Below are 57,671 nucleotides of genomic sequence, written 5' to 3'. Positions count from 1 at the left end.
AGTAGCTTTGATCAAAAGAAGCATGCTGATAGTCAGACAAACAATAAAACCGGCATACCAACCATAGACAGCCATGCCGCTAGCATCTTTGGCTTTACCAAGACAGGAGGCAAACCCAACTTCAAATAGTCCGCCGATGATCAATAGTATCCAATTCATAGAACTGTAGATTTTTTAAACCACGAAGATCACATGATTCGACAAGCCATGCCTCCAGAGGCAGGCTCTCTATCCGTGATTTCGCAAAGATCGTAATTCTAATGATCATTGGGAAGAAGGGTGTCGCTATCCAATATTCATTGCCGTTTGCTTGACTTTAAGGAGTTAGAGATAAGATTTAAGGCTTCGGGAGTTTCTTCAAAACTTCTATCTTAGATTGTGTCACAGGACAAAATTTTCCTAATATTTTTGAAACAGGCTAGGGTGGAAGTTTTACCTACTTTTCCATCATACCCATCACAAGCATCATCAAAAATGGCAAGCCCTTATCAAAATCCAATTCTGGATATTCCAGACCGAGCAGTCGGATGTTGGTGTAGTAAAGCTGATGGTGCTGATAGTAAGTTTTTTCGCTTTGGATAAACCAGGCTTTTTCTCCCAGCTTCTCGGCGAGAAACCATTTTTCCAGCAGTCTTCCATTTCTTCCATTCCCATCGTTCCAAGGATGGATCTTTACAAATACCAGATGGATCATTGATGCGTAATAGAAAACCTCTTCTATAGCCAGTTCTTTTTCCAGAAGTAGCCCAATATCAAGAAAGAACTTCTGCATTTCTATTGATACTTGTGCAGGCGTGGCAGCCACATATTCTATTCGACCCTCGTCAGTCGATACGTACATATTCTGCGTGCGATACTTGCCCTGCCAAGTCTTACTCAAAATATGCTTGCTCAAAAGTTTGTGAGATTCCTTTACTGACTCTTCATGCAAGCGAGTGGTTTGCGCAAAAGAATAGGCACTGTATAAATCGTCAATCTTCTTGGTGTAGTCTGGCTGAAAAGATATTCCGTCTCTTTTGTGCTTGATGTAGCTGTCCAAGTCTATTTCTTCTCCTTCGATTTTGCTACTGAAAACAGTTGCTACCGAGGTGTAGAAACTGAAATTGGGAGTGGATAACTGCGCATCTTTTAAGCTGTCAAATGCCTCTTTCAATCCTTTGGGAACTTCCAAAAGATATTGATCGAGTAGGGAAGAAGACAGGATTTGCAGTTGCATCGTTAGGTTAAGAAATAGAATATTGCTTGCCAAATTAAGAAAGTAAAATCCATTAACTATCTATACTTGATTTACTTCATCATCCGAGATTGAATTGAGATTCTGGAGGGAATCTATCGTACGCCGGATTTCATTAATCGTCTTGGCAATTAACTGAACGTTGATGTCAGCAGAAGTCTCCAGGTGATTTATGCTGAATTTATAAACATCGCCTATTTCAAAAGCTGCTTCTATATCCTTCCATTCATTATTCATAAACAAGCTTATCCCTGAATTAAAAATCATCTCATCGCATTTTTCCAGGGTATGGATAGCGTCTATGATATTTTGCCTGTAAGATGTTATTTCGTCTTGCATGGTTTGTTTGGTAGCTCTGGTTGAAAGCTAAATATTCAATACCAATTGCCCCTTCAATAACCTAAAACTTTTCCTATGCCAGATGCAGTCTCCATGAAGTTCGATTCCTGATCTGTGCGCTTGGGTGGGGTAACCGGCATTTCGCTCCCAAGCATAGTTAGGAAAATCCAGAGAAAGTTCCTCCATGAATTTATCCCGATGGACTTTTGCCAAAATAGAAGCAGCTGCAATACTTGCGTATTTGCCGTCTCCCTTGATCACGCAGGTATAGGGAATTGTCAAATTGGATTTCCAGCGATTACCGTCGATCAGCAAATGCTTAGGTAGGAGGCTAAGGCCTTGAACTGCCCGTGTCATGGCCAGAAATGAGGCATTCAGAATATTGATCTTGTCGATTTCCTCTACGCTTGCTTCAGCGATTTGCCAAGCCAGTGCTTTGTCTTTAATTTCTTCGATCAGATCTTCGCGTTGCTTTTTGCGCAGCTTCTTAGAATCGTTGATCCATGGATTAGAATAATCGGCGGGTAAAATCACTGCCGCTGCAACTACTGGCCCAGCCAGACATCCCCGCCCGACTTCATCACATCCTGCTTCTATGCGATTAGCTTCTAAAAAGGGTTTTAGAATCATGATCCTTGTCCTCTCTGATTTTATAAAACTTGTGAATCATCTCTGTCACTAGGCCTGTCCAGCCTGTCTGGTGAGATGCGCCTAAGCCCGCGCCACTGTCTCCGTGGAAATACTCGTAGAAGAGAATATAATCCTTGAAGTGCGGGTCTTCCTGAAATTTTTTATGGCTGGCACCAAACACAGGCCGATTTCCATTTGTATCCTTCATGAAAATCCGCATGCAGCGAAGCGAAAGCTCCTTGGCAATGATGTCCATAGTCATAAATTTGCCCGAGCCCGTAGGGTATTCTATCGAGAAATCGCCTCCATAGTAGAAGTCAAATTTCTTAAGTGATTCTATGACTAAGAAATTGATGGGAAACCAAATCGGACCTCGCCAGTTGGAATTACCACCAAACATCACTGTATCCGATTCGCCTGGTGTATATTTTACAGAAAGCATTTCTCCATTTATCTTCATGGAGTAGGGGTTTTTCTCGTGATATTTTGATAGCGATCTGATTCCGTAGTCACTGAGGAATTCATCAGAGTCTAGCATTTTCGTCAACACGCTTTTCATTCTATGTCCTCTCAAAAGAGAAAATAGCCTACGCTTGTCATGTCCCGGCTGGATCCAGCTGGAAACTAGTGCTGCTAATTTTGGCTTTTCCCTAAGGAAAAAATCCAGTCGCTTTTTGAATTCTTTAAGGTTATCAAAGAGATCTTCCCGTATAGGTTCCACAGCGAAAAGTGGAATCAAGCCAACAATGGAGCGCACTTTCATTTTTCTAGGCTCTTTGCCGGGAATATGAAAAACGTCATAGAAGAAATTGTCCTCATCATCCCAAAGAGAAATATGCTCTTCGGAGATGTTGCTCATAGCTCCGGCTATGTAAAGGAAGTGCTCCAGGAACTTAGTGGCGGTGAACTGATATACAGTATTGAACTCGCATAAATCCAGAGAAATTCTCAGCAGATTCAGGGAGAACATCGCCATCCATGAGGTGGCATCCGCTTGCTCTAGTTTGCCGTGGTATTTCTGGGCGTGACTTCTGTCAAATACTGAAATATTATCCAAACCGAGGAAGCCACCTTCAAAGATGTTTTTTCCATCACTATCTTTCTGATTGACCCACCAGGTGAAGTTGATCATCAACTTATGCAAGGCTCGCTCCAGAAACTCGTGATCGCCTACGCCATTATTTGCTTTTTTGTCAATCTGGTAAACACGCTGAACGGCCCAAGCAAGGACTGGCGGATTTACATCAGAGAAATTCCACTCATAGGCAGGTATCTGTCCGTTGGGATGCATATACCATTCGTTCAGGAGCAGGAGGAGTTGGGACTTAGCAAATTCAGGGTCTAATCTTGCCAAAGGAATTGTATGAAAAGCAAGATCCCAAGCCGCATACCAAGGGTATTCCCATTTATCAGGCATGGAGATGACGTCATAATTCTGCAAATGACGCCATTCACTGTTTCTGCCTTTTTTTCGTGAAACTGGGGGTTTGAATCGACCAGGATCTCCTTCCAGCCATCGCTCTACATCGTAATAATAAAACTGCTTAGACCACATCATGCCTGCATAAGCCTGACGTTGGATATTTACTAAATCCGAATCGGTTACTCTTTCCTGAAGATTATCATAGAATTCGTCAGCTTCCTTTTTTCGTTTCTCCAGACAGGTGTCGCAGATTTCCAGAGGATTATCATCTATCTGATGCTGCATGCGGAGTTTTACCTGTCTGCTTTCGCCTGCTGGTATAGTGATCTCATAGATAGCGGCCGCCTTAGTTCCTGTATTATCGGGGTTAATATGACTGGAATCACCCTGAACCACAAAGTCATTGATCGCATCTTTCAGAAATTTTTTCTCATTTCCGATGTTATAGATTCGTTCGCGGTTTGTTTCGTTATCACAAAATTTCAGTTCAGGATCTCCATCAAAGGTGATCGAATAATTGCCTGATTTCGGGTTGAAAGCTTTGATGGTTTTGTCATCCTTTTTAGTAATCTTAGGCATAAATGGTTCATGCCCAGTAAGCCAGGTTTTGCGAAACCAAAGCGTAGGCATCACCCAGATTTTGGCTTCCTCCGGGCCACGGTTGTGAATAGTCGCTACAGCAATAATGTCTTCTACGTCTTGCTTTGCATACTCGATGAAGATGTCGAAGTATTTGTCCTGGTCAAAAAGTCCCGTGTCAATCAATTCATATTCTGGGTCTTTTTTGCCTCGTTTGCTATTCTCTTCCAAAAGGTGCTGGTACGGAAACTCGGCTTGAGGATACTTATAAAGCATCTTCATGTAGCTATGCGTAGGGGTGGAGTCTAGGTAGTAGTAGATTTCCTTCACATCCTCACCGTGATTGCCTTGATTTCCTGTTAGGCCAAAAAGGCGCTCTTTCAGATAAGGATCTTTGCCATTCCAAAAAGCCCAGGCCAGGCAAAACTTCTGTTTGTTGTCAGAGATGCCACCGATTCCTTCCTCTCCCCATCGGTAAGCCTTACTCCGGGCATCGTCATGGGTGACGTTTTCCCAAGCCGATCCATCCGGGCTATAGTCTTCACGCACTGTTCCCCATTGTCTTTCAGTGAGGTAAGGACCCCATTTCTTCCAATGTTTGGTGAAATTTTTATCTTCTTGTAATCGTATATTCTCGGCTGACATGTAATTTCTCTACGGGCAATCTTTTAAATTTTCAATCTCTATTAATTATAGTCTAAAATCAGACCATCAATCAATGGACAGAAATGAATTTTTTGATTTGCTAATGAATGATGCTTTTCGTTCAATTGATGAACAGGGGGTGAGTCGGGAATGTTTAGGTTTCCCAACCCACAAAGATTCATATAAAATTATTGAATTGCTGGTAGGATGCTAAAAAAGTGTGAATACAAATTAATAATTGTGATTTCACATCTACACTTGTAGATGTAAATTATTGTTCTACATTTGTAGATGTAATTTGATCTAAAGGCTATGAAACTATCTAGAACAGAGGAAGAACTGATGAACCATCTGTGGAGGCTTAAGCGAGCTTTTATGAAGGACTTATTAGATGCTTATGAAAATCCCAAACCAGCTACTACCACTATCTCTACGCTATTGAAGCGTATGCAGGAAAAGGAATTCGTAGGCTATGAAGCTGCAGGGAAGCTCCGCGAATATTATCCGTTAGTCACGAAGGAAAGTTATTTTTCAAAGCACCTCAAAGGTCTGATCAAAAACTTCTTTAACGATTCGCCAGCACAGTTTGCCTCTTTTTTCACCAAAAAGGGCGAACTCTCCGAGGAGGAATTATTAGATCTTAAGAGTATAATCGAAGACCAGCTAAATCAGAAAAAATAATGGTTTACTTACTTAAATCCATAGCCTGTTTGCTTATTTTACTTTTTGTACACCGATTGCTTTTGCAGCGGGAAGCGATGCATAGATTCAACAGGTTTTTCCTGCTTTTTTCGGTAGTCGCTTCTTTTCTGATTCCTCTCTATACGATTGAGGTTCACCATGAAATTGCGGAGCCAATTGAGTTAGTCTCAGAACCGATTTTTTTCGAATCATCATCAGAATCTTTATCTGAAGATTTACCTGTTTTTGTGGCTGTAGAGAAGACTCAGTTTAATTGGGAAAATCTGTTTATCGGTATTTATATCCTGATTTCTATGATCTTTTTGTTTCGTTTTGTCCGAAATATCAAGATTCTTGTCAATCAAATTCAGCGAAATGTCAAGATCATTTACAGGGATCAAACCTTGGTTTTGCTCAAAGGAGATTCCCTTCCTTATTCTTTTCTGAAATACATTTTCGTAGCTGAATCACATCTGGAAAACGGGAAGTTTACCGATGCTGTTTTTGATCATGAGCGTACGCATATTGAGGAGAAGCACAGCTGGGATATTCTATTTATTGAAGGGTTGCTAGTACCGCTGTGGTTTCATCCTGGGCTGTATTGGGCCAAGGCAACCATTAAACTCAATCATGAATTTATAGCAGATGCAGCGGCTTTGCGCAGCACTTCTCTGGAAAAATACGAGAGCCAACTCTTAGCTATGATGCTTTCAGGGCAGAAGTATGGTTTGGCAAGTAGTTTGAATTTTTCATTAACCAAAAAACGATTTGAAATGATGAAACGTAAATCAAGGAGTTCGAATAGTTGGATCAAGGTTTTGGTCTTGTTACCTGTTTTAGGTATGCTGGTATACTTTTTCAGTGAAAGGGTGACCGCTGAAGCGGATAGTGACCCTGCAATGCCTGAAGTGTATGTAAACGCTTCAAATACAATATATGATGATGACATAGACTATGATCTTACTCTTGAATTAAAGCCAAATGGTGCGATCTTTCTTGAAAATCAAGAATATGGAATTGATGCATTAAAAGAAATGATCCTTATGAAGAAGGCTGCAAAAGATGATTTGAAGATTAACCTGATCACTAGTTCGCGAAGTTCAATGGGAGAATTGAGTGACTTCCAGGAAATGTTAAGAGAACTTGATATTCGAAGGATTAACTATGTTTCCTATGATCAAAATCCTGTTGGAAGTGGGGTTGAACAGAATGCTGAGAAGGAAACCTATTACCGAAATGCCTCTTTTTTTGTGGAGAATGAAGCGGGAGAGTTAATTGCAAAAACTTATAACGAGCTATCAGAATCTGTAAAAACATCTTTGACGCCTCCTTTAAAAGCACCTGCTAAAAGGAAACCAAGTGGCGAAGAGTTCGAGTCTTGGAAGAACTCTGCAGATTTTGCTCTTTGGTTGGACGGAAAGGTTATTCCTAATTCTCAATTGGAGAATATGAGTACTTCAGATATAGTTTATGTCTTTAGCAGTTTTGTTCACCTAAATGCCCGTTCTGAACGATTCCCGCAGGAGTATCAGGTTAGTTTGTATAGCCATGAGGCATATGAAAGAACTTATGGTAATAAGTCCGATTTTGGTGCTCCTATGACAAAGGATCATAAACTCTATATTTATCCAGCTGCCAAGCGAGTAAATCATGGGAAGCCATGGATTAAGAAAGGAAATGAGCCTGTGGCCAAACAGCAAACTAGTGATTCAAGCAAATGGCCTCCCACAATTAAAGCAGATCGAATAAAAGATTTGCTTCAATCCTATGTAGATGCCAATTTGGCTTACGAAAAATTAAGAAACCAAGCGCCGCATTTTGTAGAGAGAACCAAAGCAGAGCAAGAGAAATTAACGGAGATGTTTTCAGACTTGGGAAGTAAATACTACCAAGTCGCTTTCAATGACAAGCCAAAAGTGGAACGCCCTATTCATCCTTTTGCACCTTACTTAAAGTTGAAATCTAAAGGTAGAGTTTATTACAAGTTGAAGGAAGATTTGACTGCTGAGGAAGTTAGTCAATTGCCAACACCTCCGCCCATGGCTAATCCTAAGAAAAAGTAGAGGCCTATAAGAAACTTTATTATCAATATGGATTGAAATATAATGAAGGCTGAAATAATTCACATAAGTCACCAGAAATGCGTGAAACGATGTATCAACTATATAATGAGCTACAGGATAAATACCTGGCCATGGAACCGGTACAGAAAAGACAAGTGAAAATGGTGAATTTTCCTTATATCCGATTGGAGGAAAATGGTTTGATGATATTTAAGGCTACAGACGAGCTAAGTCCTGAACAAAAATTATTGACAGGCTGCTAGCACTATTGGAAGCGTAATATGACCTGGGTTTAACCTGCCAGGTTTTTCTATCAGAATTGAACAAATTAAAACAAGTGTACTGATGAGATTGGCGTAATCCTGGCAGGTTTTGGTTATTCAACTCATGAAAATGACTGAGTCAGATATACTTCTGGTTCAGTCATTTTTGTTTCTGGGAGGATTTGTTGGAATGTCTGTGGCCAGGTATTTACCCAACCTTGAATAGATGTATCAGCTGTAAATTTCGTTTGTATTACCTTTTCGAGCTTTGAAAAATCAAAATTGGCTGAGGTAATACCCGCTCCAGAATGCACGGTGTCCAGCGCATTGCACGCTTGCTCATATTGACCTTTGATGGGAATCACCATCACGGGCTTTCCCAGATACATCGCTTCACAAATTGACTCAAAACCAGCTGTGCTGATTAGCCCTTTACAAGCGGCCATGTCTCGAAGGAAGTTCTTGTCATGAACTCTGTGAAAACTAAGATTTGGCAATGGAAACTCAGTTTCTGCGGCATCCTTTTTATCCCAATAAGCGCGGATTTGAAGCGACGGATTAGCTTTTGCATAAAAGACAACTTCTTGCCCATATCCTGAATTGACCATGTAGGTTAGGAAAAAGTCTCCCTCCGTCGGTTTGAGTTTTTTCACTTCCTCTCGAAGCAGTGGCGGCACTACGGTAATCTTATCAGTAGAATCTAATTCATAGAAAGAAAGCGCAAGTTTTTGAGATGCTCCAAATGCCGTCATCCTCGTGTTGAACTTGAAAAAGAACTTGTTCAATCGGTTGGATGGAGCAAATTGGAAACTTGGGTGGTAAATCAAATATTGATGTCCGATAACCCAAAAAACTGACTTTGGACGAAAGAAGGCATAGTAAAGCCCACCCAATAAATCATAAAAATTCAGGATAATATCTGGATTTTCCGCTTTGACTACTTTGTCGATTTGTTTTAGGCTTCGCCAGAAAGTAACTGATTTTACAAGATTCTTCCGGATAGTTTTACCGATCAAAATCTTTTTTTCATCGGTATCACAAGCGAAATTTGGACTTTCCACCAAATGGATAGGGGCTGCTATTTCTCTGGAGAAAAACTCAGGAATTGAACGCCGCTTACTTTTCCCAAGTATCACCCCTGTCAATTCGTGCCCTTGCTTTTTGAGCATGTGGGAAAAAGCGATGGCCTGCGTCATGTGACCACGACCTTCTCCCTGAACTATAAACAGGAATTTCATTGGATGGAAGTAATAGCTGGTGGCTCCAGATCGTCTTTTGGCTTTTCGAAGGAAACTTCTCTCATCGGAATGATCGAAGCTTCGGGTTTGCCTATGAAGAATTGCTGCAGGTTGTCGTCTTTGACTTCCTTGAAGTTGATTTCGTTGTAGTAGATCAACTGCCAGTTGCCTTCATGATCCTCCGCCAATGCACTCATAGTCTCCACCCAGTCGCCTGAATTCATGTATTGAATGCCATCTATTACCCTGTTTTCGGCTTTGTGAATATGACCACAGATGATTCCATCGCAGCCTTTGGCTTTAGCCATTTTTGAAAGCTCTTCCTCATACTGATCGATGTAGGACACCGCTGATTTGACCTTTCCTTTTACATAGTGAGAAAGAGAGAAATAAGGAAGGCCGCGCTTGATTCGGTAATGATTCACCACGCTATTCAGCCAAAGCAAAAACGTATAGCCAATATCGCCCAAGTAGGCAATCCAGCGAAGATTAGTCGTGATACTGTCAAATACGTCACCGTGAGTGATGAAGTATTTTTTGCCATGACTTTCATAGATCATGTCTTTTTGGATAGAAAGATTGCCCATCTGAAAGGGGAGAATCTGATCGAGAAAATCGTCATGATTGCCTCGGAGATAATACACCTTGGTATTATGATTCTCAATCATTTTCAGGATTCTGTTGAAAAAGCGGGTATGCTTTCTTTTCCATGAACCTGACTTCTTGAGTTGCCAGCCGTCGATGATGTCCCCGTTGAGAATGAGATTTTCACAGTTGTACTGCTTTAGAAATCGTGCGATCTCTTTGGCTTTGGCCCCTTTTGTACCCAAATGTACATCGGATACTACTATCGTTTTGAATTGGGTTTTCACGTATTATCTTGTTTTGGTTGAAAGATATAACCTCCAATTCAACTCAGTGTCAGTTCATTATTAAGAAAATAGTAAGTTTACTTAGGTTTTGAGTTCCTATGTAATCCCTATGTTAAAATGGTGTTAAAAGGGCTGTCCTAACAGCTAAAAAAATTAGTTAGTCTGGAATGGATTAGAAATGCAAGAATGCGTGGCTGATTTTATACTAGTGGTTCTTATAGTCGTAGGTGTTTAGTTTAGATTCGTTTTCCCAAACAGATCAACTATGAAGCACACTTTACTCGCATTTGTATTCTTAATGACTTTGAATACCGCCTTTTCGCAAGAGCAGGTTTACACAGGCAATTATGAATTAGCATCACGATTTTCACCTGAGAAAATGAAGAAACTGGTTTTTTCGACTTCGGTTTCTCCACATTGGTTGAAAAAGTCAGACCGCTTTTGGTACGAATACAAAACCAGCGCAGGCAACAACTGGTATCTTGTGGATCCGGCAAGAAAGAGCAAATCCCAACTTTTCGACAAGGATAAACTGGCTATGGAAATCACCAAAATCACTAAAGACCCTGTAGATGGACAGCACCTGGAGCTTGAAGATTTGAAATTTCTGGAAGATGAAAATACGATCAAATTCAAAGTGAAAGGGACAGAGGAAGTGTTGAAAAAGGACTGGGCAGAGATCAAGGAAAAAGATAAGAGCAAGAAGGATTCTATGGAGAAGAAGACTTTTGTCTTTCACTACACTATCAGCACCCAGCAGCTTACAGAGATCAAAGATGCCCCAGAGGATCCAGAACGGATGTCTTGGGCGAATATTTCCCCTGATTCATCCAAAGTCGTTTTTGCGAAGCATAATAATCTCTTTTGGATGGACAAGGAGAATTTTCTGAAAGCTGTAAAAGATGAAAAGGATAGCACGATAGTAGAAAATCAGATCACTGAAGATGGAGAAGAAGACTTCGGGTACGGCTCCAATGGAAGAGGAGAGGATAATGAGGAAGTGGAGAAAAATAAGGACAAAAGAAAGCGCGCCGGAGTGCTGTGGAATGATGCTTCCACGCAATTTGTCACTTCGAGATCTGACGATAGAAAGGTAAAAGACCTCTGGGTGCTACACAATACGCGTGACCCAAGGCCAACTTTGGAGACTTACAAATATCCAATGCCAGGGGATAAAGAGCAGCCCATAGAATTTGTGTATCATTACTCCTTTGCTACAGAGGAAATGAAGCACCTGCCTATGCCTACGTTCAAAGATCAAACAGTCAACATCTATTCAACTCCTGCGCCTGCAAATGCACGGGATGATGATTTCAGAGCTTCAACTTGGCTTGGTGATGAAGATGAATTCTATTTCGGTATTACCTCCAGAGATTTGAAAAAGGTGGACATCGCCAGATGGAATCTAAGCACAGGCACCAAAGAAGTAGTAATCGAGGAGCGAAGCAATGCGTACATAGATTTCGCCAGACCAGAACTGGTGAATGGTGGGGATGAGTTGATATTTTGGTCTGAGCGCGACGGATGGGGACATTTCTATTTGTATGGAAAAGATGGAACACTGAAAAGACAATTAACTTCAGGCGCATTCCATACCGATCGTGTGGAGCGAGTGGATGAGAAGGGAAGACGGTTGTTCTTCGTGGCAAATGGCCGTGAAAATGGAGAGGATCCTTATTACGAGCATTTGTATTCGGTAAGTTTGGATGGTGGAGCAGTTACACTTTTGAACAAGGGTGATTTCAATCATACCTCAGATATGAATGATGCTGGAAGCTACTTTGTGAATACTTTTTCCAGAGTAAACACTACTCCAGTATCTGTCTTACTGGATAGAAATGGAGGCAAAGTAATGGATCTGGAAACTGCTGATTTGTCCAATCTTTTTGCCGCAGGCTATCAATTCCCAGAGCCATTTACCTTCAAAGCGGATGATGGAATCACAGATCTATATGGCGTGATGTACAAGCCTTTTGATTTTGACTCGACTCGTCAGTATCCGATCATCGAATATGTATATCCAGGACCACAAACGGAAGCTGTAGATAAAGCATTTTCTGCGCGAATGGATCGTACAGATCGATTGGCGCAGTTTGGTTTTGTAGTGATCACTTTGGGAAACAGAGGTGGTCATCCAGGTCGCTCAAAGTGGTATCATAACTACGGTTATGGAGATTTGAGAGATTATGGGTTGGCGGATAAAAAGGCTGCTATCGAGCAATTGGCTGACCGGTTCAATTATATTGACAGGTCGAAAGTTGGGATTCATGGACATTCTGGAGGTGGATTTATGTCCACTGCGGCGATGTTGGTTTATCCTGATATTTTCAAGGTGGCAGTTTCCTCCGCAGGAAATCACGAAAACAATATCTACAACCGCTGGTGGTCTGAAAAACACCACGGTGTGAAGGAACAGATCAATGCCAAAGGTGATACTACTTTCTTCTATCAGATCGAAAAAAATCCTGATTTAGCCAAAAATCTAAAAGGACATCTGATGCTATCGCATGGCGACGTGGATAATAATGTGCATCCTGCAAATTCTATCCGAATGGCGAATACCTTGATGAAGGCTGGAAAACGATTTGACTTTGTGATGCTTCCGGGTCAACGCCATGGCTATGGCGAGATGGCAGAGTATTTCTTCTGGAGAATGGGGGATTATTTTGTGCAGCATTTGCTCGGAGACAATACGCCTCCGCCAGTGGATATGATAGAAATGCAACGGGATAAACCCATGGATAAGTAACTTCTGTAACATAAGAAACATAAAAAACTGTACCTTGATTCTGTGATAGAATCGAGGTAGTCAATGCTTTGAGTAATCATGGGAAGGGAATAGCTTCCACGGCGCCACTTTTTTGTTGCGTTGATACGTTTGAAAAACAGTATTTTGATTATCTGCAATGATGCCAGTATCCATATTCTATTTGGGTTAAAGGCTGGATGACCGAAGTCGCCTGTCTGCCGGAGGCAGGGGTGACCGAAGTGGCCTAAATCCTAGAGTGGAGCTTGTTCTATAATGCTTTTATATTTTTACTGGTGCAATTGCGGATATACATATACAGTATTTATTAGATTTTAAACTAAACAATTTAATCATGGTACTAAAAGATAAAGTTGCCTATATCTCCGGTGGAGGTTCAGGAATCGGTAAAGCAATTGCAAAAGCCTATGCCCGAGAAGGAGCTAAAGTGGCGGTTTCGGATATAAATGCGGAACATGGTCAGGCAGTAGTCGATAGCATCAAGAAGTTAGGCGGAGAAGCTATTTTTATTTATGCGGATTCTTCCAAAGCAGAGGATAATAAGCGAGTAGTAGAAGAGCTTGTGGCTGCATATGGTCGACTTGACATTGCCTGCAACAATGCTGGAATCGCTGGTCCAGCAGCTTTGACAGGTGAATATGATATTGCAGGCTGGGATAAGGTGATTGCTCTAAACCTATCTGGAGTATTCTATGCATGTCGCTATCAGCTAGAACAAATGGTGAAAAACGGTGGAGGTAATATTGTAAATATTGCTTCCATTCATGGGAAAGTGGCCGCGCCAATGAGTCCAGCTTATACTGCTTCCAAACATGGAGTAGTTGGACTCACCAAAAATATCGCTGCAGAATATGGTTCAAAGAATATTCGATGTAATGCCGTAGGACCAGGATATATCGCAACGCCACTTTTGGACGATAATCTTGACGATGAGACTAAAGCTGCCATTGCAGCTAAATCAAGTATGAATCGTCTAGGCACATCTGAGGAAGTTGCAGAGCTGGTTGTATTTCTGAATTCAGACAAATCATCCTTTACTAATGGCTCATACATCATAGCTGATGGTGGATACACAGCTGTTTAAAATGGTGAAAATATTTCTCTCATGAGAATGGCAATGATAAACTCCTGACTTAAGCGATTGAGTCAGGAGTTTTTTTGAGAAGTGGGTATTTTTTTTGGGCCTTCCATATTTTATTTAACCTGTTTTTTTTAACCGCTTTTCTGTAAGTAGATAAAGTTGTCTCCTATAAAATTGAGGAAAACTTAAAATTTGGCCGTTTCAGTGTCCCTCGCCTTTTCCGGCTGGCGGGTGGAAAACCAAATTATGTAAGGCAATTAGCACTATTGCTAATAATCACAGCATTTTCAAATTAATATAAGAAAGCACATTGAATTTGTAGGGTTGAAAAAGCCAAGATTTGATAATTCTAATTATATAAAGAGGAAACCTAGGAATTAACTTTAAAATAAAATCAACCGTAACAAGCCACCAAGTAATACCGTATTTGAGCTTAATCTGACACCATCTGTAAAGCCTGAAAGATTGGCTACTATGGTAATTAGTTGGAGAGATTGGTTCCGAGTTAAAATTAACTTATGTTAACTAGATTTAATTCCTATAAATATAGTTTAAGAATATAAAATATGAAAACTCTGTTAAAAAGAAGTATTCCATTAATAATGGCGATTGGATTATTCACCTCTTGCGGTGATATGACCAAAAAAGTAGAGGATAAACTTAAAGCATTACACGCTAAAGCTGAGCAATTAGATTCTCTTGTCAATAGAGAATATGAAAGGGTATTAACTCTTGATACGTTAATTAATTTTGAAAACGAGAAAATTGAGAAGCTCGATTCCTTAATAAATAAATCTTCTTCAAGAATCGACTCTATTGCGAACAAAAAAATAGAACTATTAGAAAAAATTGTTGATAAAAAAAAGTAAAACATGAAATGTCCAAATTGTAGTGTGAACTTAGTTATGAGTGATCGCAACGGGGTAGAAATTGATTATTGTCCAGAATGTCGTGGGGTATGGCTTGATCGAGGTGAGCTTGATAAAATAATCGAACGATCCTCACAAACTGTTAAAAAGACACAGTCTGATGGCTATCGTGACACATCCTTCGATAATCGTTCTGAGAATGATTACAGGCAAAAAAGAAAGAAGGAGTCGTTTCTGGATAACTTGTTTGATTTTTAGTTATCTATTGTCCGATTGTAAGACTTGTTTTGGTCTAACAATTCGGTCTTTATTAATTTTGTGATTATACGGAATCTTGCCTGTAGAAAATTTATAGGATCGAAAATCCAAAGACACATTGATTCCGGTTTACTCCGTTCTTCGGTCTTCCAACCCATTGACAAAAGAGAATTCGCTTACTGGCAGAATAGCGTATATACTGATTAATTTATCTTATAGATTAAACATCAGATCTCGCACGGTCAATAATAAAGAAACCCCGGCGAGACATCTCGCCGGGTTTTTCTAATCTATCTGCTATCCTATTTTTTGATGCAATAAATTGTTTCTTTCACTACAAACCAGCAGAAGCAACCTATTCCTACGGAGAAGACGGTATCGCCTATCATTCTCATCCATTTGAGAATTTGGACAGTTGGGCTGTAGAGCAATTCTGAATCTCTGGCATAAGAATATCCGTGCGTGATGGAAGCGTACGCTTGGATGATTCCGATAGGCAAAAGACTCAATACCACCATCAATATCAATCCTATATTCAAAAGCCAGAATGCGTATTTGACAAGCTTTTCATTCCAATGCTGATCAGAATAGAATCTTAAGCAAATCAGGATAAAGCCCATTCCCAGCATTCCATATACTCCAAATAGCGCTGTGTGTGCGTGAACTGCCGTAGTGTTCAGACCTTGGATATAGTAAAGTGCGACAGGAGGGTTGATCAAGAAACCAAATACCCCGGCACCGATTAGATTCCAGAATGCCACTGAGATGAAGAAGAATATTGGCCACTTGTAGCGATGAATCCATTCATTTTTCTTCAATAGATTCCAGTTTTCTCTTATCTCAAATCCCATCAGCGTCAATGGTACTACTTCAAGCGCACTGAAAGTGGCTCCGAGAGCAATCGCCTGAACTGGCGTACCAGAATAGTATAAGTGATGGAGAGTTCCGATGATTCCTCCTGAGAGGAATATTGTGGCAGAAGCAATGGAAGCTTTTCCGGCAGTTTTCATGGAGATAATCTGCATTCTGGAGAAGATATAGGCGATGACCACCGTTGCAAAGACCTCAAAGAAACCTTCTACCCACAAGTGTACCAGCCACCATCTCCAATAGTTGATGACAGGCAATGAACTGTTTTCGCCGTACATCAAGCCAGAGAAGAAGAACATACCGATAGCCACTACAGAGACCATCAAGATGATGAGAATATGTTTTGATTCTGTGTTTTGTCTGATAGCGTAGAGCACATGGTGTCCTACCATAAGCACCCAGAGTACTAATCCAATCCCAAGGAATATTTGCCAGAATCGCCCAAGATCCATGTATTCATATCCTTGATGACCAAAGAAGAAGTTGGTAGTCAAATCAAGGAACTGATGAACGCCCAGCCATTCTCCCATCATGGATCCAAGAACAATTATCAGTAAAGCGACGAAGAGAAAGTTTGTGCCAAATACTTGGAATCTCATCTCCTTACCGCTGATCATAGGAGCTAGGAATAAACCTGTTGCAAGCCATGTAGCTGCTATCCAGAACACCGCCAACTGAGTATGCCAGGTTCTGGTGATAGAATAAGGCAGGAATTGTGAAAGCTCAAAACCGAAGAAAGCTTGGCCTTCTACAGTATAGTGCACTGTAAGTATTCCCAATACGATCTGCAAAGCGATCAAGAATGAAATAACAATAAAGTACTTCAAAACTGCCTTTTGAGATCGGAACATGGTCATCCCTAGCAGCGGATCAGATTCACTTTGAGTTACAGCATCACCCTTTTCATGATTTCGGAGGTAATAGTAGGTCAGAATACCGATAAAAAGGATTAGTAGTACAACGGAGAACCCTGACCAAATCTGTGAATCCGGCGTGATTGTATTGTTGATCAGCGGCTCATGCGGCCAGTTGGAAGTGTAGGTGTAGTCATGATTTGGTCTATTGGTACTAGCTGCCCAAGAAGTCCAAAAGAGAAATGCATTGAGTTGCCCAAGCTTCTCTGTATCCGTCAAGGCTCCCCTGGGAATGGCGTATTGCTCATGTCCTTCGGAAAAGATGGAAGAGTAATGCGCAGTATTTGCCTCTATGGCTGCTTTCCGCTCAGGAGAAATAGTGATTTTTCCTGTTGCCTCATCATAGGTGTTTGTTTTGATATCCTTGATCAGTCTGGCTTTCAAAGCAGCCTGCTTCTCCACGTCCAAAGATTCGTAGCTGCTTTTGAAGTCCTTCTGAGCCCAAAGCTCCAGCAGGAACAACGCTTCTCTGTGAATCCAATCGGCTGTCCAGTCAGGAGCCACATAACTGCCGTGACCCCAGATCGATCCCACTTCCATTCCTCCAATGGATTCCCAGACGTTTTGGCCTATCTGAATATCTTCCTTGGTGAGGAAAGTTTCATTTGTACCTTGAATGACTACACTCTCGGGTATGGGAGGCTGAGTTTGATAGATCTCTGTCCCCACCCAGATGAGCGCTATAAACGAAATCGAAACTACGCTTATGAATATTATCCAAATATTTCTCATGGTGTGCTTGTAATTTTTTTTCTGTTGGTGATTGATTATTAGGTTGTTGGATTTTTTTAGCTGGTTTTTGATTTCATATGGGATAGGAATTTTTATTAAAGATAAAAGGATCTAAATATCCTTTATTTAGGCAAATAGTTTACCGCTTGAGCCAGAACATGTTTTTTACGTTTTCAGTAAAGAGAATGTCTTGAAGTGTGTTAGTTTCAAACATCATTCGCAATTCCTCCTTAACCTTCACAAATTGGTTGTGCAGAGGACATGGGAAATTTTCATCGCATTGGTCTAGCCCAAGTCCACATCCGTAGAATATTTTATTACCATCCAGAATCGTGATTATTTGAATGAGCTTGATTTCCTTCATCCTAGATTCCTCTATCCTAAAACCGCCATGTGGACCTTTGATGGAAGAAATGATGTTGTTTTTCGTCAATACTTGAAGGATTTTGGCTGTAAATGCCTCTGGAGAATTGATCGCTTTGGCAATAGTTTTCAACCCCACCACTTGATTTGAAGATGATTGTTCTGCGATAAAAATAGTCGCCCTCAGTCCGTATTCACAAGATTTTGAAAACATTTGGTCCTTTATTTTGCTGGGACAAATGTAAGGTCTTTTAGATAACGGACAAGTTTGTCCGTTATAAAATATTATATTTTTTTACTTTTAGTTTGAGGATTGCAACAGCAATACGATGAGCACTTGAGAAAGTAAGAAACAGGTGCCTCAAAGAAATTATTACTTGAAGTTGAGGCAGGTGTTTTTATCTTGTAAGCGCAAGACTTCAAGGTAGTATTGCTGTTTTTCTTAAGAAAAAACAATTCGCTATTACCATAAAACAATACCTAGTATATGGGAAATTCTACTTCACTCTTTTGGGAGCGTTATCATAAGGCTCCAATTGTTGGGATAATCCGAGGACAGTCGCTAGAAACGGTTTTGAAAATCGCACAAGCCTATGCAGAGGCTGAATTTACTACGCTCGAAATCACGATGAACACTCCGGGAGCTGCATCTATTATTTCTAGGTTAAGGATTGAATTTCCATCACTCAATATAGGAGCCGGGACGGTGTGCAGTTTGAGTGATCTTCGAGAAGCTATTGATGCCAGAGCGCAGTTTATCGTAACACCTATCATCTCTGAAACTGTCATTGAGCATGCTGTAGATGAAAATATTCCGATTTTTCCAGGAGCTTTTTCACCTACAGAGATTTATAAAGCATGGACATTAGGAGCTTCTGCTGTTAAGCTTTTTCCAGCTACTCAGATGGGAGTTCAGTTTATCAAAGATGTGCTAGGGCCTTTGGATCAAGTCAAATTGCTTCCTACAGGTGGAGTTTCTAAAGATAATATCAAATCATTCTTTGAAGCTGGAGCATACGGGGTAGGGATGGGCAGTTCTTTGATTGATAAAAAGCTAGTGAGTGATGGAGATTTTGAGAGTTTGAAGAAACATTTTGTAGGCATCAAATCCGAGATCGAGGGTTTCATAAAAGTTTGATTTAGCTAATCACGTGTTGCCCAACCTCTCTGGGAAGGAAAGCAATCTGGTGACTGCATTGACCTAGGTCCAAGTCTGGATACTTTGAAACATATTCGCTGCAACCTCGCTCAAACCCACGTACACTGCGGTTGAAAGCTACTTTTACAAAAAAAAGTGGCTTTTCTGACAAAGCCACCTTAAACAAACTTCAAACCGATTTACACTTAATTACTTACTACCTCATTTTCTAATTCTACTAAGGCTACTGCACCGTGAATTGCTGTTTCGTCCATTTCTGATAGTAAAATCTCAAACCGATCAATGACAGTGGGATAACTGAATGTGGAAAGTGTTTTGAAAAGTGATCTTTTGAAAAGGGGGAAAGTTTTTCTGATAGATCCACCCAAGATTACTGCTTCAGGAGCCAAGGCATACAATATATGCTTAATTAGTTCTCCTAGATGATGACCAAATTCATCAAAAGCTCTGATAGCTACAGGATTACCAGCGAGTGCAAGTTTGGCTAGCGCTTTGGGTTTACTATGATAGTATTTTTCAAAAAACTTACCACTGCAGTAATGCTCAAAGTCATGATCTAAATAGGCTGCACTACACCATTCTCCCGCAGCAGAATTTACACCACTATAAAGGTGCCCATTGATTACGATACCACCTCCAATGCCTGTTCCCAGCGTCAGTCCCACCATATGGTTGAATTTCCTGCCCACTCCGAATTTATGCACGCCGGAGGCAAAACAATTTGCATCGTTATTTATGAAGACTGGCTTTGAAAATCGCTCAGTAAGAAACTTCTTCAATTCTACATGCTGAAACGCAGGGATATTCGAAAGCCCTAAAACTATGCCTTCTCTAGCATCTACCAAACCAGGTATGCCTACACCAATTCCCACCAAGTCGTATGACAGGTAGGTCTCAATGAATTCAGCGATAGTTTCTAGAATGAACGCTTTACTTTCTTTTGCTGGCGTAGCAATGGATCGGATATCCTCCAAATGTCCATTAATTAGCACACCACCTTTGATCCCGGTGCCTCCGATGTCTAATCCCAAAATGGCTTTTTCCATTCGCTACAAATAATATGGTTGTCAGGTTTATTACAAAAGCTGTGGCTGATAGGAATACCCATCAGTCACAGCATAGTTCAATCTTCATTAGAGCATTCCTTCTATAGATTTCTCCAGCTCTCTTGCTGTAGCTAAGAATTCTTCCACATTCATATCGCGGAAGAAAATCAGTCCATGGCTAGATCTCACTTTAGCACGATCATGCTGGTAAAAGTAGTTTTTACCGAGCAAAAGTTGGATTGAATCTAGTTGATCCACCCAGATTCTTTTGGCAACTGTACTGAATTTGCCATTGTGAGAATAACTAGGGAATGAAGCATTCACTTGGCTCATGTAGCAATTGGCGAAAGAATCTTCCATTACTGACATATCACCAAGAGAAACGGGAACGATTACATTCACCTCATGCGGCTCAAATTTGAACCAGACGTTTCTGTATCCAATGATTCTCAGTTTACTGATGTCTGCTTCTTCTCCCCACTTTTTCACCGCAGCTGCTGTGGCCTGAAGCACTTTATAGTGAGTATCTGGTCCCGATCCTTCAGGATCCAGCGTTAAACTGATTTTCGTAGGGTTTACTTTTTTGAACATTTCCACGATCGGTTCTACGTCACGATCTTTATCTGGCTGCTCGGTGAAAATATCACCCGTATAGAATCCAAGTCTCAGGTGATGGACATTTTTCACTTGTACTCCGAAGTGAGCCCAAACTAGCTCTTCTTCAAACTCGCGAATCATTCCCTTCAGTTTCTGGACTTTTGATGAGTTTTTCTCTCCATCGTAGCTATTCTTAAGGATGCTAATCACATCGTTTATTGTTTCGCGAAGTTGTGCTTTATTCTTGATACCGTATACGATAACCAACGCTCGCACCACTCTGTGACAAAGACCTCTTAAGCGTTCATCTGGATCCTCAGAGGCTACATTTGTAAGGTAATGATAGACATCCTTATCAGTTTTTAGGTTGTACCCTACTTCAAAAAAGTCTTCATAGTGAACCATTTGAATCTTACCATTGTCCAATAACTTCTTGGTAAGCTGAAGTGTGTCGATTACAAAAGTATTCGTCACAGCCGTAAAGCCAGATGTCAGCACAGAGAAGTGTGCCTCATTCGTTGGCTCATGGAGCTGATTGGTGATATGAGGTAAGATACCTAAAGAAATATCATCATGGTGTGGACCAGTGTGTAGAAGCACTTCTTCACGCTCTTGCTCTAGTCCTTTCGAAAGCTTGTTTTCAATGCTAGTCATGACCTGATTCACTGTATCCTCAGACAAATCGGGAATCAGCTTGGTATATTTATCTGCCTTGAGATCAGATAATTTTATTCTGTGGCCGTATTTTCCAAGTTTCTTGCATAGATCGATTACAGATCGCTCCGTCTTTTCCCATGTCCATTCACTTTTTTCGTAATAGGCATCTATAGAATCCGTCAGCTTCACACCTGCACCTTTGGTAACATAGAATCTGCCATTTTTCAACTTCTGAAGAACAGTACCCGGGAATACATTGTTGAGAGGAGTTTCAAGAGAATTTTTTACAATTCCTGCTTTGGCCTCACCCGCGGCGATGATAATAGCTACTGCTTCTGGATTGTACACTATCGTACCTAATCCAATAGTGATGACTAATCGATTGGAAGAAATCTCGATTCCTCCTAGGTCACCGGCAGCTACTGCTTGAGTTTCAAAATTGGTTTCTGTCAATCGAGTGACAGAGAACAAATGAGATCCTCTAGTATTAAATGCGATGTGTCCATCTGGGCCAATTCCACCTAAGAAGAAACCAATCCCACCTGCATCTCTGATTTTTTGCTCGTATTCTCCACACCATTGATCAATCATGTAGATTGATTGCTGCTGTAGTCTTTCCAAATCATTCTGTGGATCTCGGAATCTCAAGGAAAGATCAACTTTTAATTCAGGGAATATTTTACTGAAATGCAACCCATTTGCCAACGGAATCTCATCGGAATTGATCAGAATTGCTTTTTCTTTTGAAAGGCCAAAACCTTGGATATAAAACTTGTTGACGTAATCGTAAAAGCTATTATTCTGCGTGGATGAAATCGGGTAAAATTCATCAATCTGCACAAATGTAAGGTCCTTCAAAATTGGTTTCTTGGTATCTCCCAAGCCATATTTTTCCCTTACTTCTTTACCTTTTTTATTATCCCAGTTTTCAAGTAGAAACTGTGTCCATTTGATGAAAAATTCAGGTGTTTTACCTGTTGGTAAACTAATGACACCTTCTGGATTTGCAGCTGCCCATTCCAAAAATCGGCAGGCAGTGAGCAAGCCCAGTTTAGGAAAATTGTCAACTTGAAGGTATGGAATTAAGGTGCTGATCTTCTCTACACCAGATTCCTTAAGAAAACTTTTTTCAACTTCTGAAAGCGGATACTTACTTAGCATACTGTTTTGACAGGTTTATTTAATTGGAATATGTTAGATGATCGGTTATTAAGTAGTAGGTAATCAATTTGTTAGAGGTACTGATTTATTATTATAACCTAGTTGAGTCTGTTGATTAAACTTTTAATCAGAACTTTTTTCACTCTGGTAACTTACTTAAACAAATCTAAAAAATGTTTTTTAATAAAACGAACTTTACTAAAAATTTTGTAAAAGTTTAATTTATTGAGGTCTAAACATTAAGTTTTCGTAATACTGATCCATTGTTAAATGATAGGCTAAAGAGGCGATTTCTATTAATTATCCAGTAAAATTTACTTCATGTTGTAGGTACGTAAAGCTGGGTTTGATTTAGTTCTTACGTGTTGCCTAAAGATTATGGGAACTGAAATAAGTTTTTTCTTACCTTTCACACATGCTAATCATAGTCACGGGAGTTTCAGGAACAGGCAAAACAACTATTGGGTCTGGCATAGCAGATACACTGGATTTGCCATTTTTTGATGCAGATAATTTTCATCCTAAAGAAAATATCGCAAAAATGAGCCAAGGTTTTCCCTTAAATGATGAGGATAGAATGCCTTGGTTGCAAGCTTTGGCAAGACTTTTAGTGGAATCTGAGAAAACTGGTGGAGCAGTTTTGGCATGTTCTGCTTTGAAAGAAAGCTATCGAGAATTATTGAAAGTAAATGAAAGTGTGCGCTGGATTCATCTCAAAGGGGATCGCGAATTAATCTGGAGACGTATGCTTGCCAGAAAGAATCATTACATGAAAGCTGGAATGCTGGACTCACAATTTGCGACGTGGGAAGAACCCAAGTATGGATTGAAACTTAGAATATGTCAAACTCCAGATGAGATGCTGGCAGAAGCATTGAGATATTTGGGTATTCCGGTCAGTAGCGGCAAATAAGTGCAGGATGATTGGTAAAGGCAGTCAGCCGATGAGTGCTATGATTTCAAGTAGTCTATTTTCCCCAAAGGATTGTTTTAAGTTACTTAATACACGAAATTGAAACTGACTCATCAATAGCCTCCTATGATTAAATCACTTCTAGCTTTTTTCCTACTAATCCAAATTTCATATTCCTCTGGATTTTCGCAGACCTATCTTATTTCAAATGTGAACATCGTCACCATGGAAAATGATCAGGTCCTAGCAAACCAATCAATCCTGGTTGATGATGGTAAAATCCTCAAAATTACTCCAATGACTGAGCATGTCGATTTCGCGGGTAATCTTGTGATCGATGGTAATGGGTATTATGTCTATCCTGGTTTAGCTGAGTTTCATTCCCATATACCCATAGCTCAAAATGGAGATACCCAACTCCAAGAGGAGACTATGTGGCTATATCTTGCCAATGGCGTTTTGCGTGTGCGGGGAATGATTGGACATGAATCCCATTTGACCCTTAGAGATAAGGTTCAGTCTGGAGAAATTGATGGACCACGCCTGTTTTTGTCAGGACCCTCGTTTAGTGGAGGCTCAGTTTCTTCACCTACCCAAGCTGCGCAAATGGTGAGAGATGAAAAAGCTGCTGGATTTGATCATTTGAAATTGCATCCAGGGTTATCGATGGATGAGTTTATGATGATTTCCAAAACTGCCAAGGAGCTGGAAATTCCTTTCGGGGGACATGTGTCTTTGGATGTAGGCTTGGAGGCAAGTTTGAAAAATGGCTACAAATCAATTGAACATATGGATGGTTTCATTGAAGCGATGATTTCGGATTATTCCAGAGTATTGGACCCAAGTCTTGCAGGACCATTTACTATGCTGCTCGTAGGTGAAGCTGACCCAAGCAGATTACCGGCGTTGGTTGATTTAACATTGGAAACTAAAGCTTGGATCGCACCGACTTTGACACTTTTTGACCGGTATTTTGGATCAAAACCTGCCGAAGAATATAGAAATATTCCCGAAATGAAATACATGTCTGCACAGCAGGTGCAGAGTTGGATCAATGCTAAAACGCCTTATGAGGAAAAAGGTATTTTGACAGCGGAGAATGTTCAGCCTTATCTGGACTTTAGGAATAACTTATTTATGACGCTTCATGAAGCAGGTGTGCCCGTTCTCATGTCTTCTGATTCACCTCAGGTTTTTAATGTTCCCGGATTTTCTATTCACCACGAGATCGAGCTGATGTCCAAAGCAGGTATGTCCAACTATGAGATTTTAAAATCTGGAACTGTGAATACTGCGAAATATTTTGATCAAGAAGGGGAATGGGGAGTCGTCAAAACTGGTGCATCTGCTGATTTTGTATTAGTGGAAAATAATCCTTTGAAAAATCTGACGACACTGAAAAATCCATTTATGGTTGTCATGAAGGGTGAAGTATATGATAGAGACGAGCTTCAAAAGCAGCTGGATAGGATAGAGGCAAATCATAAACGGGAATAGCGTGATTTTGGATTTAAGAATTTCGATTTACGAAGTTCTTAGGTGCTTCGTTCGGACACCAATATCCGTAATCGTTTATTTTTGTAATCTGCGGCGGGCTGGCTTTCAGAGTTATATCTTTCTACTTGCCATCATTTAAGAATTTTCCAATTCCAAATTTTCCAATTTTTAACTCAAACACATGAACCTAAAATTTAACCTACTAATATTAGTCTTGCTTATTTCAGGCACAGCCTGTCTATCTCAAACCAAAACGACTGTGATTCAAGAAAAAGTTAAACTATCCATCAAAGGTGAGAAAGTAGCCACATGGGAAGGCCAAGATGTTTTTAAATATACCCTCGACAATGGCAAAATGCAGGTAGAACTGACGAATTATGGTGGTATAATTTCTCGGATAATCACCCCAGACAAGGACGGAAAGCTGGAGAATGTGGTATTGGCACTGGAGACTGTGCCTGATTACTTCACCAAAAATGGTCCTTATCTAGGAGCTGCTGTGGGAAGATATGCCAATCGGATTGGGAAGGCTTCGTTTGCGCTGGACGATGAGACTTTTCACATCACAAAAAACAATGGAGAGAATACCCTGCATGGGGGAGCGAAAGGTTTCGGAGTGAAAGTATGGAAGTCAGAAACTTATAAAAAGGACGATGCGATAGGAGTGAAAATGACTTATGAAAGTGTAGATGGAGAGGAAGGTTTTCCGGGGAATCTGATGACTACGCTTTGGATGGAGTTGACTAGCACTAATGAGCTGAAGCTTCTTTTTGAATCTTCTACCGATAAGAAGACTGTCGTAAACCTGACGAATCATTCCTATTTCAATCTGAGCGGAATCACCGGTGATGTGAGAGATCATGAGTTGCAGATTTTTGCAGATGCGATCACGCCAGCTGGGGCTGGTCAGATTCCAACGGGTGAAATTAAAGCTGTAGCTGGAACTCCATTTGATTTCCAAACGCCAAAAAATCTAGGAGCTCAGTTGGATGCTTTGGGTGAGGGCTTCGATCATAATTATGTCACCAAAAGAGCAAATTCTCCAGAGCTGAAGAAAATAGCAATTGTGAAGCATCCTGACAGTGGTCGTGTGATGGAGGTTTTTTCTACTGCTCCAGGCGTACAGCTTTACACTGCCAATCATGTGAGGAATTTCGCCGGAGCGGATGGCAAGACTTACCAACCGCATTGGGCACTTTGTCTGGAACCTGAAGCTTGGCCCGATAGTCCAAATAAGCCAAGCTTTCCATCAACTAGCTTAGCTCCTGGTGAGAAATACGTGCATGAGATTGTGTATAAGTTTGGTGCTGAGAAGTAAACGCAAATTTAAGTTTACTTTTTTTGACCTATTTCGTTAGCTTGTTTTTCAATTAATGGAAACCCATGAAAAATTATCTAATTACCATAGCACTTGCGCTAAGTGCAACTTTTTTATCATTCACACTTACTGCTCAGGAGTACAAGCTGAGGAAGGTGAGAGATCTTCATATTGAAAGCCTTGCAAATGCTGGTATTAGGGATTATGATCCAAAAAGGGATATTTATAGCGGCTTTATTGATAAGGGTTCTGAAGGAGTTGAGCTCGCTATTTTTGATGCAAAGGGGAAGATTGTAGTAAGTAAAAAGAGACAGGGCGAAGGGCCAGAAGATTATCTGATGTCCGCCTTGACTATGGGGTTTTCTCCTGATGGGAATATCTGGGTTCAGACTTCCATGGAGCTTTTGAAATACGACTTAGAGTTTAATTTGATTGATAAAGTTAGGTTTGAACCGAAGAACACCACTGTTGTTTATTCTGGGCCATGGTCCAAGTTTGTTCCGCTAACTAAGAGTTCGCAAGTGTCATTTATTACGATTGCTTCCAATTTGAGAATTAATGTCCATCCTAAGTGGGTTCCCTCTAATATCAATATGATGGAATTCTATGATGATGCTAGTAAATCTATCCAGTCGGAAGTATTCTAGTCAAGTAGAAAGGTCTATCAGGGTATTGAGGATGAAGAATTCCCAGCAGTGGCTAGTCCTATTTTTACGTTGGATGCAAGAAATGGTAATTTATATTTTACCACTTCCATTGATAATGAGATTACCATTTTTAATCCTATCAATTGGAATGTTATACAAAGAATCATCGTCAAACACGAATTTTTTAAAGCTTTGGATGCTATCCCTTTAAGGGAATCAAATTTGGCTTTTTCAGGTAGAACTCCTCTTTATTCTCATAATGAAAAGATCTTAAAGTTCGATTCGGATTTGTTGGGACTTATTTATGTGAAAGAGATTTCGGAAGCCGCGAATGAGTTGAAAAAAGCCGAAGGAAAACCTTACCGCTTTATAGACCCGGATTATTATAGAATGATACTTTTTAAGAATGGAGTTCAGCTTCAGGGTGAGTTGACGATTCCTTCAGGACTTGTTCAAATGACTTTGCCAAATAACAGACTTTTGGTGAAGGCAAGTATTGGAGATGAAGAACCTGATTACATTCCCTATGAGATCTGGGAGATCGTAGAACAGTGAGAAGCTATTATTTACTAAAAGAGTAAAACTTTCAACAGACTGAGTATTCGCTACACAGGCGAAATATAGAGAATGGCTTTCTAAGGCTTTAAAGGGCTTCGGAATAGACATTGCACGAATAGTTGGGAACACTAAACCAACTAAATTTATTATGACAACTATTAATCAAACACAAACAGCAAAAGCACCTAATTTTAGAAAACTCCGCACTTCAGCGGCTGTGATGCTTTCTGCGATATGTCTTGTAGGAATGACTTCCTGTGAAGACCAAAATGACGACCCTATTCTAACTACTTACAATCAGCAGGACAGAAATTTTGCAATGGCTTCGTCTGAGAATCTGAATGCACAAATTGACTTCGGACAATTAGCTCTTGATAACGGTGAAGATGATTCTGTTTTGGAGTATGGTACCATGATAGTTACAGAAAATACAGAAAGCAGAACTGAGCTAGAAGGTATTGTAAATGGAACGGATGTTGAAATCTCTGATGGAATTTCATCTGCTATGAAAGCCAAATATGATGAATTGACAGCTTTGAGTGGTGAAGACTTCGATATGGCTTTTATTGACTTTCAATTAGAATTGCTTGATAACTCAAGGTCAATCTATGAGAACGAAAAAGACAACGGTGAGAATAACACGATGAAAGCTTTTGCAGACAAAACTCTTGGAAAAGTAAAAGATCAACGCCTTGATGCTGCTGAAGTAAAAGCAGAATTAGTTTTAGAAGGAATATAACATGGGAAGTCAGAATGTAGTTGAAGCTGATTAACCCAGTGGAAATTGCGTGATGATTTCTTTTAAGGCCGGTTTTCCTGCAAAGGAAGCCGGTTTTTTTTGTTTAACCGCAGAGGTCGGAGAGGATTTCTCGGGGAGCACAGGTTAGATCATTGGTTTTTCTGATCCTCATTAGCAGTAAGAATAGTTCATAGAAATTTGCTAGCCATTTCCTGCGCCTCATCAAAACTCTGGTAGGCACAGATTACCGCTTCAAAATCTTCGAGATTACCTACATGCTTTAGAGCCAGAGGATTTCCAAAATGAACTAGAATACACGGTTTTGATTGAGTTATAGTTTTGATTTCTTCCAATACCTCTTCATCCATTCCAAATTGGTTTAGGGGTTTGTGAGATGGAACAAAAACTGAAATGATTACTTTTTCTGAATCTTCAATTGAGTTTTTTGATAGGCCTGAACTGTATTTCAGAGTTAGATTTTTTGAAAAGGTCGATTCAGGTTGCCCATAGTAAATTCGATGTGAAAGCTTTCTCACATTTGCCAGACGCTGTAATTCCTGAGAATCAATCTTACCAGAAACCACCGAAACATATTCCTTGGATAATTGGGATTGAAACTTAGAATGGCTTACCCAATCAAAATCGGGCACGTCCAAATTCTTAAAATCAAATACACCCAACTTCTCCTTCAGTTCCCATATTTTCTCAAAAACTGTATCAATTTCCTCCTCCGAAGCATTTTTGAAAATCATTTCTATGCCCTCTTTCACATGATCAGAAAAGCAAAGGATATCATTTCCGGCTTGAAAAGCTTGCCATTCTAATTGACCAGGAATAGGAGATAAGTCAGCCACAGCTTTCATATTTAGAGCATCGGATATGATAAGACCTTTAAAGCCCATTTCATTTTTGAGCAAGTCGGTAATAATCTCCCGACTGATGCTGGCAGCTATTTCTTTCCCACTGGATAAAGCCGGAGCAGCCAAATGGCCAACCATTATCATCTCTACGCCTTGATCTATTCCATATTGAAATGGTAGAAGTTCCTCCTTTAAGAGTTCTTCCTTCGTCTTTAGGATGACAGGAAGCCCCAAATGTGAATCCGTCTGTGTATCGCCATGTCCGGGGAAATGCTTCAAACAAGCGCCGATACCAGCTTTTTTCATCCCTTTGTACATAGCTAATGAATTCTCGGCAACCTGTTGTGGATCTGTTCCAAAGGATCTGTAGCCGATTACGGGGTTGTTCGGATTAGTATTTACATCTGAGCAGGGCGCTAGGTTCAGATGGATTCCAGCGGCTTTCATATCCTGACCCATTCTATAACCTACTTCTTCAATAAGTTCCAGTGAGTTTTCCTTAATCGCTCCAAGAGTGATCGCAAAGGGATATTGAGGTGTTTTCTCAATCCGCATCGCAAGTCCATATTCCCCGTCAATGCTGATCAGCAAAGGCGTTTTCGAGATTGCCTGGTAGCGGTTGATAAGTATGATCATTTTCTCCAATGTTCCACTTACATCTAGTACTTCCGCACGCTTTTCGAAGTTGGCGGCGGCAGAATGACGGCTATGAAAAAATGTTAATCCGCCGATTTCCTGCTCTCGAATCAGCGTTTCAATGGCTTGATAGTTTTCCTCTGAATCATGGATAAATGCTGCCGGAGAGAAGCATTGGGCTATTTTTTGTTGAGTATTTAAATTCATTTTCTATCAGTTAGTAGAGTTGATCAAACTTCATCATCCAAAATTCGGTGTTCATCATTCAAAATTTAAAGGTATCTCGAGATAAAGTAGGATACTTTTTCATTCGTAGTTAAGTGAGTAAGCTATTTCATCATACAGCATTCGACGTCCATCATTCGATATTTTAATAACGAATGAATAATGAAGAATTTCGAATAATGAAGTTTTGGGGGCTGAAGTAAAACGAAACTATTCAATTTTCTTCCCAAACTCCCTAGGGTACTTCACACTTGCGGCGATAGCCAGCGCAGGAATCATTGCTATCCCCACCCAAATGAAGAAACCTGTATAGCCCAGCCACTCTTGGATATAACCTGAAAGCATTCCGGGAAGCATCATTCCCATGGCCATAAAACCTGTTGCCAAAGCATAATGGGAGGTTTTGAAGAGACCTTCGGCTAAATAAATCAGAAAGATCATGTATGCCGCGAAGCCGAATCCATAGCCAAATTGCTCGATGACGACCACGATGCCGGCATACATAATATTGTCAGGCTGGAAGTGCGCCAAACCGATGTAAAGCAAATTCGGAAGGTTCAGGGAAAGTGCCATTGGGATCATCCACTTGCCTAATCCATGGCGTGAGATAGCGATTCCACCTAAAATCCCACCGACAAGTAAGGCAATCACACCGATAGTCCCGTAGAGAAATCCAACTTCAGAAGTAGTCAATCCCAGCCCGCCAGTTTGTCTTTCTTCCAGTAAAAAAGGGGAGGCCATTTTCACCAACTGCGATTCTCCCAATCGATATATAAGTACAAATGCCAGTGAGATTCCGATGTTTTTCTTAGTGAAAAATGTAGTGAAGACCTTTCCGAAACTCGCTTCACGCGTAATTCTTTCGGTTGATTCTTCTTCTACTTTTGGCGTAGAAAAGTAATTAATTGCAGTAAGCAAAAGCATCAGACCACCCACGATTATCATAGTGTAGGACCAGGCTTTAGTGTTGTCTCCCAAGCTGGTTTCCAGATGTCCGGCGACCATCACGATCAAGCCCTGACCTGTGATCATCCCGATTCGATAAAACGTACCTCGCAAACCCACAAAAAAGGATTGTTGCTCTGGCTTCAAAGCGATCAAATACATGCCGTCAGAAGCGATATCATTTGTAGCAGAAGCAAAAGCTCCCATCCAGAAGAAAGCCAAGGTCATAAAGAAAAAGTTGTTGCCCGCTGTAGTCAATCCAACACCGAGAAAGACTAGAGACAAAATAAACTGCATGGTCAGAAACCATTTTCTCTTGGTACCAAATAGATCAACTATCGGACTCCAGATAGGTTTGATCACCCAGGGAAGGTAAAGTAAGCTGGTGTAAAGACCAATGTCCGAATTGGATACACCGAGCTTTTTGTACATAATCACTGAGACCACGATGATGACAATGTATGGAACTCCTTCGGTCATGTACAGCGAAGGAATCCAGATCCATGGACTTCTTTTGGTGGATTTGCTCATGATTTTCGGATCAGATTTTCGTAGATACTCAGCTCTGATCCATCTATTAGTTTTGCGTTGACTGCCTTTTCATAGAATTCCGCCGGGCCAACTCCGCCGATAATTGCGTAGGCATAGCCCATTTCACGCATTGATTCCAGTGATTTAAGCAGCAGTATTTTTCCTATGCCTTTTCCTCTTTCCTTCTCTATTGTCCCTGTTGGGCCAAAGAAGTTTCTTGCTGTACTTTCATAGCAGGCAAATCCTAAGATTTTATTTCCTCTTTGCGCCAGCCAACAAGCCACGGGCTGTCTGCTGAAAGCGACTTCCACTTCTGACTGCCAATACTCACCGAAATGCTCCAGCACCCAGCTACTCAGCAGGTGCTTCTCGGGAGCAATAGCTCTTCGAAAGACAACATTCTCCTTTTTCAAAAGTCTTGCTTCTTCAAGAGAAACTTCCGGCAAACCGATCAATCGGACAAGCATGTCTTTCATGTGTTTATAATTTGATTTTTATAGGTCACACCTGCCTGCGGGCAGGTGGAATCTCGCATGGTTGATGTTCTTCTCTGTGTGTGACGCTTGTGTCATGCTCGATTTCATAGTGAGAATTTAAGGAATTTGGTACACTTGAGTTTGAACGATTCTTCCGTAATGGTCAATCCATCGAATTGCCAGGTATTCTGTGTTCAGACTTTTTACTTCCAAAGTCCTGACTCGCAATCCACCAACCCAAATCGGATGAATTTCGGCATCAGCCAGTTGATTCAATTCATTTGCACCTTGGATTAACGCATAGCGGATTGCCGGGTCAAGCGGATTTGCCATACGGATAGAAGTCAATTCGGAATTTGCTTCCACACTGAAGACCACTGGCGTATCTATGATCGAAGGGCTTTTGGGCTGGAAAGATGGAGGTAAAGTAGGCTCATTATACAATTCATTCTTCAGCAATTGAGCCACATCCTGATTTTTGATTTTCATGGATTTTGCTGAGAAAAAGGCATTTCCCTGAATAGTCGGAAGGGTACGCGTATAGGAAATTTGCGTGTTGATCTCTCGGGGATTGTCCCAGGCTGCGTCAGAGTCCTCACGGATTTTATACGGGCCATTTCCTATATAAATGTTCGTGTTGAAGTGATTTTTTGCCCACCAGTCATTCAGGATTCGATGCGAAGCAAGCTTATGATCCATGCTCCAGTAGAGCTGCGGAATCATGTAATCCACCCAGCCATTTTTCATCCAAAGAAGCACATCTGCGTAGAGATCGTCGTAATTCGTTTGTCCGGCTCGGGTAGGAGATCCTTTTGGATCCATGTTTTGATTTCTCCACACGCCAAATGGTGAGATACCAAACTGTACCCAAGGCTTACTTTGTTTAATGGTCTGGTTAAGCGCAAGAATCAATTGGTTTACATTATCCCTTCTCCAATCGTCTTGGGTTTGTCCTGGCTTCTTGTATTTGTCGTAGGTAGATTTATCAGGGAAATCCTGTTTGGCAATTTTGTAGGGATAGAAATAGTCATCAAAATGGATCGCATCGATGTCGTAATTATCTACGATTTCTTTAATCACAGCCAATAAATGTGCTTTTACTTCAGGTAATCCAGGATTGAAATAGTACTGAGTGCCATACTTCAGCATCCAATTTCTATGAAGATTATAGGCGTGATCGGGACTTAGTCCGTCTGTAGTCAGGTTCATTGTAGCCCGATAAGGATTTAGCCAAGCGTGGAATTCTAATCCTCTTGCATGGGATTCCATGATCATCCATGTGAGTGGGTTTTCGTCAGTTTTGGGAGCTTGACCTTGTTTTCCCGTGAGGTATTTTGACCACGGAGCCAAATTGCTTGGGTAAAAAGCATCCCCAGCCGTTCTGATCTGGACGATTACTGCGTTAAAATTCAGGTTTTTATAGTAATCAAGAAGGTTAATAAAATCCTGCTTCTGCTTCAAATAAGAATCATCAGGAGAAATAGGCCAATCAATATTCGCTACTGTTGCAATCCAAACGCCACGAAACTCGCGGGGCATTTCTGGCATTTGAAATGTCAATGGACGCAGTGCGACTGGTGCCATCGGTAAAGGTTTCACTGGAAGATTAGCACCTGGATTTGGTGTGCCGGGGGAAGTTTTTATAGTGCCAGAGGGTTTGCCTACAGAAGGAGCGTTTTTTTGGGATTTACAGGCGGAAAATAGCAAGCCAAAGGCCAGAATAATAAAGAGATACCTTGAAAGGAATTTCATAAATGGGTAATCAGAGCGTTGGTACAGGTTTCAAATTTAAATCGGATAAGTTTTTTCGGAGTTTCTCCATAAAAGCATCTCCTGGGTCTGTTTTGACAGTGCGATAGTCTGGGTCGGCTTCCTTCCAAAGTTCGGTGTTCTGGAAATTTTGATATTCATGATGACCAATCACGTAGTCGATTGCATATTTTCTTTCCAGATATCTGATCAGTTCCTCATTTGCTTTCAGTTGTTTTTTGGTCAGAGGCATAGCATCACTACCAATATTTTCGACGCCAATCGCCAAATAATTCAAACCGATAGTATGTCTGGCAAAAGTAGTGTCCGGCAACAGTCTAAAAATCGTGCCGTCTCGGTCAATCAAAAACTGACTAGAAACATTAAGATTGCTTGCCCCAGTCAAATCAGCTCTTCCGGCTATTGTAGCGGGATCAAACACATCAAAAGTAACTTCAATATTGTCAATTGCAGTCCAGTGAACGACCACCATTTTGGGGGCAATTGATGCGGTTTTCTGTTCCAGACCATGACGGGTTTTTAAGTATTGAAGCGAAAGCTCCTCTCGCTCTTGGTTCCAGGTGATCGGTTTATCGATGATTCTGAAAGTGGCTTTAGGGCTGCAAGAACTTTGTAATAGTGAGAAAATTGCTATTGCAAGTAGAAGTAGAATAGTATTTAAGGAATTGAACTTCATGGTCTTCAAGCTGATTAGATCTTCAAATTCATTTATAGCAGAGTTGCTTTTCACAGCTAAACTACCCAGAATATTGCAGGATAGAGAATGAAGAGACGCAATTTTTTGCCAGCAATTTCAATTCGAGATTATTTTTGCAAGTTTTTGCTGTTTTCGCTAGTTTCCCAAACTGAAAGATTTTATGCCATGCTGAAAGAAGAAAGACATAAGTACATTTTGGATCAGGTCCATCTGCATCACCGAGTTTTGCTCAATGATTTATCAGATTCTTTAAATGTGTCTATAGATACTGTAAGGCGTGATGTGAAGGAGTTGGACAAGGAAATGAAGCTGAAGAAGGTCCATGGTGGCGCAACTTCTTTTGGCTTTATGACTTTCACCAAGGACGATGGGAATATCTACCTGAAGTCAAAGAAAATATTAATTGCCGAAAAGACTATTGCGTTACTATCGGATGGACAAGTGATCCTGATGAGTGGAGGGACGACCAATATGGAAGTGGCTAAGCTGATGCCGGAGAAGTTGGAATTGACCGTGTTTACTCCAAGCCTTCATGTAGCGATGGCCTTGCTGGATCATGAAAATGTGGAGGTGATTTTTTTGGGAGGGAAGCTTTTGCATGATGCCAAATTCGCAGTGGGAGGGACCGTAGTGAATGCGCTTTCACAGCTACGCGTGGATATGTGCATACTCGGAACAGGCTATTTGGATGCACAGTATGGCTTGACAGAGTTTGATTGGGAGGTGATTCAAGTAAAGCAAGCAATGATCAGAGCTGCAAAAAAGACGGTGATTTTGACCGTTTCGGATAAGTTGCACTCCATCCAAAAATACAAGACTTGTGATATGACGGCAGTTCATACCTTGGTCACAGAACTTGATCCTTCCGACCCGCTTTTAGATGCCTTCCGACCGTTTGATTTGGTTTTGATGTGAGGATAAGGATGCTGCTTTTTTGCTTTGGTGAATGGGCTAAAGCCCATCCTTATAATATTTATCGAGCCTATGGCTTTGTTTAAAGCTCCGTAGAAATGGATGATTTTTTGATAGCGGACAATATCCGTTATAGCCCTAGCGAGGAAAAGACACTGCTTAATAGTTGCGGAGGAACGGCTAATTTTGAAACAGCGGACTTCAGTCCGGCGAAAAAAAGCACATGATTTTAAAAATGTGTCGATCCTACGGATCTTAGATACAGCTTTGTTGCAGTGGTGGACGGGCTGAAGCCCATCCTTACAATATTTATCGAGCCTGTGGCTCTGTATAGAGTACCGGAGAAACGGCTTATTTGGTAAAGCGGACAATATCCGTTATAGCCCTAGTGAGGAAAAGACACTGCTTAATAGTTGCGGAGGAACGGCTAATTTTGAAACAGCGGACTTCAGTCCGTTGAAAAAAAGCACATGATTTTAAAAATGTGTCGATCCTACGGATCTTAGATACAGCTTTGTTGCAGTGGTGGACGGGCTGAAGCCCATCCTTACAATATTTATCGAGCCTATGGCTCTGTATAGAGTACCGGAGAAACGGCTTATTTGGTAAAGCGGACAATATCCGTTATAGCCCTAGCGAGGCGATTGCTCTGTTTAAAGTTCCGTATGAATAAATGGTTTGGTGAAAGCGGAACTCAGTTCGTTGAAAAAAGCAAACGATAATAGCGAGAGTTCCGTAGGAACGAAACATATCCTGCTGAGGCTAAGGCATCTCTTTATTTCTAAGCAGTCCCTAACTCTAGTGTTTTCTGCGAAAACCTCAGCGCTCCTGGCGGTTAGAATAATAGAAAAAAGCTTCCCATTTCTGAGAAGCTTTTGCGTAGTTAATTATCCTTTTTCTTCGGAACCTCATCATCGTGAGCGCCGTCTTTGCAGCATTCGTCCAGTTTTGCGTAAGCCTTTGGATCACGTTTGAGTGAATCTGCATTGTAGCCGACCATGGTAACTCGCTTTCTGAGTTTGTCTGGATCGGTTTTAGAATCCAAGTAGGCGATGTTTAGCACCTTGGTTTCCAAATCTAGATTCACGGATTTCACACCTTTCTCGAAAGTGAGATCCTTTTCCAAGGTAGCCTTACACATCTCGCAGATTGCGGATGTTTTGATCCCGATTGTTTTTACTTGTGCTTGTGCAGCAAAGGCAAAAGCTGCAATAAAGAAAGTTAAGATTAGCTTTTTCATATGTTTATATTTTGTTGTTTAAAGGCCACACCTGCATTCCGGCAGGCAGGTGGAATCTCGCATGGCTGATAATTATCCCTCTGTGTGTTGCTTGCCATATGCTCGATTTCATAGTGAGTATTTAGTTGATTTTATATCTGATCCCTGTATAGATCACTCTTCCGGCTATTGGGCCCCAGGTCATGGAAGCATCGAAGTTCGAGCCAAAAGGGTTTTCAGGATCTATGATTGGATTTGATTGTTTGAAGTTTAAGATGTTTTCTCCGCCTAAGTAGATGCTGCCCCAGCGAAACCCACGACTTACCTGAGCATTTAGCATAAAGAAATCCGGGGATTCACTAGGCTGACGAAATTCCACCGGACTTTCGCTGGTATTAGGAATACGCATTGGGCCATTCCAGTTCAGCGTCATGTCCGCTTTCCACTTGTCGTATAATGTAGCATAGGAAAGGTTCATGAAGAAACGATCCTGACTTTGAAGTGGGATCTGCTGAAGAATCCCATTGGTGGTCATCTTCATCTCATAGCGCTTGTATGCAGCTTTGGCATTTAGTCTTTCCGTAATAGGATAGCTTGCTTCTATCTGGAAGCTATTCGCATAAGATCCTTTATGAAGATTGTTGATGACCAGCAATTCTGAGCTTACATCCTGATCATATACAAGTTGATTCTGAAAGCCTGTGTAGAAATAATCCGCGACTATACTCAAGGGACGATCATCTACAGTCAAGTTTCCCGCTACACTAACGCCTGAATTCCAAGATTCCTCGGGCTTGAGTTCAGCATTGAAAACTAGCTCTCTGGCTGATACCCAAACTGCGCTGTTTTCCATCAAAGCATTTGGCGTTCGGTATCCCTTTCCCAAAGATCCTCGCAACGTCCAGTTTGGGACAAATTCCCATCTGGCATGAACTCTAGGAGTAAAATAGGTGCCAAATAGATTGTGAAAATCCGTTCTTGCTCCAGCCACTACAGTGATTCGCTCATTTGGAATGAAGTTATATTCGAAGAAAAGGCCAGGCACTTTTTCTGTTCTATACATTGCCGTATCGAGTCCTGATGGTGTGTTGGAATCAAAGGTTTCTGCAAACTCATCGTAAAGAAAACTTGCTCCCGTTTTGTACTGGTGAAAGCTTGAGCCTAGGATATTTTGATAAATGAAATTACCGTAAGCTGTCTTCTCTATGCCTCGGTAAATTCTTCTTCCTGCTCCTCCATTGAAGTCCTGATACGAAAGAGAGTACTGAAATCCCCAGCTTTGCGTAGGCTTATCTGGATAGATCATTCCCAGCTTGCCAAAAACTTCAGCTTTTCGGGTGTCCATTTCATAGCCGTACATACTGCTGGTGGATAGGTCGCTATTGAAGTCAAAGCCTTTTTGACCTCCGGCATTATCAGACATAAATAGATTGACGCCGATTTGCGCACTCAATCGGTCACCTTCATACTTGTATCGATTGAGAAAATTCAGCTGTCTGCCTTTGGGTAAATCCATGAATCCATCGTCATTTCCGTCGATTTCAGAGCTCATTTGACTTGCGTGAAATAGTACACCCGAGCTCCATTTTTCACTGATGGGAATTTGATGATTTGCATTGATTTCCAGTCTGCCAAAGGAATTGAGGTAGCCATTAAGATACCAGGTATCCATGCTTTCCGGTTTGAAAAGATCGACATTGATCTGACCTGTCATGGATTCGTAGCCATTGATTACAGTTCCGGCCCCTTTTCCCACATCGATAGATTGAATCCAGGTTCCAGGTACGTAAGTGAGACCAAGTCTGGAATTTAAGCCTCGGATATTCGGGATTCCTTCCCTGCTGATCAGGACATATCGGCCATCCAGACCCATCATTTGTATCATTTTGGTGCCTGTGACTGCATCAGCATACGAGACATCTACGGATGCATTTGTCTCAAAACTCTCGGAGAGATTGCAGCAGGCAGCTTTTTGAAGTTCACTTTCCGTAATGAGAATATTGAGAAAAGGAGCTTCATCCACCACTGACTCCGATCTGGCTTGGACGGTAACCTGCTCCAGCGCTTCACCGCTTTCCTGTAATGTTATTTGCATTGGTTGATCAAAAACTGGATCTAACGTATCTGGCTCATAACCAAGGTAGGTCACCACCAACCGGTCAGTTTCCAGTACATTTTCTAGCTGGAAGTGACCGTCCAGATTAGTTATAGCACCTTGTTGTTTATCCAGAAGTTTGATGCTAGCGCCGATTAGAGGCTCATTTGATACTGATTGTACCTGGCCTTTTATGCTATTTTGAGCAAATAGAAAAGCTGGCGCAATGAAGCATCCTACAAATAGAATTTTTGATTTCATGTATTTAAGATTATCTCTCGTATCACATGGAATTCGCAATAAACTTACCTTGTTTGAAACAGGGGAACCCTAAGTTTAGGCTTATTTCATGAAGAATTGCTTGTGTGTTACTAGATTACAGTTCGCCTAAAGCGAATAAAAATAAAGCAGTTCTTATATCAAAAAGGATTGGTGGAGGATAGTTAGATCAGGTATTGTTCGATCTGGGAAAAGATATTCTGGATTGGAAATTTGAATTTCTGCCAGTTGAATACTTGCGATAGTTAGCACATAGGCTAATACAAATTCTGGAGAAAGCTGAACTTGGAACTGAGTTTTTCCGAAATAATCATCAGAATCAGATGAAGTATAAACATCGGAACAACAATCTGCTTCTGGTACTTGAACCAAGTCTACCCCACAGCAATCTGATCTTTCAGGAGCAATAGTGACGTCAGTACTTTTTAATTCATCTCCACAGTAATGCGCCGCCAAAGTCAAATTGATCTGACCTGTCAGAAAAAATAGAAGCATTAACGTTGAAATGATTGCTTTCATATGAAGGGCAAAGCTCGGAATTTCATTTGAAAAAGAAAAACATACCTTCTCTACGATAAGAGAGAAGGTAGGTTTTAGAAAAGTTTTGGTTCAAAATTACTCTCCAGAACTTGGAGGTGAGAATTTCACCACTTGGTTTGGAATAGGACTTATAGTTTTCAGATAGGCATAAATAGCTTTGAGATCTGATTCCTCCATGCCAGCATACATGACCCAAGGCATGACGCTGTTGAATTCACCAGGCTGGATTTTAGGTAAGTGATAGCCAGAATCAAGGTACTGCTTAAATCTACCTACAAACATATCCTCTGTCCACGCTCCTATGCCAGATTGTTTGTCTTGCGTAATATTCGCAGTACGAACCACTGAGCCATCAGGAAAAGTAAAACCTCTTCCTCCTTCAAATTCTTTCCCGGGCATCAATGCTCCCTGAGCATCAATAGGCGTATGACATTCCATGCAGGCTGCGGCGTTAGTCAAGTATTTACCATAAGCCACTTGGTCAGTTTCAGAAGGTTTTTTTTCAGGTACGCCATCTTTGGGGATGGTTTTTAAGATAATATTGATAGGAAAGTCAGGTTCGGAATCTGGAACTTCCTTGTCAATAGGCTGAAGGGTACGGATGTAGGAAATAATGTCGTAAATATCCTCGGGATCCATCTTGCCATAATAGGAGTAAGGCATCAAGGGAAACATTGGTCTTCCCTCATTGGTCACGCCAGTAGTTATAAGACGAAATAGTTCTCCGTCAGTATAATCCGAAATCCCAGTGGGAGTAATGTTTTTGGCATAAAAAACTCCTGGGAGTCCCATGCTTTGATCAAATCTATCTCCACCGGATCCAGCCGTCCCTTCCGTGATGGGACCTGAAAACTGGGAGAAATCACGAACAGAGTGACAATCCACACAGACTGTGACATGATTCGCAAGATATGCTCCTCTTGCCACACGATCTGGGCTGTGATCAATGGTTAACTCAGGTGCTGGACTGACTTTTGGGAATGTGAAGTTTACGAATGCAGCTCCAACTACGACCAACAGCACAATCACTCCAAGCAAATACGCTAATACTTTAAAAATCTTTTTCATGTTAAAAATGGGTTTGGTGTATTAAAATTTACATATTTTAATAATCCGTTGAATATCAGTGGTATACTTATTTTTGAAAATCGAGAAAAGATTCAAAAAAATCATGATTAACTACCAGTTGTAAGCAGTGTTCCCTGAAGTTTTAAAATTGTACTAAAAGGGAGGTGATTATATAGTTCATTGAGTATTTTGAGGTAAATTTCACCCAACAATCTCAAGTTTATGAAAAAACTCTACTTTCTATCCCTGTTTTTTATAGCCTTTGCAACCTATGCTCAGGAGGAAAAAATTCTCCAAGAACTTGATCAAAAAGCCGATTTCTACGGTGCGATCGCAAAAGAAATCTGGTCAAATCCAGAGCTCGGATATCTCGAAAATAAAAGCTCTGCCTTACTGCAAAAAACACTGGCTGATGCAGGATTTTCAATTAAAGCTGGCGTGGCAGATATTCCCACCGCCTTCGTCGCAGAGTTTGGCTCAGGTAAACCTGTCATTGCTATCCTTGCAGAGTTTGATGCCTTACCGGGAGTTTCTCAAAAAGCTGTACCCTTTAAAGATCCTGTCATAGAAGGCGGTCCAGGTCATGCATGTGGACATCACTTATTTGGTGCAGCATCCGTTGCAGCAGGGATTAGCACAAAAGAGTGGCTGGAATCTTCTGGAACTCAAGGAACAATAAGAGTGTACGGAACCCCCGCTGAAGAAGGTGGTGCAGGTAAAGTTTACATGACTAGAGCTGGATTACTTGACGATGTAGATGCCGTATTACACTGGCATCCATCCAGTCAAAATGATGCGAGTGCCTCTTCTTCCTTGGCAAACAAGTCTGCGAAATTCAGATTTTATGGAGAAGCTTCGCACGCAGCGATGTCTCCTGAGCGAGGAAGGTCTGCACTTGATGGTGTAGAATCTATGAATTACATGGTCAACATGATGCGAGAGCATGTGCCACAGGAAACACGAATACATTATGTAATTACAAGTGGGGGAGAAGCGCCAAATGTAGTTCCCGCCTTTGCTGAAGTATTTTACTATGTGAGAAATCCTGATGTCGCTAACGTTAAATCAATTTTCGAAAGAGTAGTAAAAGCAGCTGAAGGAGCAGCTTTGGGAACAAACACTGAAATGAAATATGAAGTGATCCATGGACTATACAATTTGCTTCCAAATGAAACACTGGGAAGGATTATGTATAAGAATTTAGAGAAAATAGGAGGTGTAGATTATAATGCCGAGGAGCGCAAATTTGCTGAGGAAATAATGAAAACGTATTCAATAAATGCATCACCTGAGGATGCTGCTAAAATTGATCCTTTCGAAGTCATAGAAAAAGGAACAGGAGGGTCAACTGACGTTGGGGATGTGAGTTGGCTGGTTCCAACTGCAGGTATGAATGCGGCAACATGGGTTCCGGGGACATCTGCGCACACCTGGCAGGCTGTAGCCGCAGGAGGAACTAGTATAGGCCAGAAAGGTATGATGGTAGCGGCGAAGACGCTTACGCTTACTGCCATGGATATATTCAAAGATCCCTCTGTGACAGGAAAAGCACTGCAGGAATTGAATAGGAGAAGAGGTAAAGACTTTAAGTATGAAGCATTAACTGGAGATCGGGAACCACCTCTGGATTACCGCAAATAATAACTTTAAGCTAAAGGGACAGTCGAATGGCTGTCCTTTATATATTTCTTCTTTGCTATGAAATCAGGCGGGAATGACAAGGACAAAATGCAGCGAAGCCATTTTTCAATTCAATCTTCCCAGACTAAATCGGATAAGTATTTTTTTTGAGTGATCAGTCTCAGTGGGCAGGATCAGATAGTCTGTAACCGGGACTGTGACCTTTACTAAACCTTGGTCTTCTTGGTAGTTAAAAAAAACGTTTAAAAAAAATGTCATTGCCCTTCCAGAGAAAGACAATGACAGTTAAATTACTCTGAGTCAAGCAACGAATCCACAAGTGCATCAATATCACGAAGGTGATTTTGAACAATCCCAGCACTATACCTTGAGCTAGCTGTGCGCGCTGAACTTTGTATAGCTTTCAATTCTGCACGAACAGCAGCACTGACATCAGAGCGGTTTTTTTCATCCTGAGTCATTAGCGAAGCAAGACGCTCCACATGCGCACGCTGAAGATTTCTGCGGAAAGCATCTATGTCTTTAGAACCAGATAGCTCTGACCAAATACCTTTTCTCAAGTCACTTAACATCTGAATCATAGAATAGGCTTCGGCGCCGTTCAAGGCTTCATTGTCTATCAATCGCTCCAATCTGTCCATTCTAAGCACACTGCTAAGTAACCTTGACTGAAGACTACTAATAGAAGATACTGCACCGCTTGGTTCGATATTTTCTAATATTTCTTTTTGCAGTAACCAATCTGGAGTCGTAAATACATTTTCATTCAAAAACTTCATTGACTTCAACTGCTCTACTTTGGAAGTAGGAGTATAGGTGACGCCGGGTTGGTCAGTAGTTTTGTATTCCTCGTAAACTCCGCCGATGTTGGTCACCACGTGATTTGCAAATCGGCTCCATACTCCAATCAATTCTCCATACAATTCCTCCAAATCATCATAGCCTTCGCCAGCTGTGGCAGTCCATTTAGCCAGATTTGGAGCTACGATTTTCAAGTTTGCAAGTCCATAAGTACTTGCCTTCACTGGATCATCGCCCACAGATTCCGTTTGAGAACTTGGGTCAAAAGAATTGCCTCCTCCAAATAAGTACATTGGATCACCGGCTTTTTCTCTGATCCAGCTATTCAAAGTTGGTTTTTCAGCTTCAGGAGAATCTGCATTTGGGATATATCTATAGCCCCAGTTGATCGCATAGTTGTCATATGGGCCGAGCATCCGCACCCATCGCACTCCTTCATCACCTGGCTGAGCTACATAGTTGTATCTGGTATAATCCATTATCGTCGCTGCAAGTCCCCATTTTTGTGTGAAAGTATCTGAACGCAAAGAATCAGTGGGGTAGGCATAAGAGGCCTTCATATTGTGAGGCAATCCAAGAGCATGACCGATCTCGTGAGAAATTACTCTTCGCATCATTTCACCTATTTCCTCATCCGGAGTGTTCAAAGTTCTAGCGGAAGGGTTTGCCGCTCCTGTTTCTAGCATGTAGCGATTTCTGTACGAGCGCAAATGATTGTGAAACCAAACAATATCACTTTCTATAATTTCACCTGAGCGAGGATCTGATACACTAGGCCCCATGGCATTTCTGGTAGTTGTCGCTACATATCGAACGGTAGAATAACGCGCATCTTCTGCACTCCAATCGGGATCTTCCTCTTTAGTAGGAGCATCCTTGGCTATGATCGCATTTTTGTAACCTGCCGCTTCAAAAGCGACTTGCCAATCTTCAATACCCTGACGGAAATAGGTTCTCCACTTTTCCGGAGTTGCAGGATCTAAGTAATAGACAATTGGTTTTACTGGCTCCACCAATTCTCCTCTGGCATAAGCTTCAGGATCTTTGGGCTCCAGTCTCCATCTTCTGATGTAAGTTTTTTCGTCTGATTTCAGTGCTTCGGAACCGTAATCAATCTGACGCACCGTAAACCAACCCACGCGCTGATCATGTAATCGTGGTTGCATTGGCTGCTCAGGAAGCAAATACATGGACTGGCTCAGTTCCATGGAAATAGTCCCAGACCTTGAATTGGAAGGTGGGGCGGAGGCATTGTAGGTCATGTCATGCCTTACTTCAATATTCTCCGGATAGCTGGCCATTCGTGTAATGAAACTTCTATCATTATCCAGATTTCTTACCTGATACTCCTTTCTCATCGATGAGGAAAGGCCACTAAGTGCCGGGATATCTGACAGAAATAAATCAGTTACTTCTATCAGAGCTGCAGTTGAGTCCGTATTGAAAGCTTCTATTTTGAATGAAGCCAAAATTGGATTGTAGTTGTTGGCTTCCACAGACAAAAAGATAGGCAGAGAATCTGCGGCTACATTGTCAAATGAAATAGAACGAAGGATGATGCTGTTTTGAAGTCTAGACCAATGAACGACTTGTTCATTTGACTTAGAGCCAGCAGTCGTATATCCACCTCCAAGACCGTCGGCTATTTTAGAAATACGACTGACCAGAAGCATGTCTTTTGCCAAAAGATCAAAAGGAACTTCATAGTAACTTTTATCTCCAACCTTATGAACTGTAAATAGTCCATCATCAGAAATTGCCTCACCTGTTACAATTTCACTATACTTTTTGAAAGGACTTTTCTTGATTGGTTTAGGTGCTTCACTTAGTGCAGCAGCCTCTTCTTTAGCGTTTTTTTTATTTTTCTTCTGTGCAAAGCTTGCCATGCTCAGCATCATAAGGAAGACTGTTAATAGTGTAGTGGTTTTCTTCATCTATACATGCATTGGTTAGTATCCACAAAGTAACCGATGGGGCCAAAATATAAAAGGAGTCATGTTTGGTGCCTACTTTTTCATAGGATGAAGGGTTAGTTCTTTGTTTTACTTGCCTTATCTGACAGGATCGAATGTCTGAATACTGCCATCTTCTAGGTGCTTCTAGGCGATGCTTTGATTTTTCTGAGATCTGTTTTTTTGCGGGAGTTAGTCTCTGAAGTTAGTAGATGGTTTGAATGAGATCTCTGATAATTCCTACACACTTTCTCTGATCTAGAAATACACATAGTGATCCAAACCCATTAAAAGATCGATGTTTCCTTAGTGTTGAAATTTTGATAAGCCACTAAAATACTTGATTTACCATTAGAAGATTAGCCTTCTAGATCAAATGATAAACTCTTACATTGGCTTTCCAATAACCCAATCAAACCTATGAATCGAAGAAACTCACTGAAAATCCTCGGCGGCACTGCCGTGGGGATTGCCGGACTTGCGCTTGCAGACTGGAAGTGGCAGCTGCTTGATGGAGTAAATCACACAGGATTCTTTACATCAAAAGAAGAGAAGCTTATCACAAGCATCGCAGATACAATCATCCCTGCTGGACTTCCAGCCAAAACTCCAACTTCAGACGCTAAGCCTATTGGAGCAATAAGTACAGGAACAGATATTTATCTGATGAAGCTTTTTGAGCACTGTTACGAAAAGGAAGATCAGGATAAAATTAAGCGACAGCTAGCAGCATTGGATACTCATGCGGGTAACGAATTGGGTAATTTTTTTTATAAACTTCCACAAGATATAAGGGAACAATTTTTACTTGGATTGTCATCTTCGGAAAATGAAGATGAACGTGAATTTTTTGACATGATGAAGCGAGAGACAATTACCGGTTTTACAACCGTCAAAGAAGTCATGGTTGATTATAGAAATTACAAAGTCGCACCTGGATATTACCATGGATGTGCCGATTTACCAGCCCAGACCTAATCTACCATGTTACAAGATTCAAAAGAGAAAAGAACCTATGACGCTATTGTTATTGGATCTGGGGCCAGCGGCGGCTGGGCTGCCAAAGAACTTTGCGAAAAAGGCCTAAAAACCCTCGTTCTTGAGCGTGGGCGTATGGTCAAACATATCCAGGATTATCCTACAGCATCTAAAGCCCCCTATGAATTTGAGTTTAGGGGTGCAATTCCTTTGGAGAAAAGGTCTGGAGTGGGCGGCGGAAAATGGTTGAGGGAAGAGACTGCCCATTGGGCTTTGGCTGATGATGAACAGCCGATTATTCAGGAAAAGCCATTTCGCTGGTTTCGTGGATATCATGTAGGAGGCAAGTCTTTGCTTTGGGCAAGAGCCACACAGCGATGGAGCGATTTTGATTACGAAGGTCCGGCACGTGATGGTTTTGCGGTGGATTGGCCGATTCGCTACAAAGACTTGGAACCTTGGTATTCGTATGTGGAGAAATTCGCTGGAATTGCAGGCAATAAGGATGGACTCGCTGAGCTACCCGATTCTGAAGTGATGCCGGGTTTTGAGTTGAGTTGCATTGAGAATTATTACAAAGAACAATTGGCTTCGAATTTTGACAATCGCTATTTGATCCAAGGCCGATGCGCGCACCTAACGGATCCACAGGAAATCCATAAACAACAGGGAAGAAATAAGTGCCAGCATCAAGGGATGTGCAATCGTGGTTGCGTTTACGGGGGCTATTTCTCTGCAAATGCCTCTACTTTGCCTTGGGCAGAAAAAACAGGTAATCTCACCGTCCGCCCGGAAGCAGTGGTAGAGTCAATTATTTACGATGATGCCAAAGGCAAAGCTACCGGAGTGAGAATCATCGATAGGAACACCAAAGAAGCGATAGAGTTTTATTCAAAAATAATTTTCGTAAATGCTTCTACCATAGCTAGTAATGCTATTCTACTCAATTCTAAATCATCCACTTTTTCCGGAGGAATAGGAAATGAAAATGGTCTGATGGGGAAATTCCTGGCATGTCACAATTACCGGGGAAAAGGAAATGCGAGTTTTGAAGGTTTTGTGGACAAATTCAACGATGGAAGAAATCCCGGACATGCTTATGTACCGCGATTCCGAAATGTGTTACGGCAGGACACCGATTTTCTTCGCGGATATTCTATTGGGATGTCTGGAGGAAGAGGATTAGGCTCAGATACGAGCATGATCGGTGATCAGCTTCGAGACAATCTACTCAATCAAAAATATGGGATCTGGCACATGGCTGCTTGGATGCAAGGGGAGACAGTTCCTGTGGAGGATAACCATATTCGACTAAGCACAGAACAGGTGGACAAATATGGGATTCCGCAAATCATTCTATCTGTAGAGTGGAAAGAGAATGATGATAAGATGGTGGCTGACTTCGTAGAGCAACAGACGATGATGTACGAGAAAGCCGGTTTTACGAATATCAAAGTGGAAGATTCTCATTCTGATCCGGGTTCGGATATTCATGAAATGGGAGGCGTGCGTATGGGACATGATCCCAAAACTTCACTTTTGAATAAGTACAACCAGCTTCATGAATGCAAAAATGTCTTTGTCACCGACGGCGCATGTATGACCAGTACGAGTACTCAAAATCCAACGCTGACCTTTATGGCCTTGACTGCCCGTGCTGCAAATCATGCTGTGGAGGAATTGAATCGTCAGAATTTGGGATGAAAAGAGGGAGGATGAGAGATTGAGAGATTTGAGAACAAGAGATTTGAGAACAGAGAATGGAGAATGAGAGAATGGAGAATGAGATTGAGAGATTTGAGAATAAGAGATTTGAGAATTTGAGAATAAGATTGGAGAAAAGAGAATGAGAGATTGTAGAAATGAGAATAAGGGATAATATAAATTAAAAATATACCTATGAAAAAGATCAAATTGATTGTGTTGCTACTGCTGTGTTTTGGAATGGCAGAAATGAGCTTTGCTCAGAAAGAAGGAGATCCACTGATGCAAGCTCCTCTTGGAGTCCAGGCATATTCATTCCGAAATCACTGGGCAAATGGCGTGGAATCTACCCTGGATATTATTCAGGAAATGGGTTTCACAGAACTAGAAGGTGGAGCACCAAAAGGTGTGACCGCTGAAGAGTTTACAAAGCTTTGCGAAGCCAGAGGAATTAGTATTCCATCAACAGGAACTAGCTTTGAGCAGCTAGAATCCGATCCTCAAGCGGTGGCTGATCGGGTGAAAGCACTAGGCTCCAACTATGTGATGGTGGCTTGGCTGCCACACAATGGTGACTTCACTAAAGAAAATGCAGATCGGGCGATCAAGGCATTTAACGAAGGTGGAAAAGTGCTGGCTGAAAATGGAATTGTGTTTATGTATCACGTCCATGGCTTTGAATTTCAGCCTTATGAAAAAGGCACGCTCTTCGATTACATGATGAAAAATACAGATCCAAAGTTCGTATCCTTCCAAATGGACGTGATGTGGACGCATTTCGGTGGAGGTGATCCGGTGGCTTTGCTAAAGAAATATGGTAAGCGTTGGGTTTCTCTACACCTGAAAGACCTGCGTAAAGGAGCTCCCAAGAATCTATCGGGAGGCACAGGCCCTGAGAATGATGTGATTTTGGGAACTGGAGAATTGGATATTCCAGGTATTCTTCGAGAGTCTAATAAGCTTGGAATCAAGCACATGTTTATCGAAGATGAAAGTGATGAAGAATTGGAGAATCTGCCAAAAAGCATCGCTTATCTGAAAAGCTTAACTTATTAAAATGGTGCAATTGCCTATGCTTACTCATTCAGTATTCTTCAAGTTGAAATTCCCGAAAGGGTCTTTGGAGGAGGGTGAATTTCTTCAAGGAGCAGCGAAACTAGCTTCGATTCGCCACGTCAGAAATTTCCGATCAGTGAGTCAGCTTAGTTCTAAAAATGATTTTGATTATGGCTTGACCATGGAGTTTGATAGTCAGGAACATTACGATAGCTACAGCCAGCATCCTGATCATGTCAGGTTTGTAGAAAACTTCTGGGGGAAGTACGTAGCTGATTTTATGGAAATAGATTACGAGGAGATGGTTTAGGTTTGCTTTCCTTCCTGTTGAAAAAGTTTATTTTCCATCTTCGATTAACTCATTAAACTTCTTATCAGACTCCTGTCCTAACAGATTTCAATAGTCTTTGCAGAATTGATTATTGGCTGTTAGGGCTTTTCCTTTTTTCCCAAGTTTGAAAAGTGCATAACTTTTCATTTTTAAAGCTTCATCATTCAGTGGATGTAGTTTCAGGATTGAATCTAAAATCTTTGTGATCAGTTGATAATTGTACACCTAAAAGCTATGCAGAAAAGTCGGCCTTATTAACTATTTCCTGCCATCGCCATGGGGATATTATTGGGAAGATTGGGGAAAAGGTTGGGATAAATAAATACCACTTTAATGCATTCGGTAAAGATTAAGGTTGGCTATTGGCGCAAACCTTCCATTATAATTGGATTATGCGTTCACTTCTAGATACCCTTATGCAAAACATATAGCTCGGTACAAAAGTTGTAATTGACGCTAGTGATTTTCAATAATGAAAAAAAATTTTCCGTGCTGGAATTTACCGAGAAGGGCATTTATTGTCCGATTGCAGACATTTATATCGATCCGTGGAAGCCGGTCAAATCCGCCATCATCACACATGGTCATAGCGATCATGCTAGGATAGGCAATGGCCATTACATCTGCCATCAGGATACTGTGGCTATACTGCGGTTAAGATTAGGTCTCGATATATCAGTGCAAGGCTTGGCATACAATCAAATAATAACCAAAAATGGGGTAAAGATCAGCCTACACCCCGCGGGACACATTATTGGTTCAGCTCAGGTTCGATTGGAATACAAGGGGGAAATATGGGTCGCATCCGGAGATTATAAGTTGATGCCCGATGGCCTAAGTGTTCCTTTTGAACCGGTCAAGTGTCACCATTTTATTACGGAGTCCACTTTCGGCCTTCCTATTTATACATTTCCACCAGCAGCAGAGGTGTATGAAAGCATCAACAATTGGTGGAAACAGAATGCATCAGAAGGTTTGAATTCTGTAATCATAGCCTATGCTTTAGGGAAATCCCAATCCATTCTCCATCACTTAGATCAAAGTATTGGTGATATTTTTCTTCATGGGGCTGTGGCTAATGTGAGTAATACATTGAATGATAATGGACACAATTTTCCTGGGACATGGGTGACACCGGAAATGAACAGAAAAGATATACAAGGGGCTATAATCGTAGCGCCTCCTTCTGCCTTGTCCACTCCATGGGTCAATAAATTCTCTCCCTCCCGCAAAGCAGTTTGCAGTGGATGGATGCAGCTGAGAGGAGCAAGACGGCGCTCAGGGGTGGACCGGGGTTTCGTTTTGTCAGACCATTGCGACTGGCCTCAATTGAACGAAGCCGTCTTGGCTACAGGTGCCGAAAACATCTATGTCACCCACGGCTATCAGACTATTTTCGCCGAGTGGCTCAGAGAACGTTACCAGCTCAATGCCGTTGAAATGAAAACTCAATATGAACCTGCTACCGGAGACATTGAATAAGTTATGAAGGCATTTACCGCAATGTTTACCGCCATTGACCAGACGACGAAGACCAATCAAAAAATTCAGGCAATGGTAGACTATTTTACCCACGCTGAGGAGCAGGATAAGATATTCGCTGTTTCTATTCTGATAGGAAATAAACCCAAAAGGCCTGTAAAAACTACAGAGTTGAAAGAGTGGGCCGCCCAGGTTGCGGAATTGCCTCTGTGGCTCTTTGAGGAATCTTATCATATTGTCGGAGATCTGGCCGAAGCCATTGCCTTAATTCTTCCTCCTCAGCAAAAGGCTCATCAATTTACTTTAAAAGATACTTTGGCGTTTCTTGTCCGTTTGACTGATTTGACTTCAGAAGAAAAAAAAGCACTTATCATTGATTATTGGATGAGTACTCCTGTAGACGAACGCTTTGTTTTTAACAAACTGATCACAGGAAATTTTAGAATGGGAGTGTCCAGACAATTGGTTATAAAAGCTCTCGCAAAATATTTTGATCAAGAACAAACTTCCGTTGCACACAAGTTGATGGGGAAATGGGATCCATATGAGGAGACTATGCAGTCTATGTTTGCCGGGGAAAGTCATTTGAATAAAAATTATCTGCCCTATCCTTTTTTTCTGGCTTACCAGCTTGATTCGGAGCCGGAGACTTTGGGAGACATTAATGAATGGTGTATTGAGAAAAAGCTTGACGGAATACGAGGGCAGATCATTGTGAGGAACAATGAAATTTTTGTGTGGAGTAGAGGTGAAGAACTCTTAACGAATAAGTTTCCTGAGTTCAATTCCCTTCAAACTTCTCTACCCAATGGCACCGTGATAGATGGAGAAATTATTCCTTGGAAAGATGGCCATCCTTTGCCTTTTCAGGTAATGCAGACCAGAATTGGCAGGAAAAATATTTCCCCCAAGTACCTGAAAGAGGCGCCCTTGGTCATGGTTTGTTTTGATGTACTGGAAAGTGAGGGGGAGGACTTGAGGTCGAAACCCTTAATGGAAAGGAGAGAAATTTTAAAAGACTTAGTTTCTAAGCATACGGAGAAAAAGTTATTATTGTCCGAAGCTATGGACTTTAACAATTGGCAGGAAGTGGCAGATTTTAGGGTAAATGCCCGTGATTACCATTGTGAGGGACTGATGCTCAAAAGAAATACCAGTCCGTATGAGACAGGCAGGCGACGTGGCAATTGGTGGAAGTGGAAAACAGATCCCATGACCGTGGATGGAGTGCTGCTGTACGCCCAAAGTGGCCATGGTCGAAGAGCCAACCTTTTCACGGATTATACTTTTGCAGTCTGGGATGGTGATGTTCTAGTGCCCTTTGCCAAAGCCTATTCCGGATTGACCGACAAGGAAATCAACGTGCTGGATAATTGGATCAAAAGAAACACGCTGGATAAATTTGGGCCGGTAAGAAGTGTGAAGCCTGAATATGTTTTTGAGATAGCGTTTGAAGGAATCAATTCCAGCCCAAGGCACAAATCCGGAGTGGCCCTTAGATTCCCCAGAATCTTAAGATGGAGGAAAGACAAATCGGCAAAGGATGCAAATACCAAAAATGATTTATTGCTGTTACTTGAAGCGCATAAGCCATGAATAGTTTTGCGGAGGTTTGGTTTTCCAATCAGGGCTGGACTGCTCATGCTTTTCAGACAAAAACATGGTCGGCCATGGCAAAAGGTCGCTCCGGATTGTTGAATGCGCCCACAGGATATGGCAAAACCATGGCTATTTGGTTTGGTGTACTACACCACTATTATATCCAAAGAAAAGTAAAGAAAATCAAAGATACACCCAAGTTACATTGCCTCTGGATTACGCCTTTGAGAGCTTTGTCCAGTGAAATCTATCAAGCTACCAAGCTGGTCAGCGATGATTTAGCTTTAGATTATCAGATAGGTTTGAGAACCGGAGATACATCTACTAAGCTGAGACAAGATCAAAAGAAAAAGCCTCCACAATCCTTGGTTACCACTCCTGAAAGTATCCATATCCTGATGGCAGGTAAGGGATATCTTGATTATTTCTCAGATCTGGAATTTGTGGTAGTGGATGAATGGCACGAACTGATGGGGAGCAAGAGAGGAGTTTTAGTCGAGCTAGCGTTAAGCCGACTAAAGGCGATTAATCCGAAGTTAAAGATCTGGGGGATATCTGCCACGATAGGGAATCTGGAGGAAGCAAAAGATATCCTTCTCGGCCATGAGAATCAAGGGGTAATGATCAAGTCCAATATAAAAAAGAAGCTGCAGATCGAAACCTTGCTTCCTGACTTGTTAGAGCGATTTCCTTGGGCTGGTCACTTGGGAGTCCATATGGCAGAAAAAGTAATACCCATCATTGAGCAAAGCCAGTCCACCTTGCTGTTCACAAACACACGCTCCCAAGCAGAAATCTGGTACAGACAATTGCTAGAGCTTAAGCCGGAATGGGCGGGAACACTTGCACTTCATCATGGCTCACTAAGTAACGAGATCCGAGTATGGGTAGAAGCTGCTTTGCATGAAGGAAGTTTGAAAGCAGTTATCTGTACAAGCAGTTTGGATCTTGGAGTAGACTTCCGACCAGTGGATGCCGTTGTTCAAATAGGATCGCCTAAGGGAATTGCCCGCTTTCTCCAACGGGCCGGAAGAAGTGGACACCAGCCTGGAGCTTTGAGCCGAATCTACTTTTTGCCTACGCATTCCCTTGAAATCATGGAAGGAGCTTCATTGAAATATGCCATAAAAGAAGGAATGATGGAAAGACGCATTCCTTACATCCGTTCCTTTGATGTTTTGATCCAATACTTGGTTACGTTGGCCATTTCTGAAGGATTTAAAGCGAAGGAAACCTATGAGGAAGTGAAGAGCACCCATTGTTTTTCTTCTATTACCAAAGAAGAATTCAATGAATGTCTATTAATGATAACGAAAGGCGGACGTTCTCTAGGCGCCTATGATGAATTTCACAAGGTAGTTGCAGAGCAGGATGTTTTTAAAGTGACCAGCCGCAGAATTGCCCATAGACATTTGCTAAACATCGGTACCATTGTCAGTGACGCGATGATGCAGGTGAAATATATGAGTGGGAAATACTTGGGAACTATAGAAGAATGGTTTATTTCCAGGCTGAAGCCCGGTGATACATTTTGGTTTTCAGGAAGGAATCTTGAACTGATCATGGTAAGGGAAATGCAGGCTTTAGTAAGGAATAATTCTAGTAAAAAAGGAATTGTGCCGTCATGGATGGGAGGCAGGCTTCCGCTTTCTGCTGATTTAGGTGTGGCTTTGAGGCATTCGATGGATGTGGTTCATCAGCCAATCAACCGGAATAATCCTGAACTAGAATTCTTACGGCCGCTTTTTCAAAAACAAAGTGAGCTCTCAGCCCTTCCTGAGGAAGGGACGCTGTTAATTGAAAGTATCCAAACCAAGTATGGATACCACCTTTTTGTTTATCCATTTGAAGGGAAGTTTGTGCATGAAGGAATGGCGGCAGTGATCGCTTTTCGACTTAGTAAAATCAGAAAAGCTACTTTTAGCATCGCGACCAATGAATATGGATTTGAACTTTTGTGCGATGCGCCGATTCCCATAGAGGAAGCGTTGGAAAAAAGCCTGTTTAATACCGAGGATCTTTTGCAGGACATTCGACTTGGCATCAATACGACGGAGATGGCGCGCAGAAGATTCAGGGATATTGCCAGCATAGGCGGTTTGGTTTTTCAAGGATATCCCGGCAAGCCTATTAAGACAAAACATCTACAAGCCAATTCGTCTTTGTTCTTTTCTGTTTTTGAAGATTATGATCCGGGTAACTTGCTTTTGAGACAAGCTTATGATGAGGTGATGGATTTTCAATTGGAGTCTGCCCGAATGTATGCAGCTTTCGTAAGGATCGGCAGCCATGCGATTAATTTGACTTTTCCTATCAAGCTAACTCCCTTTTCTTTTCCTATTTTCACGGAATCTTTCAGAGAAAGGTACAGCAACGAAGATTGGCAGACTCGGCTGAGTAAACTTAAAGAAACGTTGGAGAAATAATAGCTCCAAGATGAACGATGGATTTTTATTACAAGGAAGAATTAATTCAATTATTACCCGAAAAAGTCGCCTATCTACCCCACCATCAAATCCTCGTGGTTGCGGATCTCCATCTGGGAAAAGCCTCACACTTCCGAAAAGAAGGAATTATGATCCCTGTACCAAGCATATCACCGGATCTGCGTCGTATGGATGAGTTAATGGATTCTCTACAACCGACCACGGTGGTTTTTCTGGGGGATTTATTCCATAGTAGTCTGAACAATGAATGGAAGGACTTCAAGAATTTTCTTCTCAGTTACCCGACTATCCACTTTGTTTTAACGAAGGGGAATCATGATATTTTACCTTCCTCCGTGATGGAGGATACTTGTATTGAAGTAGTTGATGAGTTGGAGGTAGGGAAACATCTCCTTTTTACCCATGCGCCTGAGGTGGTGGTTAAAGAAGAAAAACTGAACATATCTGGTCACATCCACCCAGGGGTGATGATAAAATCCCAAGGCAGACAAAGCTTTCGATTGCCCTGCTTTTATTACTGTGGTCAATCTTTAATATTGCCTGCTTTCGGCCAATTAACTGGACTGCATCTTCTGAAAAAAGCACCTGGAGTGATGATTTATCCTGTGTTTTCCACCGAGGTTATTGCTTTGCCTTGAATACGCTTATCTTTCAAATTACTTTAAAAAATCCCTAATATTAACTCACGCAAAGTAATAAAATATCCTTGCTCTACGTGCAACTGGGGGAGTTGAGTCAAGAATGCGCCAATTGCAACTTGAGATGTGGAGCAAACTGTAAATCTGCTTAATGAGGGAGCGGACTAGATACAAGTTAATAAGGAGCCTTCTAATTTTTTTTTAGTCCGAGCCTCCACTATGCGAAATATTGTGGTATCTATCCGTAAGTCTGATATCACCTTTTCCGGGAACATCGACGGTTGAACTCAGGGCATTAATAATTCAAAAAATAGAAACACCCAGAGATTTAGTCTGGGTGTTTACTTTTGCGTTATCAGCTATTTCACTCAAAAACAAGACAAAGTTGTGATGCCAAAACAAAGGAATGCGTACTTTTGGTTTAAAAAATGAATTTGATATATTCCTGGAGCACCTCTCCAAAAATGAATGTAAGCCATAAACAAAAACCCTGAATTTCAGTATGCATTCTTATTGTTAAAGAAAATGCACTTAAAAGTTAAGAGGATGATTTTTAAGTCCAATAATACACTCCATTTTTTTATATAAAATAAGTCATATGCAAGACGAAAGTTCATATCCGACTTATTTTTTATTTCCCCTCTGTAGCCTGACGCCTGCGCAAGACCAGTGATGCCTGGCTTAACCATATGTCTACACATGAACCTTCCTATTTTTTCTGAATATTCCCTGTTCATAGTTAATGCATGAGGTCTTGGGCCAACAATAGACATTTCCCCAACTAACACATTAAAAATTTGTGGTAACTCATCCAAACTCGTTGATCTTAAGAATTTACCAACGAGTGTTATTCTTGGATCATTCTTTTGTGCTTGAAGAAATTCACTGTTTGCCTTGTATTTCATAGTTCTAAACTTGTAACAATAGAATGGGCGATTATTTTTCCCATGTCTAAGCTGTTTGAATATGACAGGTCCTTTAGAATTGACTGAAATAGCAAGTGCGATCAATCCAAACAGCCACCATCCAATCACTATGAAAAAAGCGGTGCTTACAAATAAATCAACTAATCTCTTTAGGCTAACCTGAAATGAGTCTAGGTAATTAATTGAATATGAAGTATATACGAAATCTTTATTTCTGCTTAGGTCTTTTGCAGCGATATAACTGTCGATAGTGAGAGACATCTTATGTAAATTTAAAATCTTATGCTATGATTGATTTTTGAAGAAACGATGTGTTTTAGATAAATGCCACCATAGAAAAAATACCTTCTCCATAATCGCTTTGGCTCTTTAACTAACCTTACAAACCACTCCAAGCCATGGCTCACCCAGAAATTAGAGGGTCTTTCCACAGTTCCAGAGTAGAAATCGAAAACTGCACCTATTGAACAGATATAAGTAGCTTGAATTTTGTCTCTATTTGCATAGACCCACTTCTCTTGCTTGGGAGCTGTCATACCTACAAATAGTACATCAGGCGAAAATTCATTGATTTTCTCAATCATCATATCGTTTTCTTCTTGCGAAAATTCATCCCTAAATGGTGGCGAAAATCCTTCACTAGTTATGTTAGGGAAAACATCTTCAACTTTAGATTTGATGGCATCTAATGTTTCTTGTTTGGAACCTAGGTAAAAGCAGGTTCCATATACGCTGTTCAAATATTTCAGAACAAATTCATGGAGATCTGCTCCAGCAATTTTTTTCAATTCGTTTCCGCTTAGGAATTTGGCAGAAAGTACAATGGAGATCCCGTCAGGCAACAAAATATCTGAATTCATCAATGCATTTTTGAAAACCTTATCTTCCTCTGCCAAACAAAAGCTGTACTGGTTCAACGTATTTATAATTGTTTTACCTTTTTGAAGAACGTCAACTAATTGTCCTTTGAAAATTGGGTAGCCTAAAAACTCAGAATTTATCGTGTTCATGATTTTGAGATTGATTTAAACAGTTATTTACACCTTTTGGCACTTGGTTATAGCTTCTTGCACTTCGTAACTGACGGCAAGCTACAAAAATTAATATTTGAAATGCATTTTAGTATAGAAAAAAAAATTTTTAAAAATATTTTATTCGAAATATTATATCTTTTATAAAAAAAAGTACAAATAATTAATTTTGAGTTGAAAGGTTGATTAATTTCCCTTCGTGCTACTTATTTACTAAGGATTTAAGTATTATTAAAAAAAGCATGATATAGTTTTGTTTCATTTGCTCGGCAGGATCTTGTTCTTGTTTGAGTGGGAAAAGCTAGCTTGCGGGCTAGGTGTTTCAATTGGTTTACTGATTTAGAAGTCGTGCTCTTATAAGGTTAGAATAGTTGGGAATAAATTTTGAAATTTTTTATCGTGCGATTTGCAATCCTAAGGCACTGTACAGATGCGACAACTACATCAGATTTTCCACTTCTAGGCTACACTAAGTTTGACCAGGTTCAGCACTAGGATGATGGAGGCGATCCACGATTGGCTGGTATTTTTTAGTCTTGCCCTGATTCGGTTCATCCCGTATGCATTTTTGGCCTGTCCAAACTTCCCCTCAACCGGGTTCCTCTCTCCGGGTCTTACGTGCCAATGCCTTTGCACAGGGACGGCCTAAGGGTTTGGCCGCCAGTTGAATGTTTTTGTCCGTCAGCCATTTCCTGTTTTCTCTGGTGCAGTAGATTTGG

Annotated in this window: 48 protein-coding genes (1 of these 48 running past the window's edge); 24 read left to right on the top strand and 24 right to left on the bottom strand. The window is 41.1% G+C overall.

Annotated features, from left to right (window positions below; all coding sequences use genetic code 11):
• The 5 genes from BVH04_RS13285 to BVH04_RS13265 all read right to left on the bottom strand — a co-directional run.
• Window positions 1–159, bottom strand: partial view of a DMT family transporter gene (locus tag BVH04_RS13285; RefSeq protein ID WP_086541957.1) — the beginning only. The gene continues 171 nt to the left of window position 1, outside the view; the window shows 159 of its 330 coding nt (coding positions 1–159); the start codon lies at window positions 157–159; the stop codon falls past the left edge of the window.
• Window positions 160–436: 277 nt separating this feature from the next.
• Entirely contained in the window at window positions 437–1,216 is a 780-nt protein-coding gene (locus BVH04_RS13280) for a Fic family protein (RefSeq protein WP_086541956.1), read from the bottom strand.
• 60 nt (window positions 1,217–1,276) lie between these two features.
• Complete coding sequence (locus BVH04_RS13275; protein WP_086541955.1) at window positions 1,277–1,573, bottom strand: hypothetical protein; 297 nt, start codon at window positions 1,571–1,573, stop codon at window positions 1,277–1,279.
• A gap of 27 nt (window positions 1,574–1,600) precedes the next feature.
• Window positions 1,601–2,203: a ribonuclease HII gene (locus BVH04_RS13270; RefSeq protein WP_205635850.1), complete on the bottom strand. Its 603-nt coding sequence runs from the start codon at window positions 2,201–2,203 to the stop codon at window positions 1,601–1,603.
• Complete coding sequence (locus tag BVH04_RS13265) at window positions 2,175–4,850, bottom strand: MGH1-like glycoside hydrolase domain-containing protein (protein WP_086541954.1); 2,676 nt, start codon at window positions 4,848–4,850, stop codon at window positions 2,175–2,177. The genes BVH04_RS13270 and BVH04_RS13265 overlap by 29 nt, the downstream gene beginning before the upstream one ends.
• A 312-nt stretch (window positions 4,851–5,162) precedes the next feature.
• Between BVH04_RS13265 and BVH04_RS13260 the strand changes: the two genes are divergently transcribed.
• From BVH04_RS13260 to BVH04_RS25485, 3 genes are all read left to right on the top strand, one after another.
• Window positions 5,163–5,531: a BlaI/MecI/CopY family transcriptional regulator gene (locus BVH04_RS13260; RefSeq protein WP_086541953.1), complete on the top strand. Its 369-nt coding sequence runs from the start codon at window positions 5,163–5,165 to the stop codon at window positions 5,529–5,531.
• Window positions 5,531–7,594, top strand: a complete 2,064-nt coding sequence (locus BVH04_RS13255) for a M56 family metallopeptidase (RefSeq protein ID WP_086541952.1) — start codon at window positions 5,531–5,533, stop codon at window positions 7,592–7,594. Before BVH04_RS13260 ends, BVH04_RS13255 begins: the two co-directional genes overlap by 1 nt.
• A 77-nt stretch (window positions 7,595–7,671) precedes the next feature.
• Window positions 7,672–7,857 carry a hypothetical protein gene (locus tag BVH04_RS25485; RefSeq protein ID WP_147303441.1) on the top strand — a complete coding sequence of 62 codons (186 nt, stop codon included), beginning with the start codon at window positions 7,672–7,674 and terminating at the stop codon, window positions 7,855–7,857.
• A gap of 122 nt (window positions 7,858–7,979) precedes the next feature.
• On the opposite strand, the gene BVH04_RS13250 is transcribed toward BVH04_RS25485, so the two are convergent.
• Window positions 7,980–9,095, bottom strand: a complete 1,116-nt coding sequence (locus tag BVH04_RS13250) for a glycosyltransferase family protein (RefSeq protein WP_086541951.1) — start codon at window positions 9,093–9,095, stop codon at window positions 7,980–7,982.
• Complete coding sequence (locus tag BVH04_RS13245) at window positions 9,092–9,967, bottom strand: UDP-2,3-diacylglucosamine diphosphatase (protein ID WP_086541950.1); 876 nt, start codon at window positions 9,965–9,967, stop codon at window positions 9,092–9,094. The genes BVH04_RS13250 and BVH04_RS13245 overlap by 4 nt, the downstream gene beginning before the upstream one ends.
• A 298-nt stretch (window positions 9,968–10,265) precedes the next feature.
• Here BVH04_RS13245 and BVH04_RS13240 point away from each other — a divergent pair, with 298 nt between their 5' ends.
• The 4 genes from BVH04_RS13240 to BVH04_RS26385 all read left to right on the top strand — a co-directional run bounded on the left by BVH04_RS13240 (window position 10,266) and on the right by BVH04_RS26385 (window position 14,942).
• Window positions 10,266–12,716 (top strand): S9 family peptidase, encoded by a 2,451-nt coding sequence (locus BVH04_RS13240; protein WP_240510924.1) that lies wholly within the window; start codon window positions 10,266–10,268, stop codon window positions 12,714–12,716.
• Window positions 12,717–13,068: 352 nt separating this feature from the next.
• The gene (locus BVH04_RS13235) at window positions 13,069–13,818 is read left to right on the top strand and encodes an SDR family NAD(P)-dependent oxidoreductase (RefSeq protein WP_205635849.1); all 750 of its coding nucleotides are present in this window, start codon (window positions 13,069–13,071) and stop codon (window positions 13,816–13,818) included.
• Between the two features lie 563 nt (window positions 13,819–14,381).
• Complete coding sequence (locus BVH04_RS13230; RefSeq protein WP_086541947.1) at window positions 14,382–14,684, top strand: hypothetical protein; 303 nt, start codon at window positions 14,382–14,384, stop codon at window positions 14,682–14,684.
• A 3-nt stretch (window positions 14,685–14,687) separates the two neighbouring features.
• Entirely contained in the window at window positions 14,688–14,942 is a 255-nt protein-coding gene (locus BVH04_RS26385) for a TFIIB-type zinc ribbon-containing protein (RefSeq protein WP_086541946.1), read from the top strand.
• A gap of 302 nt (window positions 14,943–15,244) precedes the next feature.
• Here the strand turns inward: BVH04_RS26385 and BVH04_RS13220 are convergent, their stop codons facing one another.
• Together BVH04_RS13220 and BVH04_RS13215 are read right to left on the bottom strand one after the other, a co-directional pair.
• A complete protein-coding gene (locus BVH04_RS13220; RefSeq protein WP_086541945.1) occupies window positions 15,245–17,458 on the bottom strand; it encodes a nitric-oxide reductase large subunit in 2,214 nt (737 codons plus the stop codon).
• Window positions 17,459–17,597: 139 nt separating this feature from the next.
• Window positions 17,598–18,035 (bottom strand): RrF2 family transcriptional regulator, encoded by a 438-nt coding sequence (locus BVH04_RS13215; protein WP_086541944.1) that lies wholly within the window; start codon window positions 18,033–18,035, stop codon window positions 17,598–17,600.
• Between the two features lie 273 nt (window positions 18,036–18,308).
• On the opposite strand from BVH04_RS13215, the gene BVH04_RS13210 reads away from it, so the two are divergent.
• On the top strand, window positions 18,309–18,959 hold the full coding sequence (locus tag BVH04_RS13210; RefSeq protein ID WP_086541943.1) for a bifunctional 4-hydroxy-2-oxoglutarate aldolase/2-dehydro-3-deoxy-phosphogluconate aldolase: 651 nt from the start codon (window positions 18,309–18,311) through the stop codon (window positions 18,957–18,959).
• Between the two features lie 206 nt (window positions 18,960–19,165).
• On the opposite strand, the gene BVH04_RS13205 is transcribed toward BVH04_RS13210, so the two are convergent.
• Both BVH04_RS13205 and BVH04_RS13200 read right to left on the bottom strand, forming a co-directional pair.
• A complete protein-coding gene (locus tag BVH04_RS13205) occupies window positions 19,166–20,026 on the bottom strand; it encodes an ROK family protein (RefSeq protein WP_086541942.1) in 861 nt (286 codons plus the stop codon).
• Between the two features lie 87 nt (window positions 20,027–20,113).
• The gene (locus tag BVH04_RS13200) at window positions 20,114–22,441 is read right to left on the bottom strand and encodes a PIG-L family deacetylase (RefSeq protein WP_086541941.1); all 2,328 of its coding nucleotides are present in this window, start codon (window positions 22,439–22,441) and stop codon (window positions 20,114–20,116) included.
• Between the two features lie 415 nt (window positions 22,442–22,856).
• Between BVH04_RS13200 and BVH04_RS13195 the strand changes: the two genes are divergently transcribed.
• From BVH04_RS13195 to BVH04_RS13170, 6 genes are all read left to right on the top strand, one after another.
• Window positions 22,857–23,354: a gluconokinase gene (locus tag BVH04_RS13195; protein ID WP_086541940.1), complete on the top strand. Its 498-nt coding sequence runs from the start codon at window positions 22,857–22,859 to the stop codon at window positions 23,352–23,354.
• Window positions 23,355–23,480: 126 nt separating this feature from the next.
• Window positions 23,481–24,851: an amidohydrolase family protein gene (locus tag BVH04_RS13190; RefSeq protein WP_086541939.1), complete on the top strand. Its 1,371-nt coding sequence runs from the start codon at window positions 23,481–23,483 to the stop codon at window positions 24,849–24,851.
• Window positions 24,852–25,032: 181 nt separating this feature from the next.
• On the top strand, window positions 25,033–26,169 hold the full coding sequence (locus BVH04_RS13185) for an aldose epimerase family protein (RefSeq protein WP_086541938.1): 1,137 nt from the start codon (window positions 25,033–25,035) through the stop codon (window positions 26,167–26,169).
• Window positions 26,170–26,234: 65 nt separating this feature from the next.
• On the top strand, window positions 26,235–26,816 hold the full coding sequence (locus BVH04_RS13180; protein ID WP_086541937.1) for a hypothetical protein: 582 nt from the start codon (window positions 26,235–26,237) through the stop codon (window positions 26,814–26,816).
• A gap of 48 nt (window positions 26,817–26,864) precedes the next feature.
• A complete protein-coding gene (locus BVH04_RS13175; RefSeq protein ID WP_140160585.1) occupies window positions 26,865–27,371 on the top strand; it encodes a hypothetical protein in 507 nt (168 codons plus the stop codon).
• A 151-nt stretch (window positions 27,372–27,522) separates the two neighbouring features.
• Window positions 27,523–28,113: a DUF4142 domain-containing protein gene (locus tag BVH04_RS13170; RefSeq protein ID WP_086541935.1), complete on the top strand. Its 591-nt coding sequence runs from the start codon at window positions 27,523–27,525 to the stop codon at window positions 28,111–28,113.
• A 188-nt stretch (window positions 28,114–28,301) separates the two neighbouring features.
• On the opposite strand, the gene BVH04_RS13165 is transcribed toward BVH04_RS13170, so the two are convergent.
• The 5 genes from BVH04_RS13165 to BVH04_RS13145 all read right to left on the bottom strand — a co-directional run bounded on the left by BVH04_RS13165 (window position 28,302) and on the right by BVH04_RS13145 (window position 34,286).
• Window positions 28,302–29,816 (bottom strand): glycoside hydrolase family 3 protein, encoded by a 1,515-nt coding sequence (locus BVH04_RS13165; protein WP_086541934.1) that lies wholly within the window; start codon window positions 29,814–29,816, stop codon window positions 28,302–28,304.
• 228 nt (window positions 29,817–30,044) lie between these two features.
• On the bottom strand, window positions 30,045–31,310 hold the full coding sequence (locus BVH04_RS13160) for an MFS transporter (RefSeq protein WP_086541933.1): 1,266 nt from the start codon (window positions 31,308–31,310) through the stop codon (window positions 30,045–30,047).
• A complete protein-coding gene (locus BVH04_RS13155; protein ID WP_086541932.1) occupies window positions 31,307–31,786 on the bottom strand; it encodes a GNAT family N-acetyltransferase in 480 nt (159 codons plus the stop codon). Before BVH04_RS13155 ends, BVH04_RS13160 begins: the two co-directional genes overlap by 4 nt.
• A gap of 117 nt (window positions 31,787–31,903) precedes the next feature.
• The gene (locus BVH04_RS13150; RefSeq protein ID WP_240510922.1) at window positions 31,904–33,538 is read right to left on the bottom strand and encodes a glycoside hydrolase family 10 protein; all 1,635 of its coding nucleotides are present in this window, start codon (window positions 33,536–33,538) and stop codon (window positions 31,904–31,906) included.
• 10 nt (window positions 33,539–33,548) lie between these two features.
• The gene (locus tag BVH04_RS13145) at window positions 33,549–34,286 is read right to left on the bottom strand and encodes a peptidoglycan recognition protein family protein (RefSeq protein ID WP_240510921.1); all 738 of its coding nucleotides are present in this window, start codon (window positions 34,284–34,286) and stop codon (window positions 33,549–33,551) included.
• A gap of 132 nt (window positions 34,287–34,418) precedes the next feature.
• On the opposite strand from BVH04_RS13145, the gene BVH04_RS13140 reads away from it, so the two are divergent.
• Window positions 34,419–35,168, top strand: a complete 750-nt coding sequence (locus BVH04_RS13140; RefSeq protein ID WP_086541977.1) for a DeoR/GlpR family DNA-binding transcription regulator — start codon at window positions 34,419–34,421, stop codon at window positions 35,166–35,168.
• A gap of 880 nt (window positions 35,169–36,048) precedes the next feature.
• Here BVH04_RS13140 and BVH04_RS13135 read toward each other — a convergent pair.
• From BVH04_RS13135 to BVH04_RS13120, 4 genes are all read right to left on the bottom strand, one after another.
• Window positions 36,049–36,405: a heavy-metal-associated domain-containing protein gene (locus BVH04_RS13135; protein WP_086541930.1), complete on the bottom strand. Its 357-nt coding sequence runs from the start codon at window positions 36,403–36,405 to the stop codon at window positions 36,049–36,051.
• Between the two features lie 121 nt (window positions 36,406–36,526).
• Window positions 36,527–38,740, bottom strand: a complete 2,214-nt coding sequence (locus tag BVH04_RS13130) for a TonB-dependent receptor plug domain-containing protein (RefSeq protein ID WP_086541929.1) — start codon at window positions 38,738–38,740, stop codon at window positions 36,527–36,529.
• A 153-nt stretch (window positions 38,741–38,893) separates the two neighbouring features.
• Window positions 38,894–39,277: an HYC_CC_PP family protein gene (locus BVH04_RS13125; RefSeq protein WP_116116598.1), complete on the bottom strand. Its 384-nt coding sequence runs from the start codon at window positions 39,275–39,277 to the stop codon at window positions 38,894–38,896.
• Between the two features lie 96 nt (window positions 39,278–39,373).
• Window positions 39,374–40,366 (bottom strand): c-type cytochrome, encoded by a 993-nt coding sequence (locus BVH04_RS13120; RefSeq protein WP_086541927.1) that lies wholly within the window; start codon window positions 40,364–40,366, stop codon window positions 39,374–39,376.
• 222 nt (window positions 40,367–40,588) lie between these two features.
• Here BVH04_RS13120 and BVH04_RS13115 point away from each other — a divergent pair, with 222 nt between their 5' ends.
• Complete coding sequence (locus tag BVH04_RS13115) at window positions 40,589–42,007, top strand: amidohydrolase (RefSeq protein ID WP_086541926.1); 1,419 nt, start codon at window positions 40,589–40,591, stop codon at window positions 42,005–42,007.
• 290 nt (window positions 42,008–42,297) lie between these two features.
• Here the strand turns inward: BVH04_RS13115 and BVH04_RS13110 are convergent, their stop codons facing one another.
• A complete protein-coding gene (locus tag BVH04_RS13110; protein ID WP_240510920.1) occupies window positions 42,298–44,742 on the bottom strand; it encodes a zinc-dependent metalloprotease in 2,445 nt (814 codons plus the stop codon).
• Window positions 44,743–45,180: 438 nt separating this feature from the next.
• On the opposite strand from BVH04_RS13110, the gene BVH04_RS13105 reads away from it, so the two are divergent.
• From BVH04_RS13105 to pdeM, 8 genes are all read left to right on the top strand, one after another.
• Entirely contained in the window at window positions 45,181–45,738 is a 558-nt protein-coding gene (locus tag BVH04_RS13105) for a gluconate 2-dehydrogenase subunit 3 family protein (RefSeq protein ID WP_086541925.1), read from the top strand.
• Window positions 45,739–45,744: 6 nt separating this feature from the next.
• On the top strand, window positions 45,745–47,442 hold the full coding sequence (locus tag BVH04_RS13100) for a GMC oxidoreductase (protein ID WP_086541924.1): 1,698 nt from the start codon (window positions 45,745–45,747) through the stop codon (window positions 47,440–47,442).
• 195 nt (window positions 47,443–47,637) lie between these two features.
• Complete coding sequence (locus BVH04_RS13095; protein WP_086541923.1) at window positions 47,638–48,498, top strand: sugar phosphate isomerase/epimerase family protein; 861 nt, start codon at window positions 47,638–47,640, stop codon at window positions 48,496–48,498.
• A gap of 16 nt (window positions 48,499–48,514) precedes the next feature.
• Window positions 48,515–48,808: a Dabb family protein gene (locus BVH04_RS13090; RefSeq protein WP_086541975.1), complete on the top strand. Its 294-nt coding sequence runs from the start codon at window positions 48,515–48,517 to the stop codon at window positions 48,806–48,808.
• A gap of 510 nt (window positions 48,809–49,318) precedes the next feature.
• A complete protein-coding gene (locus BVH04_RS13085; RefSeq protein ID WP_086541974.1) occupies window positions 49,319–50,311 on the top strand; it encodes a ligase-associated DNA damage response exonuclease in 993 nt (330 codons plus the stop codon).
• A 3-nt stretch (window positions 50,312–50,314) separates the two neighbouring features.
• Entirely contained in the window at window positions 50,315–51,907 is a 1,593-nt protein-coding gene (locus BVH04_RS13080) for an ATP-dependent DNA ligase (protein WP_086541922.1), read from the top strand.
• The gene (locus BVH04_RS13075) at window positions 51,904–54,336 is read left to right on the top strand and encodes a ligase-associated DNA damage response DEXH box helicase (protein ID WP_086541921.1); all 2,433 of its coding nucleotides are present in this window, start codon (window positions 51,904–51,906) and stop codon (window positions 54,334–54,336) included. The genes BVH04_RS13080 and BVH04_RS13075 overlap by 4 nt, the downstream gene beginning before the upstream one ends.
• 17 nt (window positions 54,337–54,353) lie before the next feature.
• Window positions 54,354–54,995: a ligase-associated DNA damage response endonuclease PdeM gene (pdeM, locus tag BVH04_RS13070; protein ID WP_086541920.1), complete on the top strand. Its 642-nt coding sequence runs from the start codon at window positions 54,354–54,356 to the stop codon at window positions 54,993–54,995.
• Between the two features lie 497 nt (window positions 54,996–55,492).
• Here the strand turns inward: pdeM and BVH04_RS13065 are convergent, their stop codons facing one another.
• The 3 genes from BVH04_RS13065 to BVH04_RS26130 form a co-directional block, all read right to left on the bottom strand.
• Window positions 55,493–56,182 (bottom strand): sugar transferase, encoded by a 690-nt coding sequence (locus BVH04_RS13065; protein WP_086541919.1) that lies wholly within the window; start codon window positions 56,180–56,182, stop codon window positions 55,493–55,495.
• Window positions 56,183–56,193: 11 nt separating this feature from the next.
• On the bottom strand, window positions 56,194–56,931 hold the full coding sequence (locus tag BVH04_RS13060; RefSeq protein ID WP_086541918.1) for a WecB/TagA/CpsF family glycosyltransferase: 738 nt from the start codon (window positions 56,929–56,931) through the stop codon (window positions 56,194–56,196).
• 480 nt (window positions 56,932–57,411) lie between these two features.
• The gene (locus BVH04_RS26130) at window positions 57,412–57,507 is read right to left on the bottom strand and encodes a hypothetical protein (RefSeq protein ID WP_240510919.1); all 96 of its coding nucleotides are present in this window, start codon (window positions 57,505–57,507) and stop codon (window positions 57,412–57,414) included.
• Window positions 57,508–57,671: the final 164 nt, after the last annotated feature.

Source organism: Algoriphagus antarcticus (assembly GCF_002150685.1).
GTDB lineage: Bacteria > Bacteroidota > Bacteroidia > Cytophagales > Cyclobacteriaceae > Algoriphagus > Algoriphagus antarcticus.
Note: the sequence above shows the minus strand (reverse complement) of the source record. Positions and strands in the feature narration are given on the sequence as shown.

What these genes read in the sequence shown, in the direction of transcription:
- BVH04_RS13280 (WP_086541956.1), bottom strand. Translation starts at nt 1,216, where the DNA reads ATGCAACTGCAAATCCTGTCTTCTTCCCTACTCGATCAATATCTTTTG.
- BVH04_RS13275 (WP_086541955.1), bottom strand. Translation starts at nt 1,573, where the DNA reads ATGCAAGACGAAATAACATCTTACAGGCAAAATATCATAGACGCTATC.
- BVH04_RS13270 (WP_205635850.1), bottom strand. Translation starts at nt 2,203, where the DNA reads ATGATTCTAAAACCCTTTTTAGAAGCTAATCGCATAGAAGCAGGATGT.
- BVH04_RS13265 (WP_086541954.1), bottom strand. Translation starts at nt 4,850, where the DNA reads ATGTCAGCCGAGAATATACGATTACAAGAAGATAAAAATTTCACCAAA.
- BVH04_RS13260 (WP_086541953.1), top strand. Translation starts at nt 5,163, where the DNA reads ATGAAACTATCTAGAACAGAGGAAGAACTGATGAACCATCTGTGGAGG.
- BVH04_RS13255 (WP_086541952.1), top strand. Translation starts at nt 5,531, where the DNA reads ATGGTTTACTTACTTAAATCCATAGCCTGTTTGCTTATTTTACTTTTT.
- BVH04_RS25485 (WP_147303441.1), top strand. Translation starts at nt 7,672, where the DNA reads ATGCGTGAAACGATGTATCAACTATATAATGAGCTACAGGATAAATAC.
- BVH04_RS13250 (WP_086541951.1), bottom strand. Translation starts at nt 9,095, where the DNA reads ATGAAATTCCTGTTTATAGTTCAGGGAGAAGGTCGTGGTCACATGACG.
- BVH04_RS13240 (WP_240510924.1), top strand. Translation starts at nt 10,266, where the DNA reads ATGACTTTGAATACCGCCTTTTCGCAAGAGCAGGTTTACACAGGCAAT.
- BVH04_RS13235 (WP_205635849.1), top strand. Translation starts at nt 13,069, where the DNA reads ATGGTACTAAAAGATAAAGTTGCCTATATCTCCGGTGGAGGTTCAGGA.
- BVH04_RS13230 (WP_086541947.1), top strand. Translation starts at nt 14,382, where the DNA reads ATGAAAACTCTGTTAAAAAGAAGTATTCCATTAATAATGGCGATTGGA.
- BVH04_RS26385 (WP_086541946.1), top strand. Translation starts at nt 14,688, where the DNA reads ATGAAATGTCCAAATTGTAGTGTGAACTTAGTTATGAGTGATCGCAAC.
- BVH04_RS13220 (WP_086541945.1), bottom strand. Translation starts at nt 17,458, where the DNA reads ATGAGAAATATTTGGATAATATTCATAAGCGTAGTTTCGATTTCGTTT.
- BVH04_RS13215 (WP_086541944.1), bottom strand. Translation starts at nt 18,035, where the DNA reads ATGTTTTCAAAATCTTGTGAATACGGACTGAGGGCGACTATTTTTATC.
- BVH04_RS13210 (WP_086541943.1), top strand. Translation starts at nt 18,309, where the DNA reads ATGGGAAATTCTACTTCACTCTTTTGGGAGCGTTATCATAAGGCTCCA.
- BVH04_RS13205 (WP_086541942.1), bottom strand. Translation starts at nt 20,026, where the DNA reads ATGGAAAAAGCCATTTTGGGATTAGACATCGGAGGCACCGGGATCAAA.
- BVH04_RS13200 (WP_086541941.1), bottom strand. Translation starts at nt 22,441, where the DNA reads ATGCTAAGTAAGTATCCGCTTTCAGAAGTTGAAAAAAGTTTTCTTAAG.
- BVH04_RS13195 (WP_086541940.1), top strand. Translation starts at nt 22,857, where the DNA reads ATGCTAATCATAGTCACGGGAGTTTCAGGAACAGGCAAAACAACTATT.
- BVH04_RS13190 (WP_086541939.1), top strand. Translation starts at nt 23,481, where the DNA reads ATGATTAAATCACTTCTAGCTTTTTTCCTACTAATCCAAATTTCATAT.
- BVH04_RS13185 (WP_086541938.1), top strand. Translation starts at nt 25,033, where the DNA reads ATGAACCTAAAATTTAACCTACTAATATTAGTCTTGCTTATTTCAGGC.
- BVH04_RS13180 (WP_086541937.1), top strand. Translation starts at nt 26,235, where the DNA reads ATGAAAAATTATCTAATTACCATAGCACTTGCGCTAAGTGCAACTTTT.
- BVH04_RS13170 (WP_086541935.1), top strand. Translation starts at nt 27,523, where the DNA reads ATGACAACTATTAATCAAACACAAACAGCAAAAGCACCTAATTTTAGA.
- BVH04_RS13165 (WP_086541934.1), bottom strand. Translation starts at nt 29,816, where the DNA reads ATGAATTTAAATACTCAACAAAAAATAGCCCAATGCTTCTCTCCGGCA.
- BVH04_RS13160 (WP_086541933.1), bottom strand. Translation starts at nt 31,310, where the DNA reads ATGAGCAAATCCACCAAAAGAAGTCCATGGATCTGGATTCCTTCGCTG.
- BVH04_RS13155 (WP_086541932.1), bottom strand. Translation starts at nt 31,786, where the DNA reads ATGAAAGACATGCTTGTCCGATTGATCGGTTTGCCGGAAGTTTCTCTT.
- BVH04_RS13150 (WP_240510922.1), bottom strand. Translation starts at nt 33,538, where the DNA reads ATGAAATTCCTTTCAAGGTATCTCTTTATTATTCTGGCCTTTGGCTTG.
- BVH04_RS13140 (WP_086541977.1), top strand. Translation starts at nt 34,419, where the DNA reads ATGCTGAAAGAAGAAAGACATAAGTACATTTTGGATCAGGTCCATCTG.
- BVH04_RS13135 (WP_086541930.1), bottom strand. Translation starts at nt 36,405, where the DNA reads ATGAAAAAGCTAATCTTAACTTTCTTTATTGCAGCTTTTGCCTTTGCT.
- BVH04_RS13130 (WP_086541929.1), bottom strand. Translation starts at nt 38,740, where the DNA reads ATGAAATCAAAAATTCTATTTGTAGGATGCTTCATTGCGCCAGCTTTT.
- BVH04_RS13125 (WP_116116598.1), bottom strand. Translation starts at nt 39,277, where the DNA reads ATGAAAGCAATCATTTCAACGTTAATGCTTCTATTTTTTCTGACAGGT.
- BVH04_RS13120 (WP_086541927.1), bottom strand. Translation starts at nt 40,366, where the DNA reads ATGAAAAAGATTTTTAAAGTATTAGCGTATTTGCTTGGAGTGATTGTG.
- BVH04_RS13115 (WP_086541926.1), top strand. Translation starts at nt 40,589, where the DNA reads ATGAAAAAACTCTACTTTCTATCCCTGTTTTTTATAGCCTTTGCAACC.
- BVH04_RS13110 (WP_240510920.1), bottom strand. Translation starts at nt 44,742, where the DNA reads ATGAAGAAAACCACTACACTATTAACAGTCTTCCTTATGATGCTGAGC.
- BVH04_RS13105 (WP_086541925.1), top strand. Translation starts at nt 45,181, where the DNA reads ATGAATCGAAGAAACTCACTGAAAATCCTCGGCGGCACTGCCGTGGGG.
- BVH04_RS13100 (WP_086541924.1), top strand. Translation starts at nt 45,745, where the DNA reads ATGTTACAAGATTCAAAAGAGAAAAGAACCTATGACGCTATTGTTATT.
- BVH04_RS13095 (WP_086541923.1), top strand. Translation starts at nt 47,638, where the DNA reads ATGAAAAAGATCAAATTGATTGTGTTGCTACTGCTGTGTTTTGGAATG.
- BVH04_RS13090 (WP_086541975.1), top strand. Translation starts at nt 48,515, where the DNA reads ATGCTTACTCATTCAGTATTCTTCAAGTTGAAATTCCCGAAAGGGTCT.
- BVH04_RS13080 (WP_086541922.1), top strand. Translation starts at nt 50,315, where the DNA reads ATGAAGGCATTTACCGCAATGTTTACCGCCATTGACCAGACGACGAAG.
- BVH04_RS13075 (WP_086541921.1), top strand. Translation starts at nt 51,904, where the DNA reads ATGAATAGTTTTGCGGAGGTTTGGTTTTCCAATCAGGGCTGGACTGCT.
- pdeM (WP_086541920.1), top strand. Translation starts at nt 54,354, where the DNA reads ATGGATTTTTATTACAAGGAAGAATTAATTCAATTATTACCCGAAAAA.
- BVH04_RS13065 (WP_086541919.1), bottom strand. Translation starts at nt 56,182, where the DNA reads ATGTCTCTCACTATCGACAGTTATATCGCTGCAAAAGACCTAAGCAGA.
- BVH04_RS13060 (WP_086541918.1), bottom strand. Translation starts at nt 56,931, where the DNA reads ATGAACACGATAAATTCTGAGTTTTTAGGCTACCCAATTTTCAAAGGA.
- BVH04_RS26130 (WP_240510919.1), bottom strand. Translation starts at nt 57,507, where the DNA reads ATGAACCGAATCAGGGCAAGACTAAAAAATACCAGCCAATCGTGGATC.